56 protein-coding genes (2 of these 56 only partly in view) are annotated in these 56534 nt (G+C 66.3%); 20 read left to right on the forward strand and 36 right to left on the reverse strand.

All coding sequences use genetic code 11. The features are described from left to right. From resB to NF551_RS13730, 4 genes are all read right to left on the reverse strand, one after another. A protein-coding gene (resB, locus tag NF551_RS13715) for a cytochrome c biogenesis protein ResB (protein ID WP_227894573.1) crosses the window boundary here: on the reverse strand, window positions 1-90 show its 5' portion. 1650 nt of this gene lie to the left of the window's left edge; 90 of the gene's 1740 nt are visible here — the first part of the coding sequence; the start codon lies at window positions 88-90; the stop codon falls past the left edge of the window. 100 nt (window positions 91-190) lie between these two features. After that, entirely contained in the window at window positions 191-907 is a 717-nt protein-coding gene (locus NF551_RS13720; protein ID WP_227894572.1) for a cytochrome c biogenesis CcdA family protein, read from the reverse strand. 71 nt (window positions 908-978) lie between these two features. Then, window positions 979-1578, reverse strand: coding sequence for a TlpA family protein disulfide reductase (locus NF551_RS13725; RefSeq protein WP_227894571.1), 600 nt, complete (start codon window positions 1576-1578; stop codon window positions 979-981). 95 nt (window positions 1579-1673) lie between these two features. Beyond that, a complete protein-coding gene (locus NF551_RS13730; RefSeq protein ID WP_227894570.1) occupies window positions 1674-2336 on the reverse strand; it encodes a histidine phosphatase family protein in 663 nt (220 codons plus the stop codon). Between the two features lie 149 nt (window positions 2337-2485). On the opposite strand from NF551_RS13730, the gene NF551_RS13735 reads away from it, so the two are divergent. From NF551_RS13735 to NF551_RS13745, 3 genes are all read left to right on the forward strand, one after another. Then, on the forward strand, window positions 2486-3025 hold the full coding sequence (locus NF551_RS13735) for a YceI family protein (protein WP_227894107.1): 540 nt from the start codon (window positions 2486-2488) through the stop codon (window positions 3023-3025). Between the two features lie 236 nt (window positions 3026-3261). Further along, window positions 3262-4089 carry a DUF4383 domain-containing protein gene (locus NF551_RS13740; RefSeq protein WP_227894106.1) on the forward strand — a complete coding sequence of 276 codons (828 nt, stop codon included), beginning with the start codon at window positions 3262-3264 and terminating at the stop codon, window positions 4087-4089. Between the two features lie 419 nt (window positions 4090-4508). Next, window positions 4509-5042 carry a hypothetical protein gene (locus NF551_RS13745; protein WP_227894105.1) on the forward strand — a complete coding sequence of 178 codons (534 nt, stop codon included), beginning with the start codon at window positions 4509-4511 and terminating at the stop codon, window positions 5040-5042. Between the two features lie 5 nt (window positions 5043-5047). Here the strand turns inward: NF551_RS13745 and NF551_RS13750 are convergent, their stop codons facing one another. Further along, window positions 5048-5749: a redox-sensing transcriptional repressor Rex gene (locus tag NF551_RS13750; protein WP_227894104.1), complete on the reverse strand. Its 702-nt coding sequence runs from the start codon at window positions 5747-5749 to the stop codon at window positions 5048-5050. Window positions 5750-5896: 147 nt separating this feature from the next. Beyond that, window positions 5897-6160, reverse strand: coding sequence for a glutaredoxin family protein (locus NF551_RS13755; RefSeq protein WP_227894103.1), 264 nt, complete (start codon window positions 6158-6160; stop codon window positions 5897-5899). A 67-nt stretch (window positions 6161-6227) separates the two neighbouring features. On the opposite strand from NF551_RS13755, the gene NF551_RS13760 reads away from it, so the two are divergent. After that, window positions 6228-7040, forward strand: a complete 813-nt coding sequence (locus NF551_RS13760; protein WP_227894102.1) for an HAD family hydrolase — start codon at window positions 6228-6230, stop codon at window positions 7038-7040. A gap of 84 nt (window positions 7041-7124) precedes the next feature. Here the strand turns inward: NF551_RS13760 and NF551_RS13765 are convergent, their stop codons facing one another. The 3 genes from NF551_RS13765 to NF551_RS13775 all read right to left on the reverse strand — a co-directional run bounded on the left by NF551_RS13765 (window position 7125) and on the right by NF551_RS13775 (window position 8979). Further along, window positions 7125-7223 carry a 30S ribosomal protein bS22 gene (locus NF551_RS13765; RefSeq protein ID WP_003792170.1) on the reverse strand — a complete coding sequence of 33 codons (99 nt, stop codon included), beginning with the start codon at window positions 7221-7223 and terminating at the stop codon, window positions 7125-7127. Window positions 7224-7406: 183 nt separating this feature from the next. After that, entirely contained in the window at window positions 7407-7619 is a 213-nt protein-coding gene (locus tag NF551_RS13770; protein ID WP_227894101.1) for a helix-turn-helix domain-containing protein, read from the reverse strand. A 262-nt stretch (window positions 7620-7881) separates the two neighbouring features. After that, the gene (locus NF551_RS13775; protein WP_227894100.1) at window positions 7882-8979 is read right to left on the reverse strand and encodes a 3-deoxy-7-phosphoheptulonate synthase; all 1098 of its coding nucleotides are present in this window, start codon (window positions 8977-8979) and stop codon (window positions 7882-7884) included. Window positions 8980-9389: 410 nt separating this feature from the next. On the opposite strand from NF551_RS13775, the gene NF551_RS13780 reads away from it, so the two are divergent. After that, window positions 9390-10607 (forward strand): alpha-hydroxy acid oxidase, encoded by a 1218-nt coding sequence (locus tag NF551_RS13780; protein WP_331460401.1) that lies wholly within the window; start codon window positions 9390-9392, stop codon window positions 10605-10607. Here the strand turns inward: NF551_RS13780 and gdhA are convergent. The 3 genes from gdhA to NF551_RS13795 form a co-directional block, all read right to left on the reverse strand. Further along, the gene (gdhA, locus tag NF551_RS13785; RefSeq protein WP_227894098.1) at window positions 10604-11944 is read right to left on the reverse strand and encodes an NADP-specific glutamate dehydrogenase; all 1341 of its coding nucleotides are present in this window, start codon (window positions 11942-11944) and stop codon (window positions 10604-10606) included. The two genes, NF551_RS13780 and gdhA, sit on opposite strands and share 4 nt — an antisense overlap. Window positions 11945-12031: 87 nt before the next feature. Continuing rightward, on the reverse strand, window positions 12032-12586 hold the full coding sequence (locus NF551_RS13790) for an ArsR/SmtB family transcription factor (RefSeq protein ID WP_227894097.1): 555 nt from the start codon (window positions 12584-12586) through the stop codon (window positions 12032-12034). Between the two features lie 61 nt (window positions 12587-12647). Then, on the reverse strand, window positions 12648-13856 hold the full coding sequence (locus tag NF551_RS13795; RefSeq protein WP_227894096.1) for an acetoin utilization protein AcuC: 1209 nt from the start codon (window positions 13854-13856) through the stop codon (window positions 12648-12650). 109 nt (window positions 13857-13965) lie between these two features. Between NF551_RS13795 and NF551_RS13800 the strand changes: the two genes are divergently transcribed. Beyond that, window positions 13966-15375: a TrkH family potassium uptake protein gene (locus NF551_RS13800; RefSeq protein WP_227894095.1), complete on the forward strand. Its 1410-nt coding sequence runs from the start codon at window positions 13966-13968 to the stop codon at window positions 15373-15375. After that, a complete protein-coding gene (locus NF551_RS13805; protein ID WP_227894094.1) occupies window positions 15368-16036 on the forward strand; it encodes a potassium channel family protein in 669 nt (222 codons plus the stop codon). The genes NF551_RS13800 and NF551_RS13805 overlap by 8 nt, the downstream gene beginning before the upstream one ends. Window positions 16037-16051: 15 nt before the next feature. On the opposite strand, the gene proC is transcribed toward NF551_RS13805, so the two are convergent. From proC to NF551_RS13835, 6 genes are all read right to left on the reverse strand, one after another. Continuing rightward, window positions 16052-16897 carry a pyrroline-5-carboxylate reductase gene (gene proC / locus NF551_RS13810; protein ID WP_227894093.1) on the reverse strand — a complete coding sequence of 282 codons (846 nt, stop codon included), beginning with the start codon at window positions 16895-16897 and terminating at the stop codon, window positions 16052-16054. Window positions 16898-17146: 249 nt separating this feature from the next. Then, a complete protein-coding gene (locus NF551_RS13815) occupies window positions 17147-17980 on the reverse strand; it encodes a sugar phosphate isomerase/epimerase family protein (RefSeq protein ID WP_227894092.1) in 834 nt (277 codons plus the stop codon). Then, window positions 17977-19014 carry a Ppx/GppA family phosphatase gene (locus tag NF551_RS13820; protein WP_227894091.1) on the reverse strand — a complete coding sequence of 346 codons (1038 nt, stop codon included), beginning with the start codon at window positions 19012-19014 and terminating at the stop codon, window positions 17977-17979. The genes NF551_RS13815 and NF551_RS13820 overlap by 4 nt, the downstream gene beginning before the upstream one ends. 87 nt (window positions 19015-19101) lie before the next feature. Beyond that, window positions 19102-21822 (reverse strand): type I DNA topoisomerase, encoded by a 2721-nt coding sequence (gene topA / locus NF551_RS13825; protein ID WP_227894090.1) that lies wholly within the window; start codon window positions 21820-21822, stop codon window positions 19102-19104. A 159-nt stretch (window positions 21823-21981) separates the two neighbouring features. Continuing rightward, window positions 21982-23655: a DUF7059 domain-containing protein gene (locus tag NF551_RS13830; protein ID WP_227894089.1), complete on the reverse strand. Its 1674-nt coding sequence runs from the start codon at window positions 23653-23655 to the stop codon at window positions 21982-21984. Window positions 23656-23714: 59 nt separating this feature from the next. After that, window positions 23715-25172: an MDR family MFS transporter gene (locus NF551_RS13835; RefSeq protein WP_227894088.1), complete on the reverse strand. Its 1458-nt coding sequence runs from the start codon at window positions 25170-25172 to the stop codon at window positions 23715-23717. A 130-nt stretch (window positions 25173-25302) separates the two neighbouring features. Between NF551_RS13835 and NF551_RS13840 the strand changes: the two genes are divergently transcribed. Beyond that, on the forward strand, window positions 25303-25902 hold the full coding sequence (locus tag NF551_RS13840; protein WP_227894087.1) for a TetR/AcrR family transcriptional regulator: 600 nt from the start codon (window positions 25303-25305) through the stop codon (window positions 25900-25902). Window positions 25903-25934: 32 nt separating this feature from the next. On the opposite strand, the gene NF551_RS13845 is transcribed toward NF551_RS13840, so the two are convergent. After that, entirely contained in the window at window positions 25935-27749 is a 1815-nt protein-coding gene (locus NF551_RS13845; protein WP_227894086.1) for an FAD-binding protein, read from the reverse strand. 174 nt (window positions 27750-27923) lie between these two features. Beyond that, the gene (trhO, locus tag NF551_RS13850) at window positions 27924-28832 is read right to left on the reverse strand and encodes an oxygen-dependent tRNA uridine(34) hydroxylase TrhO (protein WP_227894085.1); all 909 of its coding nucleotides are present in this window, start codon (window positions 28830-28832) and stop codon (window positions 27924-27926) included. An 83-nt stretch (window positions 28833-28915) separates the two neighbouring features. Between trhO and NF551_RS13855 the strand changes: the two genes are divergently transcribed. Continuing rightward, the gene (locus NF551_RS13855; protein WP_227894084.1) at window positions 28916-29566 is read left to right on the forward strand and encodes a GNAT family N-acetyltransferase; all 651 of its coding nucleotides are present in this window, start codon (window positions 28916-28918) and stop codon (window positions 29564-29566) included. A 72-nt stretch (window positions 29567-29638) separates the two neighbouring features. Next, window positions 29639-32071: a DEAD/DEAH box helicase gene (locus NF551_RS13860; protein ID WP_227894083.1), complete on the forward strand. Its 2433-nt coding sequence runs from the start codon at window positions 29639-29641 to the stop codon at window positions 32069-32071. Here the strand turns inward: NF551_RS13860 and NF551_RS13865 are convergent. From NF551_RS13865 to ssd, 7 genes are all read right to left on the reverse strand, one after another. Further along, the gene (locus NF551_RS13865; protein WP_227894082.1) at window positions 32068-32415 is read right to left on the reverse strand and encodes an Rv3654c family TadE-like protein; all 348 of its coding nucleotides are present in this window, start codon (window positions 32413-32415) and stop codon (window positions 32068-32070) included. The two genes, NF551_RS13860 and NF551_RS13865, sit on opposite strands and share 4 nt — an antisense overlap. A gap of 95 nt (window positions 32416-32510) precedes the next feature. Then, window positions 32511-32831, reverse strand: coding sequence for a TadE family type IV pilus minor pilin (locus NF551_RS13870; RefSeq protein WP_227894081.1), 321 nt, complete (start codon window positions 32829-32831; stop codon window positions 32511-32513). An 83-nt stretch (window positions 32832-32914) separates the two neighbouring features. Further along, a complete protein-coding gene (locus tag NF551_RS18975; RefSeq protein WP_349293281.1) occupies window positions 32915-33268 on the reverse strand; it encodes a DUF4244 domain-containing protein in 354 nt (117 codons plus the stop codon). A 133-nt stretch (window positions 33269-33401) separates the two neighbouring features. Continuing rightward, window positions 33402-34004 carry a type II secretion system F family protein gene (locus NF551_RS13880; RefSeq protein ID WP_227894080.1) on the reverse strand — a complete coding sequence of 201 codons (603 nt, stop codon included), beginning with the start codon at window positions 34002-34004 and terminating at the stop codon, window positions 33402-33404. A gap of 19 nt (window positions 34005-34023) precedes the next feature. Next, window positions 34024-34827, reverse strand: coding sequence for a hypothetical protein (locus tag NF551_RS13885; protein WP_227894079.1), 804 nt, complete (start codon window positions 34825-34827; stop codon window positions 34024-34026). A 90-nt stretch (window positions 34828-34917) separates the two neighbouring features. Next, window positions 34918-36180, reverse strand: coding sequence for a TadA family conjugal transfer-associated ATPase (locus NF551_RS13890; protein ID WP_227894078.1), 1263 nt, complete (start codon window positions 36178-36180; stop codon window positions 34918-34920). After that, window positions 36177-37328, reverse strand: a complete 1152-nt coding sequence (ssd, locus tag NF551_RS13895) for a septum site-determining protein Ssd (RefSeq protein ID WP_227894077.1) — start codon at window positions 37326-37328, stop codon at window positions 36177-36179. Before ssd ends, NF551_RS13890 begins: the two co-directional genes overlap by 4 nt. A 139-nt stretch (window positions 37329-37467) precedes the next feature. Between ssd and NF551_RS13900 the strand changes: the two genes are divergently transcribed. Then, a complete protein-coding gene (locus NF551_RS13900; RefSeq protein WP_227894076.1) occupies window positions 37468-39180 on the forward strand; it encodes a bifunctional 3'-5' exonuclease/DNA polymerase in 1713 nt (570 codons plus the stop codon). Between the two features lie 11 nt (window positions 39181-39191). Here NF551_RS13900 and NF551_RS13905 read toward each other — a convergent pair whose 3' ends face one another. Further along, window positions 39192-40133, reverse strand: coding sequence for a CPBP family intramembrane glutamic endopeptidase (locus tag NF551_RS13905; protein ID WP_227894075.1), 942 nt, complete (start codon window positions 40131-40133; stop codon window positions 39192-39194). A gap of 133 nt (window positions 40134-40266) precedes the next feature. Here NF551_RS13905 and NF551_RS13910 point away from each other — a divergent pair, with 133 nt between their 5' ends. Both NF551_RS13910 and NF551_RS13915 read left to right on the forward strand, forming a co-directional pair. Further along, on the forward strand, window positions 40267-41430 hold the full coding sequence (locus NF551_RS13910) for a sensor histidine kinase (protein ID WP_227894074.1): 1164 nt from the start codon (window positions 40267-40269) through the stop codon (window positions 41428-41430). Next, window positions 41427-42122 carry a response regulator transcription factor gene (locus tag NF551_RS13915; protein ID WP_227894073.1) on the forward strand — a complete coding sequence of 232 codons (696 nt, stop codon included), beginning with the start codon at window positions 41427-41429 and terminating at the stop codon, window positions 42120-42122. Before NF551_RS13910 ends, NF551_RS13915 begins: the two co-directional genes overlap by 4 nt. On the opposite strand, the gene NF551_RS13920 is transcribed toward NF551_RS13915, so the two are convergent. The 3 genes from NF551_RS13920 to NF551_RS13930 all read right to left on the reverse strand — a co-directional run bounded on the left by NF551_RS13920 (window position 42096) and on the right by NF551_RS13930 (window position 45052). Next, window positions 42096-42779 (reverse strand): NUDIX hydrolase, encoded by a 684-nt coding sequence (locus NF551_RS13920; protein WP_423720960.1) that lies wholly within the window; start codon window positions 42777-42779, stop codon window positions 42096-42098. The genes NF551_RS13915 and NF551_RS13920 overlap by 27 nt on opposite strands. After that, window positions 42776-43567 (reverse strand): endonuclease III, encoded by a 792-nt coding sequence (gene nth, locus NF551_RS13925; RefSeq protein WP_227894072.1) that lies wholly within the window; start codon window positions 43565-43567, stop codon window positions 42776-42778. The genes NF551_RS13920 and nth overlap by 4 nt, the downstream gene beginning before the upstream one ends. 69 nt (window positions 43568-43636) lie before the next feature. Then, window positions 43637-45052, reverse strand: coding sequence for an MFS transporter (locus NF551_RS13930; protein WP_227894071.1), 1416 nt, complete (start codon window positions 45050-45052; stop codon window positions 43637-43639). 320 nt (window positions 45053-45372) lie between these two features. On the opposite strand from NF551_RS13930, the gene acs reads away from it, so the two are divergent. Beyond that, window positions 45373-47361, forward strand: a complete 1989-nt coding sequence (gene acs / locus NF551_RS13935) for an acetate--CoA ligase (protein ID WP_227894070.1) — start codon at window positions 45373-45375, stop codon at window positions 47359-47361. A gap of 91 nt (window positions 47362-47452) precedes the next feature. Here the strand turns inward: acs and NF551_RS13940 are convergent, their stop codons facing one another. Beyond that, window positions 47453-47875, reverse strand: coding sequence for an organic hydroperoxide resistance protein (locus NF551_RS13940; RefSeq protein WP_227894069.1), 423 nt, complete (start codon window positions 47873-47875; stop codon window positions 47453-47455). A 110-nt stretch (window positions 47876-47985) separates the two neighbouring features. Between NF551_RS13940 and NF551_RS13945 the strand changes: the two genes are divergently transcribed. The 3 genes from NF551_RS13945 to aroQ all read left to right on the forward strand — a co-directional run bounded on the left by NF551_RS13945 (window position 47986) and on the right by aroQ (window position 50450). Beyond that, the gene (locus NF551_RS13945) at window positions 47986-48576 is read left to right on the forward strand and encodes a TetR/AcrR family transcriptional regulator (protein ID WP_227894068.1); all 591 of its coding nucleotides are present in this window, start codon (window positions 47986-47988) and stop codon (window positions 48574-48576) included. 69 nt (window positions 48577-48645) lie between these two features. Continuing rightward, on the forward strand, window positions 48646-49974 hold the full coding sequence (locus NF551_RS13950) for an MFS transporter (RefSeq protein WP_227894067.1): 1329 nt from the start codon (window positions 48646-48648) through the stop codon (window positions 49972-49974). Window positions 49975-49982: 8 nt separating this feature from the next. Then, window positions 49983-50450, forward strand: a complete 468-nt coding sequence (gene aroQ / locus NF551_RS13955) for a type II 3-dehydroquinate dehydratase (RefSeq protein WP_227894066.1) — start codon at window positions 49983-49985, stop codon at window positions 50448-50450. 3 nt (window positions 50451-50453) lie between these two features. On the opposite strand, the gene NF551_RS13960 is transcribed toward aroQ, so the two are convergent. Beyond that, entirely contained in the window at window positions 50454-51635 is a 1182-nt protein-coding gene (locus NF551_RS13960) for a MarP family serine protease (RefSeq protein WP_227894065.1), read from the reverse strand. 216 nt (window positions 51636-51851) lie between these two features. Here NF551_RS13960 and NF551_RS13965 point away from each other — a divergent pair, with 216 nt between their 5' ends. Next, window positions 51852-52529 (forward strand): Crp/Fnr family transcriptional regulator, encoded by a 678-nt coding sequence (locus tag NF551_RS13965; protein WP_227894064.1) that lies wholly within the window; start codon window positions 51852-51854, stop codon window positions 52527-52529. A 65-nt stretch (window positions 52530-52594) separates the two neighbouring features. On the opposite strand, the gene NF551_RS13970 is transcribed toward NF551_RS13965, so the two are convergent. From NF551_RS13970 to sp36, 3 genes are read right to left on the reverse strand one after another with little or no spacing between them, the layout of a single operon-like run. Further along, window positions 52595-53509, reverse strand: coding sequence for an NUDIX hydrolase (locus tag NF551_RS13970; RefSeq protein ID WP_227894063.1), 915 nt, complete (start codon window positions 53507-53509; stop codon window positions 52595-52597). Next, window positions 53502-53984, reverse strand: a complete 483-nt coding sequence (locus tag NF551_RS13975; RefSeq protein WP_227894062.1) for a RidA family protein — start codon at window positions 53982-53984, stop codon at window positions 53502-53504. The genes NF551_RS13970 and NF551_RS13975 overlap by 8 nt, the downstream gene beginning before the upstream one ends. Further along, window positions 53984-54139: a Sp36 family protein gene (sp36, locus tag NF551_RS13980; RefSeq protein ID WP_141653630.1), complete on the reverse strand. Its 156-nt coding sequence runs from the start codon at window positions 54137-54139 to the stop codon at window positions 53984-53986. The genes NF551_RS13975 and sp36 overlap by 1 nt, the downstream gene beginning before the upstream one ends. A 37-nt stretch (window positions 54140-54176) precedes the next feature. Here sp36 and NF551_RS13985 point away from each other — a divergent pair, with 37 nt between their 5' ends. Both NF551_RS13985 and NF551_RS13990 read left to right on the forward strand, forming a co-directional pair. Further along, a complete protein-coding gene (locus tag NF551_RS13985; protein ID WP_227894061.1) occupies window positions 54177-56396 on the forward strand; it encodes a transglycosylase domain-containing protein in 2220 nt (739 codons plus the stop codon). Next, window positions 56393-56534: the start of a metallophosphoesterase gene (locus NF551_RS13990; protein ID WP_423723832.1), read on the forward strand. 815 nt of this gene lie beyond the right edge of the window; the window shows 142 of its 957 coding nt (coding positions 1-142); it begins with the start codon at window positions 56393-56395; its stop codon lies off the right edge, out of view. The genes NF551_RS13985 and NF551_RS13990 overlap by 4 nt, the downstream gene beginning before the upstream one ends.

Genomic DNA, 56534 nt, shown 5'->3' on the forward strand with positions numbered 1-56534 from the left:
GGCGACGTCGTCGGCCTTCTTTTTCCCCGGCTTGCCGGCAGGCGGCGTGGTTGCGTTGGCAGACGGCGCGCCGGAGGGCGGTGTCTGCATCTCTTCGCTGTCCGGTTCAGGTTTCAACTGGTTCTCATTGTTCTGTGGAGTCGGGTTCCGGCCAGCTGGCGGCCGGAGTCTCGGACATGGGACATGCTCATCAGATGGGCAGGGTGACACTATCCAACCAGCCTTGGAGCTGGTTGATCCAAACATTCCAGACGCCGGTGACCATCAGCAGCCCCAGCGCGATCAGCATGCCGCCGCCAAAACGCTGCAGCGCAAGCCGGTGGCGGCGGAAGAAGCCCAGTGCGCCCATCCCGCGCCGGACGCCCAGGGCAATCAGCAGGAAGGGCAGTCCCAGGCCAAGGCAGTAGACGAACGTGAGCAATGCCCCCTTGGCCGCCGAGGCATCGTCGCCGGAAAAGGAGAGCAGCTGGACTGCGGAGAGGGTCGGCCCCATGCACGGTGCCCAGCCCAAACCGAAAGTGATGCCCAGCAGGGGTGCGCCCCACAGGCCGGCCGGCGGCCGTGCCTCGATCTTGCGGTCGCGCTGGAACCAGGACAGCCCACCCATGAAGATCACGCCCATCAGGATGATCAGCACGCCCAGGACCTGCGGAATCCAGGCCTGGTCCGGCCCGCGCAGCCATGCCCCGAGCTGTCCGATCCCGGCTCCGATGGCGACAAAAACCACGGAGAACCCCAGGATAAAGAGTGCAATGCCCGTCAGCATCCGCCCCCGGCGCTGCTTTTCCAGGTCAATGCCCGTCAGCCCCGTCACGTATCCCAGGTATCCGGGCACGAGCGGCAGCACGCAGGGGGAAAGAAAGGAAACCAGGCCGGCGAGGATCGCCACCGGGATGGCCAGCAGCATCGACCCGTTAAGGATCGTTTCCGCGAAGACGTTGGCGGCCGGCAGCGCGGCGGGAAGCAGGGGCGGCACGGCTACGCAGCCAGCGCGTCGCTGATCAGGGTCTTGAGCGTTCCCTTTTCAGCCAGGCCCAGGATCCGCGCAGCGACCCGGCCTTCACGGTCAAGCACCAGCGTTGTCGGCACAGCCTGCGGCGGTACGAAGCCCGTCATCGCGAGCAGCACGTCCCCGTTGCGGTCCTCGAAACTGGGGTAGGGAATGGCGAAGTTCCGTTCAAAGGCTTCCGCCGTCTTGGCCTCGTCGCGGATATTCACGCCGTAGAACCGGGCGCCTTCGGGCGAGAACTGCTCATGCAGTTCCACGAGGTCAGGAGCTTCCTTGCGGCACGGCGCACAGGCTGCGTACCAGAAATTAAGGACGACGACGTCGCCCGCCCAGTCCGCGTTGGTCACCGTAGTGCCGTCAAAAAGGGTTCCGGACAGTTTAACGGGCTCACCGCGTTCGGAGACTGCGTATTCCGTGACGGACCCGTCGCCGGCGATGTAGTTCTTGTTGTCTCCGGCTTTGGCCTGGGCGGCAAGCGGGTCCTCAACCGTGCATCCGGCCAGGGCGGCGGCCAGGGGCACGCCTACGGCCAGCCCGGCACCAATCCGCAGGAAGGACCTGCGGTGCATGGCATCGGACTGGTTGTCGCTCTGAGGTTTCTTCACGGATTTCCAGCTTTCATCGCGGCAGGGGAGGGCCACTTCTACAACGCGTAGTAATTGTATTATGCGCCGGGGATGTTCGCTGCCCCGGGCAGCAGGTCCGCGGAGGGCTCCGCATAACGAACGCCGGACAACACGTCGCCCTCGAAATCCAGGGTGGTTACGGAGGTCAGTGTGCATTCCCTGTTCCGCGGGTCATGCCACAGCCGCCGCCCCTCAGCGGCAAGCCTGGTGACCCAAATCGGCAGCTGATGGCTCACGAGGACGGCTTCGGCGCCGTCGCCGCCTGTTTCCAGTGCCCGGACCCGGGCGTCCTGCACGGCAGCCATGACGCGGTCCACCTGCTGGACATAGGGCTCACCCCAGGAAGGCTTCATGGGATTCCGGAGCAGCGGCCAGTAGCGCGGGCTGCGCAGCCGGCTCTTCACTCCAGAGAGTCCTTCAAAACGGTTTTCGGCTTCGAGGATCCGCTCGTCCGTCTCGATTTCCAGGCCCAGGGCAGCTGCGATGGGTGCGGCCGTTTCCTGCGCCCTGGTCAGCGGTGAGGCAACCAGGTGCACCAGCTTGGCGCCGTCGTTCTTCTGCGACTGGAAGTGGGAGGCGACGCGGCGGGCCATCTCCTGGCCCAGATCTGAGAGGTGAAACTCGGGCAGGCGCCCGTAAAGGACACCGTCCGGGTTAAAGACTTCTCCATGGCGGACGAGGTGGATCGAGGCACGCGACATGATTCCAAGTCTCGCAGACACGCCGGTGAAGATTAAATCTTCACAAACAGTTGAACCTTTGAGTTTTATGTGTAAGACTCAATGCAATTGCATCTAATAGCCGGGCAGGCGACCGCCGCCCGGTGATCCACGACAGGAGTTACCCCACCATGATCCCTACCGGACTTAACGCAGGCACCTGGAACCTCGACGCTTCCCACAGCGAAGTCGGCTTCACCGTCCGGCACGCCGGCATCAGCAAGGTCCGCGGCAATTTCGACAAGGTCTCGGCTGTCCTCGAAGTCGGCGAGTCCCTTGCCGGCTCCAAGATCTCCGCCACGATCGATTCCTCGTCCTTCAACTCCAACGACGCCAACCGCGACGCCCATGTCAAGGGCCCGGACTTCTTCGACGCCGAGCAGTTCCCCGAACTCACGTTCACCGCCACCAACGTGGAAGGCTCGGGCGAAAGCTACAAGCTCACGGGCGATCTGACCATCAAAGGCACCACCCGCCCCGTGACCCTGGACGTCGAATTCAACGGTGTGGCCGTTGACCCCTTCGGCGCCACCCGCGCCGGATTCTCCGCAACCACCTCGATCAGCCGCAAGGAATTCGGCCTGACGTGGAACGCTGCCCTGGAGACCGGCGGCGTACTGGTGGGCGACAAGGTAACCATCAACGTCGACGCTGCGTTCGTCGCCGCTTAGTCCCAGTCACTTAGCCCCAGTCACTTAGTCCCAGTGCAGGAGCCGTGGACCGGAACCCCCGACGGGTGTTCCGGTCCACGCTTGTTTAATCCACAGTTTCCCCGCCCACGACCGGAGAGTGTGTCCGCGCCGGTGCCGCGCCAGTGCCCCGGCGATAGACTTGTCACCTGACTTCGCAGATGGGCACACTTGCCTGCCGGCACCCGCCGGCAGGCACCAAACGGCAGGCGGGCCCCATGACCACTCCAAACATCCCTGACCCCAGCGATCCCGACGCTCCGCGGGAAACTCCCCCGCCGGACTCCGCGGTGGAAGGCGAACAAGAGCGCCAGCAGCCCCGCTACGGGCAGTACAGCAAGCCGGAACAGCCGTCCGCTCCGCCCCATGCCGGGCAGGAAGACGGTCAGGCTGGCCCAGCCGCCCCGCAGGGCGGACAGCCGGGGCAGTACGGGCAGGCAGGGCAGTACGGGCAGCCGGGGCAGTACGGGCAGCCCAGCCAATATGGGCAGGCACCTGGCCAGCCGCAGTATGGCCAGGGACCCTACGGATATCAGGCTGCCCAGCCTTCGGGCTACCCCTCGCCTGCTGGAACAGGGTCCTCCAAGGGTCCTGCGCCGCGTGAGGTTGAGCTTGGCTTCTGGCTCATCATCGCGGCCGGCGTCCTGTCCTTCATCAGCAACCTGCTGACGTCCCTGAACCTGCCGAACCTGCTCTCCCCCGAACAGACGCAGATGCTGCGGGACAGTGACATAGATCTGCAGGATGCCAGCGGCTTCCTGATCACCTTCTCGGTGCTGGTGGGGCTGATCGGCCTGGGCATGTACGTGCTGATCGCATTCTTCGTTCGACGCGGACACAATTGGGCCCGGATCGTGGGCACCGTCTTCGCTGCTTTCTCGGTTTTCGGGCTGCTGGTGTCCCTTCCGACCTACTTCGCCTCACCGCTGGGGCTGCTGTCCCTGGTCGCCACACTGGCCGGGATAGCCGGGATCGTGATGCTCTACCTGAAGCCGAGCAATCCCTACTTCCAGCGGCACGATTACAACCCTTACCGCCCGTACTAGCCGGTGGCATAAATCTTGGCTGCTCCGGCACCGGTTCACCCTAATGATGGTCACAGCAGCAGGTCCTGGGCGTAGCGTTAGCTGCCCTACAGGGAGCTGACAACCTCCCGGTAGGAGTACTGTTTTCCGGTCTCTTGAAGGCGGCGACGACTATGACCCCACCTCCCGAAGCCCCCAATTCCCCGCAAGCCGGTTCCACGTTTCTTTCCCGCCACTTCCATTTACCAGTCCGGAACCTTGGGTTCCACCGCCTGGCGGTACGGCCATCCCGGACAGGGTGGCCGGAGCGCGATTCCGCTCCGGAAACACCGGATGCGCCTGCACCGGCAGCAGCCCCTGCACCGGAGACTGCACCGGCAGCACCACCGGCGAGCGGCGCAGCCGCAGGCGCTGCACTCGCCGGCGGCGAGCGTCCAGCGATGCGTACTTCACCCCAGCCCGCTGCCAAGCTGCCGCCCCGGCCCGAACGGGCGCCCGTTCCCCAGCCGGTTCCGCCCCCTCGCCTTTCCAGCCGGAAAACCCCCCGCCGCGCTCCGCTGGCGGTCAATGCGGGTGCCTTGCTGATCTTCGCAGCCGGTGTGGTGGTCCTGGTGGCCGGTTTCCGTGCGGCCATGGACCCTGGTCGCGGAGTACCGGAAGCTACGGCACAGCTCCTGGAACTTGGCGTCCCGGCTGACACCCTGCTGGTCCTCGCCAGGGTTGCGGATGTGGCCATGACCGCCGTGACTTTTGGGGCCTGCTTCTTCCTGGCCTCAGTAATCCGCGATGGCCGGAATTGGGCGCGGGTGTGCTGCGCCGCACTGGTAGCCGCAGCTCTCTTCTTCGGCGTCCTGAACCACGCGGAACAGCATGTGGCGGCCGCACTGATCGCCGGCACCGGGCTGGCACTGTCTTTCCTGCCTGGCACCGCGAGGTATTTCGCGAGGGGCCGGGCCCGCACTTTGGGAAGCTGAACTTCTCAGCGCATCAACCGGGCCTGGGCGTCGGTCGCAAGGGCCGCCACCTGGGCGCGCTGGGCATGGTAGGCAAGGATCTGCAGTTCGGTGGCCATGTCCACCTTGCGGATCTGGATTTCGGGCGGAGCCTGCAGCACCACCGGGGCGAAGCTGAGGATGCTTGTGATCCCGGCTGCAATGAGACGGTCGCACATCTGCTGCGCCACGTCTGCCGGGACAGCCAGGACGGCCATGTTGGCCCTGGTCTTTTCGAGCACGGCTTCCATGGCATCGACCGGGCTGATCCGCAACCAGCCGACTTCCTGGCCCACGGTCATCTGGTCAGCGTCGAACAGGGCCACGACCTCGAATCCCCGCGACCCGAACCCGGGGTAGCCTGCCAGCGCCCGCCCCAAATGCCCGGCCCCCACGATGGCGACGCGCCAGTCCAGCGTCAGGCCCAGGGCCGCAGCAATCTGGCCGCTGAGGTACGGGACGTCGTAGCCCACGCCGCGTGTGCCGTAGGAGCCCAGATAGGAGAGGTCCTTGCGGAGTTTTGGTGAGTTGACTCCCGCGGCCTCCGCCAGCTCCTCGGAGGATACCCGCTCGATTCCCTCGGTCATCATGGTCCCCAGCACACGCAGGTATACGGTGAGGCGCGCCAGCGACGCCGCTGGGATGTGCCGCCCGTGGCCGGACGGCTGACGGCTTGCCGGGTCACTCATCCCTGGTACTCACCTCTGCCGCTTTCGTTGCTCAGGGCCCCGCAGCGGCGCCCGCGGACCTCCGTCCGGTACTTGCCCACTCTAGGGCCGCTCCTCGGGGCTCTCCAAGTGTTCTCCTCCTCCACGGACTTCTTCCGTCTCCCCCGGTTATGACGCCAGCAGCCGGCGCAGCCGGGCTTCATCAATGTGCCAGAAGTCCCGCTGGATTCCGTTGATCATCAGGACCGGGACCTCCTCGGAGAAACGGGCAAGGTAGTCGGGGTCACCGTCAATAGAGCGTTCCTGCCACGGAACGCCGAAATCGCCGCACACCCGGTCCAGAACCTTCCGGGCCGCCTCGCACAGGTGGCAGCCCGGGCGCGTCAGCAGCAGGACCTCCGGAACCGGCGCGGACGTTGGTACACCATTCATGACTTCCAACTTAGCCTGCACGGACCCATGTCCGTGGAACAAGCGGGTTTTTCAGTAGACTCGAGCTATGCCCCGATCCACTGCCGTCCGAGCCACCGATTATCCGGCTGCGGCAGGAACTCCGGGAGAAGCGGCTTTTTTCGACGTCGACAATACCCTTATGCGCGGTGCCAGCCTGTTCCATGTGGCGCGCAAGATGCACCAGCGGGGGGTCTTCACCCTTCGGGAGGCCGGCGGTTTCGCGTACAAGCAGCTGCGCTTCATGCTGAAGGGCGAGAACCTCAAGGACGTTCACAGCGTCCGTGACGCAGCCCTGGCCTTCGCAACGGGACTGGCAGCCGAGGACGTCCGTACCCTCGGCGAAGAGGTCTACGACGAAATGATCGTTTCGAAGATCTGGCCCGGCACCCGCGCACTGACCGAACAGCATATGAAGGCGGGCCGGCCGGTGTGGCTGGTCACGGGAACGCCGGTGGAAGTGGCATCGGTGATTGCCAGCCGGCTGTCACTGACAGGAGCCCTGGGGACTGTCAGCGAGGTGGCCGACGGCCTCTACACCGGCCGGCTGGTCGGTGAATTCCTGCACGGTCCGGCCAAGGCAGAAGGCGTCCGTGCCCTCGCCGAGCAGGAGGGACTGGATCTCTCCCGCTGCTGGGCCTACAGCGATTCCTTCAACGACGTGCCGCTGCTGACGTTGGTGGGCCATCCTGTGGCGATCAATCCTGACGCGCGCCTCCGCCGGCACGCCCGCGATCACAACTGGCCCGTCTATGATTTCCGGTCCGGACGCCGTGCCGCCACGCTCGGCCTTAAGACGGCTTCGGCTGCCGGGGCAGCCTACGGATTGTGGCGCGGCTTTTCCTGGGTCCGTTCCCGCTAGGTCCGTCCCCGCGCAGGTCTTAAAAAGCTGAAGCCCGCCAAGTCCTGAACCGGACGGCGGGCTTCTGCGGCGCTAAAGAAGAATCTACTTCTTGTTGCGGCGCTGGTGACGGGTCTTGCGAAGCAGCTTACGGTGCTTCTTCTTAGCCATACGCTTGCGGCGCTTCTTAATAACTGAACCCACAGAGTCCTCACAAACTTGAATTAGGAGCCATGCCGGTTCCTGGATCAGGGGGCCTGGGCGGCCCGCCGTCAACGGTTCCGGCAGATACTAGCCATGATTGAAACGTTCCTTAACAGGGTACCGCTTCCACGCTGTCTTTCCGGACAGCGCCGTTTGCACCCTGGCACCCGTTTCGGGTGATGCCTAAGCGGTGCCCGTCCGGCGGTCGATCACCGCGTTGCGCAGAACCTGCTGCACCGCAGATTCCGGAACCCGGTAGGACCGTCCGAACCGGACTGCCGGAAGTTCTCCGGAGTGCACCAGCCGGTAAACGGTCATCTTGGACACACGCATGACATCCGCGACCTCTGACACCGTCAGAAACCGCACGTCCGAGAAATTGCTCTCGTCTGCCATTTATCTCTTGTTCCTTCGTTCGGAAGCAACTTGCGTCCAGTCCGACTGGAGGGGCGAAGCGCAAGGAGCGCAATCCCGTCTCGTCGAACATCGGCGGCGTGTCGCCTTGATGACCATCTGATGACCGTCTAGCACTCTACTCTAGTGGCTGAAGTAACCATAGTGGAAGTTTTTCCGCTGAAAGACGGTCCCTTTCCGCGATGTTTCTTCCGCTTGCTCCCGCGGTCCGCGGCCGGCGCCGGTGCAGGACTGCAGCACGGCTTCAGGCTCCGGTGCGACGGCGCCGGGAGGCTGCTGCCAGCGCCTCGAGAATGACAGCCGACGTATCCCAGTCCATGCACTTGTCCGTGATGCTTTGCCCGTAGGTCAGCGGGCGGGGGTTCTCGCTGTCGTGCGGCTGCGCGCCGCCCACCAGGAAGCTCTCCAGCATGACGCCTGCGAGCCTGTGCCGTGCATCGTGGCCGGATTCCAGCGTGGCGGCCAGTTCCAGTGCCACTTCTGCCTGGCGGTGATGGTTCTTGCCGCTGTTGGCGTGGCTGGCGTCCACGATTAGGCGCGGGTTAAGGCCCTTGCCGGCCAGGGTTTCGGATGCCGCAAGCACATCCGGGGCGGAGTAGTTCGGCCCGGAGCTGCCGCCGCGGAGGATGAGGTGCGTGTCGGGATTCCCGGCGGTACGGACCATTGATGCCCGTCCTGCGCCGTCGATCCCCAGGAATGACTGCGGAGCGGACGCGGCATCGCACGCGTCCACGGCGATCTGCAGCGAACCGTCGGTTCCGTTCTTGAAGCCGACCGGCATGGACAGCCCGGAGACCAGCTGCCGGTGGATCTGGCTCTCGGTGGTCCGGGCTCCGATTGCTCCCCACGACACCAGGTCGGCGACGTACTGGGGGCTGATGGGTTCCAGGAATTCTGTCCCGGTGGGCAGGCCGAGTTCCGCAGCCGCGATGAGGAAGCGCCGCGCGGCGAACAGCCCGGTGGCGATGTCATGGCTGCCGTCCAGGCGGGGATCGTTGATCAGCCCTTTCCATCCCACTGTGGTGCGCGGCTTTTCGAAGTAGGCCCGCAGCACCACGAGAAGATCGGACCGGTGCTCTTCGGCGGCAGCGGCAAGGCGTGCAGCGTACTCCAGCCCGGCCACCGGATCGTGGATCGAGCAGGGCCCTACGATCACAAGGAGCCGGTCATCGGCCCCGTTGAGTACGGCACGGATGTCTTCGCGCCCCCGGCTCACGACGCCGGCAAGCTCGTCGGTGAGCGGCAGTTCAGCCAGGAGATCGGCGGGTGCCGGCAGCGGGAGGAACTCGCTGACCCGCAGGTCCGACGTACGGTTTGAATGTTTTGTGCTGGTGAGGTTCATGGTCCCGTTATCCGTGTGTGAGGCCGGCGGGACTTCTCTTCAGACCCCGCCGGATATGGCGAAGGGCAAGGGAATAATCCCCTGCCCTGGTGGCTCTGAAGGTTGGCGTCAGCGAATTATCGCGCGGGCTCCTCCAGAGCCAACGAAAAATACGCATACCAACGGTTAGTCATGCCTAGACGGTAGGCCCAGGCCGCGCTGCTTGGCAAGCCGGGCGCCCGCCGGCCTGGATTGTGACGCTGCCGCCCGCCTCTCCGCCCGCTTCGTGAACATGCCTTGTCAGGCCCGCACGCCGCTCCGTAGTCTCAATGATTCCAGAGCAGAATGCTTCGAAAGGCGTTGCCCCCTTGAGTAACAAACCTCCGGCCCTGACCCGCCGTGTCCCCCGCGTCCACGACCTCGCTCCCCTGATGCAGTTCAAGAAACCTCAGCTGGGAGCAGCTGCAAAGCTGCGCCGGGCGAGCACCATCTGGGACCTGCGGGACCTGGCGAAGCGGCGCACGCCCAAGGCGCCGTTTGACTACACCGACGGCGCCGCCGAATCAGAAATCACGCTGCGGCGTGCCCGGGAGGCGTTCACCAACGTCGAGTTCCGGCCCGGAGTACTGCGGAACGTCGAAACTGTGGACCTTTCCACGACCGTGATGGGCCGCACCTCTGCCCTTCCCTTCGGAATTGCACCCACGGGGTTCACACGCATGATGCAGTCGGAGGGTGAATACGCCGGATCGCAGGCTGCAGCGGCGGCAGGGATCCCTTACACGCTCTCCACCATGGGCACGGCGTCCATCGAGGACGTCGCAGCGGCAGCACCGGATGGACGTAACTGGTTCCAGCTCTACCTCTGGACGGACCGGCAGAAGTCCAGGGAACTGATCGACCGCGCGGCAGCAGCCGGATTCGACACGCTGATGGTCACCGTGGACACCGCCGTCGCCGGTGAACGCCTCCGCGACGTGCGCAACGGCATGACCATCCCTCCGGCGCTGACACTCAAGACCGTGCTGGATGCGTCCTACCGGCCGGCCTGGTGGTTCAACTTCCTGACGCACGAGCCGCTGTCCTTCGCCAGCCTGAACCGGTACTCCGGCACCGTCGCGGACCTGATCAATTCCATGTTCGACCCCACCTTGACCTTCGATGATCTCGAGTGGCTCCGCCGGACCTGGAAGGGGAACCTGGTGGTGAAGGGGATCCAGACCCTGGAGGACGCCCGCAAGGCCGTCGATTACGGGGCGGACGGCATCGTTGTGTCCAACCACGGAGGACGCCAGCTGGACCGCGCTCCCATTCCCCTGCATCTGCTCCCCGAGATTGCTGCCGAGCTCAAGGGGAAAACCAGCATCATCCTGGACACCGGGATCATGAGCGGCGGGGACATCGTCGCTGCTCTCGCCCTGGGTGCCGACTTCACGCTGATAGGCCGCGCCTACCTGTACGGACTGATGGCCGGCGGGCGGGCCGGAGTGGACAGGACCATCGAGATCCTCTCCACCCAGGCCGCCCGCACGCTGGCGCTCATGGGGGTGGACCGCATCGCCGACCTCAAGCCGGAGCATGTCCGGCTGCTCTCGGCCTATGCCCCTCTCAGCGGGAGCCCGGGGCTGGATGCGGCCGCGGTTGACTAGATGACGCCGAGCGCCAGCATCGCGTCGGCGACCTTGACGAAGCCGCCGATGTTGGCGCCCACGACGTAGTTGCCGGGAGCCCCGTATTCTTCCGCCGTTTCCGCGCACCGGTCATGGATGTTCACCATGATTTGGCTCAGCCGCTGTTCGGTGTGTTCAAAGGACCAGGCATCGCGGCTGGCGTTCTGCTGCATTTCCAGCGCAGACGTGGCAACGCCGCCGGCGTTGGCAGCCTTGCCCGGACCGAAGAGGACGTTCGCTTCCTGGAACACCTCGATTGCCTTCGGGGTGCACGGCATGTTCGCTCCCTCGGCCACGGCGACAACACCCGACTTGACCAGCGAGGCGGCGTCATGTTCGCCCAGCTCGTTTTGGGTGGCGCACGGAAGGGCGACGTTCGCACCGGCGTCCCAGACGGATCCGCCGGCCACGTAGGAAACTCCGCTGCCCCTGCGCGCTGCGTACTCGGAGATGCGGCCTCGTTCGTGTTCCTTGATCTGGCGCAGCAGCGGAACATCAATGCCCGCTTCGTCCACGACATAGCCGCCGGAGTCCGAGCAGGCAATGACCTTGCCGCCCAGCGACTGCGCCTTCGCAATGGCGTTAATGGCCACGTTCCCGGAACCGGAGACGATGACCCGCTGGCCGTCCAGGCTGAGGCTCCGCGTCTTGAGCATCTCCTCGACGAACATCACCGCGCCGTAGCCGGTTGCTTCGGGACGGACCAGGGACCCGCCCCAGCTCACTCCCTTGCCGGTGAGGACGCCGGACTCGTAACGGTTCGTAATGCGCTTGTACTGCCCAAAGAGGTAACCGATTTCCCGGCCGCCCACCCCGATGTCACCGGCGGGGACGTCGGTGTATTCCCCGATGTGGCGGTACAGCTCGGTCATAAAGGACTGGCAGAACCGCATGACTTCGGCGTCGGACTTGCCCCGGGGATCGAAGTCGGAGCCGCCCTTGCCGCCGCCGATGGGCATGCCGGTCAGTGCGTTCTTGAAGATCTGCTCGAAGCCGAGGAACTTGACGATGCCCAGATAGACGGACGGATGGAAGCGGAGCCCGCCCTTGTACGGGCCAAGCGCGGAATTGAACTCGACGCGGAAGCCGCGGTTGATGCGCACATGTCCGGCGTCGTCGACCCATGGGACCCGGAAGATAATCTGCCGCTCGGGTTCGCAGATACGCTGCAGGATGGCGGCTTCGCCGAACTCGGGATGCTTGCGCAGCACCGGTTCGAGGGATTCGAAGACTTCGACCACCGCTTGGTGGAATTCGGTTTCGCCGGGATTGCGGCGGAATACTTCGTCGCGCACGCGCGTAAGAGTTGCGTCCATGTGTTGCTCCTTTGGTGATCCCCTCCCGCTTAATACGCTAGACCGATTGGTGCCTGTGCGCGATCCAGGACCGGTGCGGGATGCCGTCTAGGGGCGACGGCGACGGAACTTGGGCAGTGAACCCAGCAGATCAGCGGCGCGTTCCGCGGCGCGGCCGACGGTGCGGCCAAGCTGCTGCTGGACGCTGGCGTCGGATGCCGAAAGGTGCTCGGCGGCCCCCGGCGGCAGCTGCGCTGCCACGGCAGCGGCAGCGGTTTGCCGGCCTGCCTCGGACGCTGGGCGTCCGGCAAACAGGGACCGGCCGCCGCGTGTTTCGGCTGTCTCCAGCCCGGCGGCGACGCCGGCCAGACGCGGAGTGGTGGGCTGGGCGGCGGTAAGTGATGGCAGATCAAATGCGCTTAGCCATAGTACTACTTCATCGAGGGGGGCCGTCTTCAGCGCGTAGTAACGGCGCTGGCCGTCAGCGCGCATGGTGACAAGGCCGGCCTCGCGCAGGACCTTCAGGTGCTTCGACACCGTGGGCTGGCTGACCTCCAGTTCTTCAACCAGCGTTCCAACGGATTTGTCCCCGCCACGGAGGGCACCGAGGATTTCACGCCGGGTGCCTTCCGCGATGACAGCGAATACATCGTCAATGACCATAGGCATTACCTTAGCGGTACATGCCCCCGGCGGCCTTCCCGCCATCGGGACGTGCAGCGGACTAGTCGAACCAGGGGTCCAGTCCGTGGAGCGGGAAGATCTCCTTGCGGGTGGCCATGACAGTCCGGTCAATGTCGTCATTGGGGTCGTAGCCGACTTCCCAGGACCGCCACCACATGTCCACGCCGTCCCCCATCGCCTGCGGGGTATCGATGCCGTGCCGTTCCCGGACGTAGTCGCGCCAGGCGGCCGGAACCGGCGTCGTCACCGGCATTCGGTGGTTCGCAGCCACTGCCAGCAGCAGGGCCCAGGACCGCGGAACCACACTCGCAACGTTGTAGCCGCCACCGCCGGTGGCTACCCAGCGGCCTTCGCTGAACTGGTCGGCCAGCCCGGAAATGCTCAGCGCTGCCTGCCGCTGGGTATCCACGGAAAGCCGCAGGTTGGACAGCGGGTCGTCCCGGTGTCCGTCGCAGCCGTGCTGGCTGATGATCACCTGCGGCTCAAAGGCACCGGTGAGCTGCGGGACGACGGCGTGGAAGGCCCGGAGCCAGCCGGCGTCCGAGGTGCCCGGCGGCAGGGCCACGTTCACCGCTGTGCCCGGCGCGTCCGGTCCCCCGGCTTCGTTGGCGAATCCCGTGCCCGGGAAAAGCGAAAGCCCTGTCTCGTGCAGGGAAATGGTCATGACGCGCGGGTCGTTCCAGAAGATCGACTGCGTGCCGTCACCGTGGTGCGCGTCGACGTCGATGTAGAGGACTCGGGTATAGCCGGCAGCAAGGAAACGGTCGACGGCGGCAGCGGCGTCGTTGTAGATGCAGAACCCGGAGGCCTTGCCGGCCGCGGCGTGGTGCATTCCTCCGCTGAAGTTCACTGCGTGCAGCGCTTCGCCGGACAGCACCGCTTCCGCCGCTGCCAGCGATCCTCCAAAGAGCCTGGCGCTGGCTTCGTGCATGCCCTCAAAGGCCGGGTCGTCTTCGGTACCCAGTCCCAGCGGTTCATTTACCTGCCCGGGATTCCGGCTGACGTCACGCACGGCGGCAACGTATTCGGGCAGATGGACCCGGGCCAGCTGGGAGTCGCTTGCGACGAACGAATCGGTCAGGCTCACCTGCGGGAGGTCGAAGATTCCCAGTTCCTTCGCGAGCCGGGCAGTGAGGTCCAGGCGGAGCGGACTCATGGGATGGTTTGGCCCAAAGTTGTAGCCCATCATCGACTCGTCCCACACGATGCGTGTTGGAATCGCGGGGAGGCTCAGCCCGGAAGTGGTCATGCTCACAGGCTACGCGATGCGGCCCCCGCGTCCCGCAACGCCGGCGGCAGGGTTAAGTGGTTTACTACCTATTCAGGACCACCGCGCACAGAACTGGACTTTTCTACCCATGGCATCCGATCCTCAGCTGACGCGGCAGACCAACCTGCGCCGCCCCCTCGGCTTGGTAGTTGCAGCCCGGGACTTCATAGACGCCGTGGCCAACTCGTCCCCGGCGCGGCTGGCCCTGATCGTCTTTTCCCTTGTCATCCTGTTGTTCACGGCCCTCCTGGCACTGCCCGTGGCGTCCTCCTCGGGGCAGGCCACCGCCCTGCATGATGCGTTGTTCACGGCTGTTTCGGCCGTCTGCGTCACCGGGCTGACCGTGGTGTCCACGGCAACCCACTGGTCCGCGTTCGGCCAGGTACTCATTCTGGTGGCTATCCAGGTGGGCGGCCTGGGCATCCTGACCATGGCTTCACTGCTGGCACTGGCCGTGAACCGGCGTCTGGGCCTGCGCGGCAAGCTGATCGCACAGGAAGGCATGAACACCGGCCGCCTGGGCGAGGTCGGCAACCTGCTGCGGATCGTTGTCAGCACCACGGTGCTGATTGAACTCGCGCTGGCCGCTGTGCTGGCACCCCGGTTCATGATCTTGGGCGAGTCACCGGGACAGGCGATTTGGCACGCCGTCTTTTACGCCGTCTCCTCCTTCAACAACGCCGGGTTCACGCCGCACTCGGACGGTTTGGTGCCGTACGAATATGACCTGTGGGTCCTGGTGCCGATCATGGTCGGCGTCTTCATTGGCAGCCTGGGCTTCCCGGTCATCATGGTCCTGCTGCAGAGCCGGCTGCGGGCCCGGGGTTGGAACCTGCACACCAAGCTCACGGTGCTGATGTCACTGATCCTGTTGGTTGCCGGCACGCTGCTCTGGGCGGTTTTCGAATGGTTCAACCAGCGCACCATTGCCGGGATGGGCGTCGGAGAGAAGATCCTGCACGCCCTGTTCGCCTCCGTGATGATGCGTTCGGGCGGCTTCAGCCTGGTGGACATGGCGGACCAGGACGCCTCCACCCTTCTCATCACGGACATGCTGATGTTCGCCGGCGGCGGCTCCGCATCGACGGCCGGCGGCATCAAGGTGACCACCATTGCCGTGATCTTCCTGGCCATCGTTGCCGAGGCCCGCGGTGACACGGACGTCCGCGCCTTCGGACGGAACATCCCGGCCGGTGCCCTGCGCGTGGCCATTTCCGTGGTGATCCTGGGCGCAACCATGGTGGCGATGGCTACCATCGGGCTGCTGGTCGTCACGGACGAAACCCTGCAGCCGGTACTGTTCGAAGTGATCTCTGCCTTCGCTACCGTAGGACTAAGTGTTGGGCTCAGTCCCGAGCTGCCGCCGTCTGGCAAGTACATCCTGGCCGGCCTGATGTTCGCCGGGCGCGTGGGCACCATCACCCTGGCCGCCGCCCTGGCGCTGCGGCAACGCAAGCCGTTGTACCACTACCCCGAGGAAAGGCCCATCATTGGCTGAGAGACCGCCGCACAACGCCCCCGTCCTGGTTATTGGGCTGGGACGCTTCGGTTCTGCCACCGCCGAGCAGCTGGTGAAGCAGGGCCGGGAAGTCCTGGCGATCGAGCGGGACCCGGACCTGGTGCAGAAGGCCTCGGGAAAGCTCACCCACGTGGTCCAGGCGGATGCGACCAACATTGACGCGCTGAAGCAGCTCGGCGCGCAGGACTTCTCCGCCGCCGTCGTGGGCGTGGGCACGTCAATCGAGTCCAGCGTGCTGATTACCGTGAACCTGGTGGATCTGGGCATCGAGCACCTGTGGGTCAAGGCGATCACGCCCGCCCACGGCAAGATCCTGACCCGGATCGGCGCCAACCACGTGATTTACCCGGAGGCCGATGCGGGCCAGCGGGCCGCACACCTGGTGGGCGGCCGGATGCTGGACTTCATCGAGTTCGACGACGACTTCGCAATTGTCAAGATGTACCCGCCCAAGGAGACCCAGGGATTCACCCTGCGCGAGTCCAACGTGCGGTCCAAATACGGGGTCACGATCGTCGGGGTGAAGTCCCCGGGCGAGGACTTCACCTACGCCCAGGCGGACACCCGGGTCTCCAGCCGGGACGTGCTGATCGTTTCCGGCCACGTGGACCTGCTGGAACGGTTCGCCTCGCGCCCCTAGCGGGCGGTCCCTCCGCTAGGAAGCGGCGTTCAACTCACCGGTGATTTCTGCAGAGCGTTCGGCGGCCGCGGCCATGCCGGCTGCAATGATGCCCGGCAGGTCCCGGTCCGCGAAGACTCCGATGGCCGCTTCCGTGGTCCCGTTGGGGCTGGTCACGGCCCTGCGGAGGGCCGCGGCGTCGGCTCCGGGTTCGGCCAGCATGGCGCCGGCGCCGGCCAGGGTTTCGGCGGCAAGCAGGACCGCCAGCTCCGGCTCGAGCCCCAGTTCCGCTCCGGCCTTCGCCATGGCTTCAGCAAGATAGAAAGCGTAAGCGGGTCCGGATCCGCTGACTGAACCTACGGCGTTGATCTGCTCTTCGGGAACCTGGACCACGCGCCCGGTTCCCGCCAGGAGCGAGCGCACCAGTTCCACGGACGCCGGTGCAGCCGCAGTTCCGGCGGACAGCGCGGTGACGCCCCGGCCCAGCTTGGCCGGAGTGTTGGGCATGGTGCGGATGACCTGGGCCCCGGCCGGCAGGGCGGCTTCCATCAATTCCAGCGGCACCGCGGCAGCAACGCTCACGACGACGGCGCCGGGCTTCAGCACCGGTCCCACCTCGGTGAGCATGGCACGCACGCCGGCGGGCTTGACCCCTACGATCAGCACGTCGGCTTCCGCTGCGGCGTTCCGGTTGGCGGCTTCGTCCTCCGAGCCTGCCAAGACGGTGATCCCATGGCGGACACGCAGTTCGGCGGCCCGTTCGGCGCGGCGGACGGTGGCAGTGACCCGGTCCTTGGGGAAGCCTCCGGCGAGGATGCCGCCGAGGATGGCTTCGTTCATGGAACCGCAGCCGAGGAATGAGATTCGGGGAGAAGTGGGCATGGCCCGATTCTTTCATGCCCTCCCCGCAGCCCCGAATACGCCTGATTCGGAGCTAATATCCAGCTTCCTCAATGCTCCTGCACATCGTCGGTGCCTATTGTGGGTACTGCCTCTTGGAGGTGCGAGTGATGAAGGGCCGGTTTTCCGGTCCTGTGGTGCCGGCGATTCGTGGATGTTCCCCCCAACCGTCCCGTTGCAATCGTCGGCACACACTCGTTTAACCGCCCGGTTCCGGGCTTCTTTCCGCCGTTATTCGTCCACGACCTGGTTCAGGTTTACCCGGGCGAACTCCAGCGTCTGGCGCAGCATTTCTTCCCGTTCGCCGGGCTCTTTGGCCTTGCGGGTGCTGACTTCAATGGCCACGGTCCCTGTGTACCCCGTCTCTGAAAGGTACTGCAGGGCTTCGGCGCAGCGCTGTGTCCCTTCCCCGGGGAGCAGGTGCTCATCCTTGCCGTTGGGCGTTCCGTCGGTCAGGTGGACATGGCTCAGCCGGGTCCCCAGCCTGCGGATCTCTTCGTAGGAGTCCATTCCCGCGATCGCAGCATGGGAGAAGTCCCAGGTCACATGCTCGTAGGGTTCCGGAAGCGGGTTCCAGTGGGGCAGGTACGCCTTGGCCTCCCGGCCGCGGACCCGCCACGGATACATGTTCTCCACCGCAATGGTGACGCCGTACTGCTCGGCAATGTGCCGCACGCCTTCAGCAAAGTTTCCGGCATAGCCGGTCTGCCAGCGGAACGGCGGGTGCGCCACCACGACGCTCGCCCCGACTTCGGCGGCCATCGCGGCGGAAAGCTCGATCTTGGTCCATGCTTTACCCCAGACCTGCTGTGTCAGCAGCAGGGTGGGAGCATGGATCGCGAGCACCGGCATCCGGTACCGCTCGATCAGGTCCTTCAGGGTCTCCGGATTCCGGCTGATCTGGCTGCCCGTGACCATCACCTCCACCCCGTCGTATCCGAGGTCGTGCGCCACCGCAAAAGTGTCATGGACAGAGAGCGGATAGACCGAGGAACTGGACAACGCCACCGGGATACGCGGCAGGTTGGAGGCGGGTTGGACAGGCTTTGGTGAGGTTAGGGTCATGTTGTGCTCGCACTTCCGTTCGATTCACCGGCAACAGCCAGGACCAGCGCCCCGGCCGGTTCCTGCGGGTATGTTTCAGGCCCGGCCGGCAGCGGGCCCGGGGTGTCGAAACGCAGCGTGTCGAACCGCTGCAGGATCAGCCCCTCGCGCAGCGCCCAGGGGCAGATGCGCAGGGACTTGAGATCAAACGCTTCCATGGCGGCCTCCGCGACCAGGGCTCCGGCCAGCAGCTGGGGAGCCCTCAGCGCCGAGACGCCGTCCAGCCGGGAAATGTCGGCAGCGCTCATCCCGGACAGCCGCTGGACAAGCTGGGAAAGGTCGCTGCGGCGCAGCTTCCGCTTGGCGTAGGGGCCGGCCGCCGAGGGTGCCGCGCCGCACACACGGGCCAGTGAGCGGAAAGTCTTCGAGGTTCCCGTCGCCACGTGCGGCGTTCCGTACGGGAGAAATTCCAGCAGCGCGTCCTGCACCGTGTCCCTGATGTAGGCCCGCAGGGCCGCCACGCGGCGGGGTGCGGGCGGGTCTGTCTGAAGCCAGTCCCGGGTGAGGCGTCCGGCTCCCAGCGGAACGGAGACGGCGACGTCGGGCAGTTCGTCCTGTCCCTGCGCCAGTTCGAAGGACCCGCCGCCAATGTCCAGGTCAAGCAGGCTGCCTGCACCCCAGCCGTACCAGCGCCTGGCGGCCAGGTAGGTCATGGAGGCTTCCTGCCGTCCGCTCAGCTCCCGAAGGGCGACGCCGGTCTGCTCCTCCACGTGTTCCAGCACCAAGGGCCCGTTTGCTGATTCCCGGATGGCTGAGGTGCTGAACGCGAGCAGGTCCTGGGCTCGGTGCCGGGCGGCGAACTCACGTGCCTCCAGCACGAATTCCACGAGGAGCCGCTGCCCCTCGTCCGTGATCGCGCCGTCGTCGTCCAGATGGGTCACCAGCTGCAGCGGCCGCTTGTGGGAGGCATACGGAACGGGCCGGGCACCGGGGTGCGCGTCCACCAGCAGCAGGTGGACGGTGTTTGAGCCGATATCCAGGACGCCTAGACGCATGGTTCCATTATCGCGCCGCTGTTGCCGCGCACGCGTTCCCGGCCCCGGGGAGGGGTCAGGAGGGCGTGCACGGCAGCGGGCACGTGCTTACTTCTTCGCTGCGGCGCGCTTGCGGACCGGCTTCTTGGCAGCCGGACCCTTTTCGCGCTTCTCGGCCAGGAGTTCCAGTGCCCGTTCCCGGGTCAGCTCCTCGATGGCCATGGACCGCGGAACCGTGATGTTGGTGATCCCGTCGGTGATGTACGGCCCGAACCGGCCGTCCTTCACGACTACGGGCTTCTCCGACACCGGATCGGTACCGAACTCCGCCAGCGGGGCAGCTGCCTGGCGTCCGCCGCGCTGCTTCGGCTGCGAGTAAATCTCCAGGGCCTGCTCAAGCGTGATGGTGAAGATTTCCTCTTCGGAGCCGATCGAGCGGGAGTCGGTGCCCTTCTTGAGGTAGGGACCGAACCGGCCGTTCTGCACCGTGATCTCATTGCCTTCGGCATCTGTCCCGAGCACGCGCGGAAGCCGCATCAGCTTCAGGGCTTCCTCCAGGGTGACCGTCTCAACGCTCATGGACTTGAAGAGCGAGCCGGTGCGCGGCTTGACCTTGACGGGCTTCTTGGGGGGCTTGGGCTTGCCGTTCTTGTAGTATTCCACCGGCTGGTTGGCCAGTTCCTCGGCCGTCATCTCCGGGATCAGTTCAATCACGTAGGGCCCGTAGCGGCCGTTGCGTGCCACAATCGTGCGGCCGGTTTCCGGATCTTCGCCCAGGACGCGTTCCTCGGGTCCGGCGCTGTTCATCAGCTCGAGCGCCTTCTCGGCGGTCAGCTCATCCGGAGCCAGGTCCTCAGGGACGTTGGCGCGGTCCGGCTCGGTGCCTTCCGGTGCATCCGCAGGCAGCGGGCGCTCCAGGTACGGGCCGAACTTGCCCACGCGCAGCACGATTCCGTCAGCAATCTCGATCGAGTTCACTGCCCTCGCATCGATTTCGCCGAGGTCGTTCACGATCGTGTGCAGGCCGGTTTCGACGCGGTCGCCGTAGTAGAACTGGTTCAGCCACTCCACGCGGCCGGCTTCGCCGCGGGCAATGCGGTCCAGGTCCTCTTCCATTTCCGCGGTGAAGTCGTAGTCCACGTAATCCGTGAAGTGCTCCTCCAGCAGGCGCACCACGGAGAACGCGATCCAGCTCGGAACCAGCGCCTGGCCGCGGGTGGTGACGTACCCGCGGTCCATGATGGTGGAGATGGTCGCTGCGTAGGTCGAAGGCCGTCCGATGCCGAGCTCTTCCAGCATCTTCACCAGCGAAGCTTCGGTGAAACGCGGCGGCGGGGACGTTTCATGGCCGCCGGCAGCCAGGTCGGCTGCGCTGAGCGGATCGTCCTTCTTCAGGATCGGCAGGCGCGAATCGTCGCTGCCGTCCTCCTCGTTGCGCGAAGCATCATGGCCCTCTTCGTAGGCAGCCATGAAGCCCCGGAAGGTGATGACCGTACCGCTGGCCGAGAACTCGGCGTCGCGCCCGTCCGCGGACACCGCACCCAGCTTGACCGACGCCGTCGAACCCTTGGCATCAGCCATCTGGGAGGCCACAGTGCGCTTCCAGATCAGCTCGTACAGCTTGAATTCGTCGCCGCGCAGCGAGGATGCCACCTGCGCCGGCGTGCGGAAGGAGTCACCGGCGGGGCGGATGGCCTCGTGGGCTTCCTGCGCGTTCTTGGACTTGCCCTTGTACACGCGGCGGGCTTCCGGCACGTATTCGGGTCCGTACAGTTCCGAGGCCTGACGGCGGGCGGCATTGATCGCCTGGTCCGAAAGGGCCGGCGAATCGGTACGCATATAGGTGATGTAGCCGTTTTCATACAGCCGCTGTGCCACCTGCATGGTCACGCGGGAGGAGAAACGCAGCTTGCGGCTGGCTTCCTGCTGCAGCGTGGAGGTGGTGAACGGCGCCGCCGGGCGGCGGGTGTACGGCTTGGTTTCCAGCGACCGGACGGTGAACGACGCATCCTGGAGGCCGGCTGCCAGGGAGACGGCGGCCGCTTCATCCAGGTGCGTGACAGTCTTGGACTTGAGCTCACCGCGGTCGGTGAAGTCCTTGCCGGTGGCGATCCGTGCACCGTCGACCGAGGTCAGGCGTGCCTTGAAGGTTTCCGAGGACGCCGTGGCGAAGGTGCCCAGCAGGTCCCAGTAGGAGGCGGAGCGGAAGGCCATGCGCTCGCGTTCGCGCTCGACCACCAGCCGGGTCGCGACGGACTGCACGCGGCCGGCGGAGAGTCCGCGGGCTACCTTGCGCCAGAGCACGGGAGAAATCTCGTACCCGTAGAGGCGGTCGAGGATGCGACGGGTTTCCTGCGCATCGACCATCGAGATGTCGACGTCGCGCATCTCCAGCAGGGCGCGCTGGATGGCTTCCTTGGTGATTTCGGGGAAGGTCAGGCGGTGCACCGGAACCTTGGGCTTGAGCACCTGGAGCAGGTGCCAGGCAATGGCTTCGCCTTCGCGGTCACCGTCAGTTGCGAGATAGAGCTCGTCGGCGTCCTTCAGGGCGGCCTTGAGCTCGGCGACCTTCTTCTTTTTATCCGTGGAGACCACGTAGTAGGGCTCGAAGTCCTTTTCGACGTCGACGGCGAACTTGCCCAGCGAGGACTTCTTCAGCTCAGCCGGGAGGTCAGACGGCTGGGGAAGGTCCCGGATATGGCCCATTGAGGCGGTCACCTCGAAGCCTTCACCAAGGTATCCGGCAATAGTCTTGCCCTTGGCCGGTGACTCGACAATTACCAGCTTCTTCTTCTTGCCGGTCGACTTGTCCGTTGCCTTAACTGGCACTGTTCTCCTACGTACGGGTGGATCATAAACGGGTGATGGACGGCGCAGGCGATTGGACCGCAGGCGTGCTCATCCTAAGACAGTATGGGGAATCCCCAAGCACTAGGGTAACCTCAACCGCGCCCCCGGGCTGACGAAAGCCCATATCAGTGGCCCATGCTACGCCTGGACGGGCAGCAGGAATCCGTCCAGCACCAGGTTGCGGACCTCGGCTTCCAGAGCCGGCGCAAACTCCGGATCGTCCCGGCCCAGCAGGGCACCCAGCGCACCGATGATCGCGCCGGCGGGCAAATCGCCGTCGCACGCCGAGACGAAGCCGGTGAGCTCCGTGCTCATCAGGTTGGTGCGGCGCAGGCCCGCTCCCTGGCGCAGCAGGATCACGCCGGGATGTTCGGCGCCGGGACGCTGATGGCGTTCCTCCGTGACGTCATCTGCCACCACCAGATGCTCAGCGGCGAGATCCGGATGGGCCTGGCTCCAGTCAAAGCGGTCGACGGCGGCAGCCAGGTGCGGTCCGATCGGGGCTTCCAGCGGATGGGTAATTTCCTCGAACCGGCGAAGCGGCGTGGCGCCGGGTTCCGCGCGGCGGCGCATCCAGACCGATCCGAAGCCGATTCCGGTGGTTCCTCGGGAGGCGAAATCGGCGAGGTAGGCGGCGTAGGACGCGGCGTAGTCCTTGCGGTCGCGGTTCTCTGCTGCGTCGCGGAGCCACATTTCGGCATATTCCGCGGGGCTGAGGACTTCGCGCTGGATGACCCAGGCGTCCATGGACTCCGGCAGCCAGGAACGAAGCCTGGCGCTCCAGCCGGTTTCGTTTTCCTCGCCGTGTTCCGCGTCGCCGGGCTCCTGGATCTCCCAGTTGCCGAGCAGCTGCGCTGTTCCGCCGGGCGCCAGGACACTCTCGAGGTTGCGGAACAGGCCGGACACTATGGCGTCACCGGGCAGTCCGCCGTCGCGGTAGGTGAAACGTTCCTCCGGAGTTTCCTCCGCGGAGCGCGGGGTAATGACGAACGGCGGGTTCGTGACCACCAGGTCGAACTGTTCCCCGGTCACCGGTTCGAGCATGCTGCCCAGCCGCAGGTCGACCCTGTCTTCCGGACGGGCCGGGTCGATGCCCAGTGCCGCGGCGTTCAGCAGGAGGTTGAACCGGGTGAAGGCCAGGGCCCGTTCGGAAATGTCCGTCGCTGTGACGTGCTGCGCGTGGCTGAGCAGGTGGAAGACCTGGATGCCGCAGCCGGTGCCCAGATCCAGTGCCCTGTCGGCCGGGCGGCGGACGGTCAGCTGGGCCAGGGAAAGCGAGGCCTGTCCGATGCCCAGCACGTGGTCATGCGGCAGCACGCCGGGGCGCTGGTGGGAACCGAGGTCGCTGGCGACCCACAGCAGGGTTGCGGGCAGCGCCTCCGGCCTTCCGTCGCCGTTGCCGCCGTCGGACACAGGTGGTGCATCAAAGGAATAGGGGCGCAGGTCCACCGCGGCGCGAACCCGGTCCGGGTTCTCCGGGTCGTCCTCGATGAGGCCGAGGCTCCGCAGGCCTGCGGAGCCGGTCCGGGGGAAAGCCTTCTCCAGGAGTGCCGCAGGCAGGGACTCCCCCACCAGCCACAGCGCCACGGCCGCCGCAACAGGTTCGGGTGCCGCGGCGTCGAACGCTGCCTGGCAGGCAAGCATTGCCGGCACCACCTGGTCCCTGCCCAGCGCCGCACCGGCCTCCCCGCCCAGGAAGGCGGCGACGCCGTCGACCGTGTAGCCGGCATCGGCAAGGTCGGCAGCGAGGCCGCCCAGCAGCTGGAGGTTGGAACTTTGCGGTGCGCCCGGGACACGGGAGAAGTCAGTCACCAATCCAGTCTAGGTTCCGGTGCACCTGCCCCTTCCCCCGCACCGCCTCCCCCCCCTGGTCAGGCGCGGCGGGGGATCTTGATGAAGGGCGCCAGCACCAGTCCGGCCGTGGCCAGGAGCGCTCCGATGATGAAGGCGGTGTGTGCGCCGGAGAACAACGAATCCAGCAGGGCCGAGCCTTCGCCGAGCTTCGCAGCGGAAAGCATGGACAGGACCGTGACGAAGATGGTGGTGCCGATCGCGCCGCCAAGCTGCTGTCCGGTGTTGAAGATCGCCGAGCCGTGGCCGTAGAGCCGGGGATCGACCGTCGCCAGGGCCGCGGAGAGAAGCCCGGTCATCAGCATGGCCAGTCCGATGCTGAAGACAATGTGGGCCGCCGTGAACGCCCAGAGCGGGGACTCCGCAGTGAGGAACACGTAGAGCCACTGCCCCAGTGCCAGCATGGCGGCACCCGGGATGAGGACCGGGCGCGGGCCAAACTTGTCAAAAACCCGGCCGAAGACGGGTCCGACGGCGGCCTGCACCAGTCCGCCGGGCAGGAGCATCATGCCGATGGTCAGGGTGTCCAGGCCGCGGCCGGTCTGGAGCATGATCGGCACTATCATCACGGTTCCCAGCAGGGTGCCCATGGCGATCATGATCATCACGACGCTGAGGCTGAAGTTCCGGTTCCGGAACGGTGCCAGGTTCAGCAGTTCCCTGCCGGTCCGGGCAAGGGTGATTTGCCGTTTGATGAACAGGGCCAGGGATCCGGCACCGACGACGACGCTGGCTCCGACCAGGAGGAGGTTCTCCGACGCGTGTTCCAGGCTGGAAATCGCGTAGACCAGGAACCCAAAGGCCAGGGCGGAGAGAATCACCGAGGGAACGTCCAGCGGCAGCTTGCGGGTGGCGGAGGGGATCTTGATGAAGATGATTCCCAGGACGAGGATCACCAGGGCGATCGGCGTCATCAGCACGAAGATCCAGTGCCAGCTCAGGGCATTGACCACTGCACCGGACACAGTGGGTCCGACGGCCGGCCCCACCGAAATGACGATGGAGTTCAGCCCCATGATGGCACCGCGCTTGTGCATGGGCACCAGCGTCAGCGTGGTGGTCATCAGCAGCGGCAGCACGATCGCCGTGCCCACGGCCTGAATAATCCGGGCGATCAGCAGGACAGCGAAGCTCGGCGCAAAGACTGCGAGTACCGTGCCGACCAGGAAGCTGGCCAGGGCAAAGATAAACAGGCTGCGGGTGGTGAAGCGCTGGAGCAGGAATCCGGTGGCGGGGATGACCACGGAGACGGTCAGCAGGAATCCGGTGGTGAGCCACTGCCCTGCTGCGGCGGAAACGTCCAGATCCGCCATGATCGAGGGCAGGGCCACGGTCAGGACTGTTTCATTCAGGATCATCAGGAACGCGGCCAGGGCCAGTGCTCCGATGATGCCTGTCAGCTGTTTGGTGGACAGTGCCGGACGGGGCGGTGCAGCGGTCTGCCCCTGGTGCTCGGCTGTGGTGCTTTCGTGACTCAAGGATTCCTCGGTTTCTGTCGGACTCGAACCGGAAAATACTGTCACAGACTGACAGATTTTTCTAACCGAAGTGGCATACTGTGACAGAAGACAAGCCGCTCGCGGACACTCCAACGGAAGCTGGGACAGCGTGGGAAAAAGGGAAGACCACAAGGCCGCAACCAGACGGGACATCCAGCTGGCAACCCTGGACCTGCTGGAGACAGCGGGGATCGAGACCACGACGGTGGCCCGCATTGCGGAACGGGCCGGAATCTCCGAGCGGACCTTCTTCCGCTACTACGACTCGAAGGAATCCGCCGCGGTGCCGGGCCAGAGCGAACTGCTGGACGCACTCCTCTCCCGGGAGCTCCAGCCTTCCCTGTCCCCGGCTGAGATTCTGCGAGAGCTGATCGATGCCTGCCGGGAACAGTTCGCCTATGAGGTTGAACAGGTGGAGTTCAAACGGATTTCGAGGCTGCTGCTGCACGAACCCAGGCTGCTGCAGGCGGTCTCCCGTCAGGAAATACACCTGGTGAATGTGCTGAGCGGCGCGCTGGCCGAACGGGGCCTGCTCCCCCGGATGCAGGCACAAATCGTGGCGGAGCTGATTACCTGCACCTGGCGGATTGCCTGGCAGTGCTTTGCCCTGGAGGAAACCGCCGGCCGTGCCTCGAATCCTGCGGAGCTGTTCGAGCAGGCAGTATCCAGCCTGGCGGAAGTCACCGCCCCGGCTGCGTTCAGCGCTTAGCAGGACTCGGCTGCCGGGGCGGAGGCCCGGCTTTAGCCGACGGGTTCCGTCAGGGTTTCGCGTTCCGCCCCACCCAGTCCGGCAGCCTGCTGTGCTGCCGCGTGCCGCGCCGCCCGGTAGCCGAAGACCATGGCCGGGGCGATCGTGGACCCGGCGCCGGGATAGGTGCGGCCCATCACCGATGCCGTGGTGTTACCCGCGGCATAGAGCCCGGGAATCAGGCTTCCGTCTTCCCGAAGCACCCTCGCCTCTTCATCGGTCAGCAGGCCGCCCTTGGTGCCCAGGTCTCCGGGGTAGAGCCGGATGGCGTAGAAGGGACCCTTTTCCAGCGGGCCGAGGTTCGGGTTCGGCTTGACCCGCGGATCGCCGTAGTAGTTGTCATACGCGGTGGCGCCCCGGTTGAAATCCTCATCCACCCCGGTGCGCGCGAATCCGTTGAAGCGCTGCACGGTGTCCTCCAGCGCTCCCTGCGGCAGGCCCATCTGCTCAGCCAGCCCGGTCAGTGTGTCAGCGCGCAGCAGCAGGCCCGCCCGCCTCCACTTCTTTCGCCCGGACACGAGGGACGCGTTCAGGTAGCGCTGGGTATGCCGGACGTCGGTGACCAGCCAGCTGGGCACTGAAGGCGCTTTGGCCTGGCGTTCGAGCATGTGGTGGCCGAAGTCCACGTAGGACTCGGACTCGTTGAGGTACCGGTTGCCTTCCCCGTCCACCACCAGGGAGAACGGCATGGACCTCTCGGCCAGCGTGAAGGTGACCCTGCCTGTCGGACCGACTGTCGATGGTCCCCACCAGGCGTCGTCCATCAGCGCCAGGCCTCCGCCGAGCTGGCTGACCATATCGATCACCGTGCCCTGGTCGCCGTCGGGCGCTGAAGAGTACTCCCGTTCCAACCCGTGGTATTTCTTCCGCCACTCGGCGTTCCGCGCGAAGCCGCCCGCACCGAGAATCACCCCGGAACGCGCCCGGATCCGCACCGGCTTCCCGCCGCGGGTGACGACGGCGCCGATCACGGCTCCGTCCTCATCCTGGATCAGGTCCGTCAGCGGGGAGGAGAGCCAGACCGGGGTCTGCTGGTTGCGGACTATGTACATCAGGGACGACGTCAAGGCGCCGCCGGTACCGAACAGCCGCTTGCCGGCGAGCAGTCCGCCGAGGGTGCGGAACACAAAGCGGGCCCCGCGGACAAAGCCGCCGGGCGTGGACCAGGCACGGGAAATCTCCCAGACGTCGTCTGTCGTCAGCGGAACCGGCATCCCCTGCGATTTCGCCCTCGCCTTGTTGAACCACGGGCCGAGCAGGCGGGTGTCGAACGGTTTCACTTCGAGGGAGCGGCCAATCATTCCGCCGGGACGGTCCGGATAGTAGTCGGGGTAGTCTTTCGACCTCATCCACTGCACCCCCAGCCCGCCCAGGAAATCCACCAGTTCCGGAACGGTTCGCAGGAATGCCACCTTGCGTTCCCGGGAGGAGGCCGGGCCGACGTCCCCGATGACCTCTTCCATGTAGGTCAGTGCCTTCTTCTCACTGTCGCTGACGCCGTCGGCGCGCATGAGCGGATTGTTCGGCATCCACAGTCCGCCGCCCGAAATCGCCGTTGTCCCGCCCCAGAATTCGGTACTTTCCACAACCAGGACATCCTGTCCGGCGTCCGCAGCGGTTATGGCCGCGGTCAGCGCCGCACCGCCGCTTCCCACGACCAGGACATCCGTGATCCGGTCCCATCCGGCGCCGGCGTCTTTGCCTGCCTGATGTTTGGCCGGCTGCGCTGCCGGTGTTCCGGGTACCTGAGGCATGCCGGCAGGCATGCCTTGTGCGGCTGAGGTGCCGCTCGCTTCTGTGCTTTCCATCCCCAGTGCCTTTCCGCGGCCCTGCCCGTCAGGGGCAGGGACGAACCGTGTCCGGCCGGTCGGCCGTGCGCGGGAGCGTACCAGCCGCAGGAGCGTTTGGGGACGGGAAGGCGCCCGGCGGCGGATAACCGTCAGGCGGGGCTTCGGCGGGGTGCCGCAGCAGGTGCGGCAGTGCTACTGTGCGCCGTCCTGGTCCGCACAGCCGTCAGGGCAGCGGAGGGTGGAAGGGTCCGCAGCGCACTCGGCGCAGTACAGCGTGAGCTTGCGGCAGGACGGGTTGGAGCAGTTCTCGAACTTGCTGGTCGGAGCCTGGCAGCGGACGCATTGTCCGATCGTGGCGGCGTCGTCAGTGAACTCCATGTGCATCCGCTTGTCGAAGACATACAGCGAGCCCTCCCACAGGCCCTTGTCCCCGAAGGTCTCCCCGTAGCGGACGATTCCGCCCTTCATCTGGTAGACCTCCTGGAACCCGCGGTTCACCATGAGCGCGGAAAGCACTTCGCAGCGCACGCCGCCGGTGCAGTACGTGACCACGGGCTTGTCCTTGAGGTCGTCGTACTTGCCCGACTCCAGTTCCTTGATGAAGTCATGGGTGGTGGTGACGTCCGGAACCACGGCACCCTTGAACTTGCCGATCTGGGCTTCGAAGGCATTGCGCCCGTCGAAGAAGACGACTTCCTCGCCCTGGGCCTTCTTCTGCTCCACCAGGCTGTGCAGCTCTTCGGGCCGCAGGTGCGTGCCGCCGCCCACAACACCGTTTTCGTCGACCTTGAGCTCACCGGGAGCGCCGAAGCTCACGATCTCGGGACGGACCTTCACGCTCAGCCGCGGGAAGTCGTCCGCCGAGCCCTCGGAATACTTGATGTCCATCTTCTTGAAGGCGGGGTATTCCCTGGTTGCCTTCACGTAGGCCTTGACGGCGCCCAGGTCCCCGCCAACGGTTCCGTTGATGCCGTCCTTGGAGACCAGGATCCGCCCGCGCAGGCCCAGTTTTTCGCACAGGGTCCGCTGCCAGAGGCGGATGGCCTCCGGGTCGGAGAGAGGGGTGAAAGCGTAGTAGAGAGCAATTCGGTTAACAGCCACGTCTTAAGGGTAGACCGGCGGGGGAAATCCTTATTTTGTGTTCAGCCCTGCCGCCGGCTGGGGCTGCGGGCTAATGTTCATTCATGAACGCGCTAACCGACGAACTCCTGGACACCTGGTTCACTGGGTGGGCCCTTGCCCGCGGTTACCAGACGCGCCGCGAGGGCCGGTTTCCTGCGGCTTTCCTGCACGACAAAACCAATAACTGGGAGTATTTCGCGCTGGAGCCTTCGCAGGACGAATTTGCGGCTCTGGCTTCCTCGGCGCGGCAGGGTGCGGGACGGCTGTTCACCATCGTCACCTCGCGGATCGGCGAGTTCAACGGCGCGGCCAACGTCTACGGGCTGTCGGTCAGGTCCACCGATGAAGTGTTCATGGTGCTGGACATGGACGGGCAGGACATCGAGGACCCGCTTCCTCCGGACGGATTCGAGGCCGAGACGTTCCGGCGCGGCACCGGGGGGAAGGTGCTCGTCACCCTGGACGGCGGACCTGCCGCCCTCGGCCACGTTGCGGTGGTGGACGGGTACGCGGTCTACGACCAGATCGCCACGGAACCGGACTTCCGCCGCCGCGGACTGGGCAGCTACGTGATGCGGGCCCTGACCGCAGTCGCCCTGGAACACGACGCCGAGACCGGGCTGCTCATCTCACCGGAAACAGGGCTGGAACTGTACCGCTACCTGGGCTGGGATTCGCTGGCCAGCGTGATGATGTTCGAACCACGGCTGTAGCTGATTTCGCCTGCCGCGGACCCCGTGCCGTCCGGGTCCCGGTCCCGGGTACACCGGTGGGAGAATGGCCGCGTGGCCTTACATGATTCCCTGATCCCGCTGCTGGGCGGCGGTGCCGAACCGGAGCAGCTGGTCCACGTCCACGAGATTCCGGCCCGGCAGGCCCAGACGGTGCCGTGGCCCCAATGGGTCCACCCCGATGTGATCTCGGCCTACGAGCGGCTCGGTGTCCACCTTCCCTGGCGGCACCAGGCGGAGGCAGCGGAGTCTGCCCACTCCGGCAGGCACACGATCATCTCCACCGGCACGGCCTCGGGAAAGTCACTGGCCTACCAGCTCCCGGTGCTGGACGAGATTCACCGCACCGCCCTGGACGACCGGATCAGCCTGGAGCCCACCGGCTCTGTGGCGCTATACCTTTCACCCACGAAGGCGCTCGCCGCCGACCAGCTTGCCGCCCTGAACGCGCTTCACCTCCCCACGCTCAGGGCAGAAACGTACGACGGCGACACGGACCCGGGGGCCCGGCGCTGGATCCGGGACCACGCGAACATGGTGCTGGCCAACCCCGACATGCTGCACTTCGGCGTGCTGCCCAACCACACCTGGTGGGCACGGTTCTTCCGGCGCCTGAAGTACGTCATCATCGATGAGGCCCACAGCTACCGTGGCGTTTTCGGGTCGAACGTGGCGAACCTGATGCGGCGGCTGCGCCGGATCTGCGCCTACTACGGTGCCGATCCGGTGTTTATTGGCGCCTCCGCCACCTCGGCGGACCCCGCCCAGTCCTTTGGGCGGCTCATCGGCGGGGACGTCCACGCCGTGACCCATGACTATTCTCCGCACGGCGCAACCACCGTGGCACTCTGGGAACCGCAGCTGACCGAGCTGAAAGGCGAGAACGGAGCCCGCGAGCGCCGGACGGTCATCGCCGAAACCTCCGACCTGCTGGCGAACCTGGTCTCGGCCCAGGTACGCACCATCGCATTCATCAAATCCCGCCGCGGCGCTGAGGCGATCGCCACGATCACCCGCCGGCTGCTGGACGAGGTCCATCCGTCGCTGCCGGGGAGGGTGGCGGCCTACCGGTCCGGATATCTCCCGGAGGAACGTCGCGAGCTGGAGAACCAGCTGCGCAGCGGAGCGCTGCTGGGCATTGCCAGTACCTCGGCACTGGAGCTGGGGATCGACATTTCCGGCCTCGACGCCGTTCTGGTGGCCGGCTGGCCGGGAACCCGTGCGTCCCTGTTCCAGCAGATCGGCCGGGCCGGGCGGTCGGGGCAGGATGCCCTGGCGGCCTTCGTTGCCAGCGATGACCCGCTGGACACCTATCTGGTCCATCACCCTGAGGCCATCTTCGACATCTCCGTGGAAGCCACCGTCTTCGATCCTTCCAATCCTTATGTCCTGGGGCCGCACCTGTGTGCGGCGGCTGCGGAACTGCCGCTGACTCCGGACGAGCGCGGCCTCTTCGGTCCCACCGCAGCAGGGCTGCTGGACTCCCTGGTGGCGCAGGGGTATCTCCGGCGCCGTCCGGCCGGCTGGTTCTGGACCCATGCAGAGAGTGCTGCCTCCATGGTGAACCTGCGTGCTGCCGGTGCCGGACCCATCAACATTGTTGAATCGGAAACCGGCACCCTGCTGGGCACCATGGACGGCGCGCAAAGCCAGTACCAGGCGCACACCGGAGCCGTGTACGTGCATCAGGGCCAGACGTTCCTGGTGGATGAACTCAATGAGGCCGACCACTGCGCCATGGTGACCCGGGCCAACCCGGAGTTCTACACCCAGGCCCGGGACATCACCCAGATCGACGTCATGGAAGCCGAGCGCACGTCCCAATGGGGAGAAGTGACCGTCTGCTTCGGCACGGTGAAGGTCACCACCCAGGTGGTCTCCTTCCAGCGCAAGGCCCTGGTCTCGAACGAGATCCTGGGCGAGGAGCCGCTGGACCTTGAGGCCAAGGAGCTGTTCACCAAGGCTGTCTGGTTCATCATCGACGAGAAGCTTCTTCTGGGTGCCGGGCTGGCCGCCGCAGACTTCCCCGGCTCGCTGCACGCTGCTGAGCATGCTTCCATTGGCATGCTCCCCTTGGTCGCCACGTCGGACCGCTGGGATATCGGCGGCGTTTCCACTGCCCTGCATGCAGACACCGGCAAGCCGACCATCTTCGTTTACGACGGCCATCCCGGAGGGGCGGGCTTCGCCGAGCGCGCCTACGAAGCTGCGACCGTCTGGCTGACGGCCACCCGGGACGCCATCCGGTCCTGTGAGTGCGACGGCGGCTGCCCCTCGTGTGTGCAGTCCCCCAAGTGCGGCAACAAGAACAACCCGCTGGACAAGAAGGGCGCCGTCACCCTGATCGACGTGCTGCTGGACAGCGCGCCGGACGGTTCGGATGGCTCGGACAGTTCGGACGGAACGGACCGTTCGGACGGAACGGTCCGCTCAGCCGGTCCGGATGGAAACCGGGTATCCGCCGGCTCGGCTGCTGAGCTCCGCTAGCCGCCCGGCGGACCAGCCCGGGCACGGGCAGACGGCGGCCACGGCAGGAATTTGCCGGCACGCGACTGCACATGGACAGTGACTGTCTGGGCGGCCAGGTCCGTGGCGCACGATGCCAGCTCAGCGGCATTCCGCCCGGCCACCTCCCCGGCAACGGTGCAGGGATCCCCCGTCCGCAATCCCCTCAACGTGTCAGCCGCGGCCAAAGCCGCCAGATCTGCTGCTGCTCCGGCGCGGGCAGCTCCCACCGTTGCCTGCACGAGCAGCAGCACCGCCAGGATGACCGCAATCAGGCTGAGCGCGATGGCCAATACCAGGACTGTTCCCGATCCTGCTTCTGGCAAGGCAGCCCGCGCGGGCTGCGTACCCCCGCAGCGGCGTGGACCAGAGCACGGGTCACCCACAGAACCTCTGCTTCTTCGGTTCGCGCGCATCCGTGTCATGGAGGCTCCTCCGGCAGTGCCGCGGCCTGCGCGGAGAGGGTGATGGGAAGGTGCTCCAGCAGCGGTGCCTTCAACCCGGATTCCACCCGGACCATCACCCACTCCCCCTCCGCGGCCAGACTCAGAACTGCGTCGGATCCAGCCAGCCGGGCAACGGTTCCGGACGCAGCATCAGCCTCGCCGCGCATGACCTGCCTGGCCGCCGCGCGTGCCGCTTCCTCCAACCGAAGCTGGGTGATCCCTGCTGCCGCCCCGGTAAGCAGCCCTGCCAGCACCACAACGGCCGCCGGCAGCGCCACGGCCAGTTCCGCCGTCACCGCTCCGTGTTCCGGCGACCGGGCTGCGGCACTGCTGCCAGCGCTCGCTCGTCCCAGCCGCCGGGGGTCCCCCGGCTGCCGGATCATCCGAAACTCAGTGCCGCCCGGATCAGCGACATCAGCAGCTCACGGACATCGCCGCTGCCCAAGACGGCGGCGAGGAGCGCCGCGAATGCCACTGCAGCCAGGGTGGCAATGGCGTATTCGGCAGTGGCCATGCCAGCCTCCGGCTCATGAACGGCCGGCAGCTGCCTGCGCTTGGTTCGTATGTCCGTGACCGAGGCGGGCCGGCCGTGATCCGGCTCCGGTTCGCGGTTTGGAACGCGAGTCTCCGGCAGGTCACCTTGCCCGGGCGCCGCTCCGGGGAGCGTTGCCTGGCGGGGCACAGGTGCCGTGCTTTGTGGCGCAAGTGTTTTAGCTGCATGCATTGAGGACATTTTCACTCCTTGTAGGTACCTGCTGGCTTTGTGTCTGCCTGATTGATTCTTCGCCAGTCTCTCGCCCCGGGGTTTGCCCTGGTCCCCGTTCTGGACAAGGCTTCCCGCCCCTGCACTTGTGGAGGAAGAAGGGTCAGAAAGCGGGCAGCAGAGTGAGCACCAGCGGCACCACGGCCAGGCAGATAAACGCCGGGAGGGCACACAGCCCCAGCGGAAGGACCAGCTGAACTCCGAGCGCTGCGGCCCGGCGTTCAGCTTCCCGGGAACGACGGCGGCGGATCTGGGCTGCCTGGGCATGCAGGATGGCGGCGGAGGGTGCACCACTCGTCGCAGCAAACCCCAGGGAGCTCCTGAGCGCGCCTGCGCTGCTCCTGGCTTCTTCCGAGGCTTCGCCGTCGAGGGCCAGCTCCCATGCTGCCGCCCACGGGGCGCCGAGTTCCACTGCCGTCACCAGGCGGCGCAGCATCCGCGCCGTGTGCGGATCCGCCGACCCGGCGATAATCCGCAGGGCTGACGGCAACGGGCGTCCGGCGGTGAGCATGGCCCCCGCAAGATCCAGGATCAAAGCCGGGTCGCTGCTGACGGCACTGCGGTAGGTGCGCTGGAGCGGTTGGGCCTGCGGTCCCGGGACGCCGCCGGGCCTGTCCCGCGCAGTGCCGGCTCCGCTGTGCCGTGCCGGCCAAAAAAAGACAGCCGCGGAAACGCCCAGCAGCAGGCCCACGATGATGCCGGTCAATGCGGGGTCCGCGGGATCATCAGCGTCCGCCTGCGCTTCCCGCCGCACGGCGCACCAGTGCCATCGACCAGGCCCTTGCGCCCAGCGCCAGCCCCAGACCGGTTACCGCGGTGGCCCATCCCAGCGGCCCGCCCGCCAAGACGGCCAGGGGGTTGCCACCGAGGAGATACCCCATCAGGAGCCCTGCGGCTGGAAGCCAGGTCAGCAGCTTCATCGTCGCTTTCGGACCAGACATCGCCGTGGCACGCGCTGCCGTGGAGTCCAGGGCGGCCTCCAGTTCCCGGCCGTACCGGGCGAGTATGCCGGCCAGCGGAGCGCCGCTGCGTTCCGACGCGTCTACGCAGGCCGCCAGGTCCTGCCAGACCATAGCCACGAAAGGATCTCCCGCCGCCGCTTGCTCAGCGGCCCGCTGGAAAACGGGAACCGGGCTCATGCCCAGGGCCGCCGCACGGGCAGCGGCTTCTAGAATCAACGGGGATGGGCTGTCTTCCCCGTCGATGAGCTCATCCTGCCTGCTCAGGCGTGCAGCGTCCGACCACAGTTCCCTCGGAGTCCGGCCCGCTGACAGCAGGCCCGCGAGCTGCTGGACCAGAAGCGGGAACCGGTGCAGCTCGTCGTCCCGCGACTCTCTGAGCCGACGGATCTTCGTACGGAAACGGGACCCCTGACGAGGTTTTTGCTTCCACCCAGCGCTGCGCTGCTTAGTCCCCTGGCTCGGCGGAAGGGCATCCGCTGGCCGGTGCTTTCCCGGCAGCCTGGCGGCGTCCCCCGCCAGCAGGATCCCCGCGAGCGCGAGCAGGGCTCCCACCGTCCACCCGGTCATCCCCTCATCTCCCGGCACCCGCTAAACCGCACCCATCCGTGGGCAGGGACCGGAACAGGAACGGCCGGCTGGACACCTGGTCGCGGAACCTCATCCCGGGACAATCCCGCCGGCCAGCCTCTGCTGCAGCTGATCCCAGCCCCGCTGGCGCGGCTGGCCGCCCGGCTTCCAGGCAGGCTGGACTCTCAGCTCTCCGTGTGCCGCAACGGAAAAGATCCCAATCTCCCCGATACGCCGGCCTGCCGGCGTGCGTTCCATATGGACGACTGCGTCCAGTGCTCCCGCGGCTTGCAGGGCGAGCGCATCGCTGCTCATCCCGGCCAGTGCGCCCAGGGCCGCCAACCGGGCCGGCACCGTTGACGCAGAGTTGGCATGGATGGTGCCCCCGGCGCCGTCATGCCCGGTGTTCATGGCGGCCAGCAGTTCCCGGATCTCGGCTCCGCGGCACTCACCGACCACCAGACGGTCCGGACGCATCCGCAGTCCCTGCCGGACCAGTTCCGCCAGGTCAATGGAACCTGCTCCCTCCACATTGGTGTGCCTGCACTGCAGTCCCACCACGTGCGGGTGCCTGGGGTCCAGTTCCGCTGCATCTTCGATGAGCACCAGGCGCTCGCCGGGCGCGCAGAGTCCCAGGAGCGCTGAGAGCAGCGTGGTTTTCCCGGTGCCGGTGGCACCGCTGACCAGGAAGTTCAGGCGGCCGGCGACAATCCGGCGCAGCAGCTGCCCTCCTTCTTCATCGAAGGTCCCCGCCGCAAGGAGTTCGGAAAGGGCAAAGCTCCGCGGGCGCCGCAGCCGGATTGAGAGCAGCGTGGTTCCCGTGGAGACGGGAGCCAGGACGGCGTGCACGCGGTGATCGCCCAGTTGGACATCCGCGCACGGGCAGGAATCATCCAGTCTCCTGCCGCCCGCGGCGAGCAGCCGGCCGGCAAGAGCCCGCACATCGGCGTCGGATTCGAACCTTATCCCGGTGAGCTCGAGACCGGCTCCGGTGTCCGTCCAGACCTGGTCTGGCGCGTTCACCAGGATGTCGGTAAGTTCGGGATCGCGAAGCAGGGGCTGAAGCGGCCCCAGGCCCTGCAGGTCCGCCCTGACCCGATCCACCGCCAGCAGGCCGCCTTCAGAGCCGAGGAGGCGTCCGCTGGCATGGACCGCCGCAGCCAGCCTTGTGCCTGTGACCGGGGTTTCTCCGGCGAGAAGATCCGCGCGTACCTGGGACACCAGGCCGGGACTGTAGGTTCCGGAACCCTCCTGCAGGGCGGCGGTCCGGCGGGCGTGTTTGCGGGAGCGTTCCGGCACCGGCCCCGCCGCACCATCGTGCCGTTTTCCGCCCGGACCCCGGCCGGAAGTCATGCGTCGCCCGGAACCGGGTCAACGGCATCGAGGATCCGTGCCAGGGCACGCCTGAACCTGCGCCGCCTCAGTTCCAGCAACCTGCCTCTGTCTTCCGCCGCCGCGACAGCTCGCACACAGGGCAGATATCCCGCGAGGCGGATGCCTGCTGCGTCAGAGACACGGACCTCGTCGAGCCCTTCGCCGAAAGGACCACGGACAACCGCGAAGGTATCGGGGGCACTCGCCTGCAGGGACCCCCACCAGGAACGTGCAGCCAGGAGCAGCTGCGTCCGTCCGGAAAGGACAACCAGCAGGGCATCGCAGTGGCCCAGGACCAGGCTGCCCGGCCGCGGGCAGGTCCCCAGATCGAGAAACGTGAGGTCGAAGGCATAACGGGCAGCTTCGAGCACGGACGGCAGGACCTCCGCTTCCTGGCCTTCCTGCACCGGTTCACCTGCAGGTCTTGTCAGCAGCGAAAAGCCCCCGACATCCGGCAGGGCAGAGACCAGCTGTTCGGGGTTGAGCGTTCCCCGCACATCGGCCAGGTCCGGCCACCGCAGTCCCGGAATGCCTTCGGCTCCCAGCCGGTACTCCAGGCCTCCTCCACAGTCGTCAACGTCAGCAAGCAGGACACCCCTGCCTGTCTGTGCCGCCCGCTGTGCCAGCAGGCAGGCCAGCGTTGATCCCCCGGCACCCCCAAACGTTCCGGCAATCCCAACAACCCGTCCGCGGGGCCCGTTCCTCCGGGCAAGGTGTTCGGCAAGCCAGGCACCGGCAGCCGGCAGGGCCGCCACGCGGTCCATACCGCAGCGGGCCGCGTCTGACCACAGGGCCGCGCTCTCCGGACCCACGCAGATGGTTTCCGTTCCCCTAAGTCCGGCGAGCGAGGGGTTGCCTGCAGTACGGAGAAAATCAGGGGTGAGCAGCACGGTCTGTGGCTGCAGCCTCAGCGCCTCGGCTGCATCGCCGGCGATCTGCATGTCGATCCCCGCCGCGACGGCAATCCGGGCTATGTCATCCTGCAGCACCTGGTCCTCCGGCCGGATCAGGACGACTCCTGTGCCTGCCCCTGACGATACGGTGTCCTCCCTTCGGGGTAGTTCCCGCCCGGGTCCGTCAGCTGGCCGTCCACGCAGGTGTGGACGCCAGAGCGTCGTGTCTGTCATGGACCCAAGCCTTGCCGGAGTCTGCAAGGAAACCTGCCTGCCCGCCGCGATCTGTGGAGAACGCACCCCGGACGCCGGGATGTGCAGGATCGGAGAGCCGGATGCCCGAACCCGAACCGGGACAGGACAGAATGGGAGCGTGTACATAGTCCTCGCCCCTGCACCGGCAGCGCATGCCTGGGTGCTGCAGGAAACCGACGGAACCGGCGCACCCAGCGCATCCGCCGCCGTCGTGCCTTCTGCTGACCTTGCGGCGGCGGTCGACGCGGCGGAGACCCGGCCTGTCCGCTGGGTGTGGGACCGCACCCGCGAAACCTACGGCGCGCTGCTCGCCGCCGGAATCACCGTGGAACGAAGCCACGATGTCAGCCTGTGCCGTGAAATCCTGCGCCATTCTGAATACGCGGCCCCCACCGCCTACGTGGACGCGCTCCGCGCCAACGCGACTGACGCCGAACCGGACCTCGCTCCCCGCCGGCTTCTCCCCATACCGCCCGCACCGGACCAGGGCTCTCTGTTCGACGGACTTGACGGACTCGACGGCACGGAGGATCCCCGCGCCAGGAACCACGCCCGCACGGCCGAAGACGTTACGGCGGAGCTCCAGGACCAGCTCGCCGCCGTCGCCGGGTCCGCCGAACGCCGCAAGCTGACGCTGCTGTTGGCGGCAGAATCCGCCGGCGGACTCGTGGCGGCGGAGATGGAGCACTCCGGCATCCCCTGGCGCCGGGACCTGCACGAAGCCATGCTCGAAGAACAGCTGGGCCCCCGGCCGCCGGAGGGCCAGCGCCCGGCCAAGCTGGAGGCCGCGGCCGCGGAGCTCCGCGCTGCGCTGGGAAACCCGGCTTTCAACCCGGATTCGCCGCAGGAACTGCTCCGCGCCCTCCACCGCGCCGGCATCGAGGTCCGGACCACCCGCACGTGGGAGCTGGAGCAGCAGGACCACCCGGCGATTGAACCGCTGCTGCGCTACAAGAAGCTCTCCCGGCTGCTCTCCGCCAACGGCTGGGCCTGGTTGGATGACTGGGTCGACGGGGGACGGTTCCGCACCGAATACGTGGTGGGCGGCGTTGTCTCCGGCCGGTGGTCCTCCCGCGGCGGCGGTGCCCTGCAGATCCCCAAGAACGTGCGCGATGCCGTGCGTGCCGATCCGGGCCACAAACTCCTGGTTGCGGACGCGGCCCAGCTGGAGCCCCGGGTCTTGGCCGCACTGGGACAGGACGATGTGCTGGCTGCCGCCGCCCGCGGCAAGGACCTCTATCAGGGGATCGCCAACCAGGGCTTCAACGGCGACCGGTCACTGGCCAAGATCGCGATGCTCGGCGCCATGTACGGGGCAACCAGCGGTGAAGCCGGGCGCCTGATGCCGGTCCTCACCCGGACCTACCCCCGGGCCATCGACGTCGTCGAACGGGCTGCCCGGGCCGGCGAAGCGGGCAAGAGCGTCTCCACCAGGCTGGGCCGCAGCACTCCGCCGGTCTCCGAACGCTGGCTGCGTTCCCAGCAGACCGCTTCCGCCGAGGAACAGCGCCGCGCAGACACCCTGGCACGTTCCCGGGGCCGTTTCACGCGAAACTTCGTGGTGCAGGGAACGGCTGCGGAATGGGCCACCTGCTGGCTGGCGGGGATACGACGCCGGCTGCGGGCGGCGTCGGGCACCTCGCCGGCGGGTCAGCTGGTGTTTTTCCTGCACGACGAAGTCATGCTGCACGTGCCCGCCGGGCGTGTCCGGGAAGCGGAAGCAATCGTCGCTGAAGCGGCCGCGGAGGCCACGGAACTGTTGTTCGGGCAGATCCCGCTGGAGTTCCCCGTGGTGAGCGCCGTCGTCGACTCTTATGCGGAGGCGAAGTAGCCGTTCCGGCTCTACCTGCGCCCTGCGGTCCCGGACGGAGGAAGCTCTGCTGCCGGAAACCACCGAACCACCAGCAGCGAATATGCCAGCAGGAAGGCAAGGGAAAAGGGCAGGGCGGCAAGCGGCAGGTCGGTTGCATTCGGGTCTGCCAGGCCCACCGCGCCGAGGCCCAGGACGCCCACATTGTTGACCACGTGCAGAACGATCGCAGCCTCGAGCCCTCCTGTGCGCCACGTGATCCAGCCGGCGGCCACCGCGAAGGCAGCTACATCGATCTGTCCCACGATGCCGTAGTCATGGCCCAGGACGAACAGTGGAACAGGCATCAGGATCGCAAACGCCGGATGCCGCAGCCAGGACCCAATAACCTGCATCAGCAGCCCCCGGAAGGCGTATTCCTCTGCGGCAGCCTGGATCGGCACAACCGCCAGCACAACCAGCAGCAACAGCCAGACATCCCCGCCCCCGCCGTTCCCGGCGGAGGCTCCGCCTGTGGGTCCCTCGTTGCCCGGCAGCAGCAGGCTGACGGCGCTGGTCACCAGGAACAGTGCCGCGGCCAGCGCCAGGGGTTTAGGGAAGAGCCTCCATCGCAGCCGGCCCGCAGTTGATAAGAGTGTTCCAGCGGGACGCCTGCCGCCCCAGCGGACACCCAGCGCCGCGGCCGGCCAGAGCAGGCAAATCGTGCCCAGCAGGAAAGCCAGTTGCCCAGGGTCCCGCAGGTCGGCATCTTCTGACAGTGCCCGGTCAACGCTCACGGACACTGCAGGTACAAAAGCGCCCACAACCAGCATCACTACGACAGCAAGCAGGGTCAGGCCACAGAAGAGGCCGGCCGCGGTTAGCACGGTGAGCAGCGGACGCCACCAGCGGTAGTCCGGCACAGAACGGGCCATGCGGTGGAACGGGTAGGCGTGCACCTGGCGGCCGGGGAAGGTAGGCAGAGTGATAGACATAACCCCAGCCTGTCCCGCCGGTACGGCTGCCCGCTTCGGTACTTCGGCCCGTTTTTGTTGGCCAGTCGGCGTCGTGAAGTTCATGCTTTCGGCTAATTGCCGCTCTCCAGGGCCCCTCACTAGGATCAATGAGATGCCACAACGACTCGAACACCCCAGCGCCCTGAAAACTGCTGGCCTGACCTTCGGCGCCGCCGTAACGGGTCTCCTGGTTTTCCTGGTTGTTCAGGGCAGCATGCTTCCGCCCGACGGCGCCGATCCCGCCCCCTTCATCGGCCTGATGTTCCTGGACTTTATGCTGGGTGTCGCCGCCTTTGGCCTCCTCCCCCTGGCCCTCCGCCGGTTCCCCGTAGGTGCCGGGCTGGGGATCATCGCCCTGTCCTCCCTGTCAACGCTGGCCTTCGTTCCTGCCTGCATGGCCCTCATCGGAATTGCCGCGCTGCGCCGCCCCCGAGCCCTGGCGGCAGCGGTGCTGGTTTATGCCGCTGCCGTCGCGGTGGACCTGACAGTCCGCCCTGTGGAAGACATGGCCTGGTGGGCCTTGTCGCTGACCGCGCTGGCCATGCTCCTCGTCCTTGTCCTGATCGGCCTGAACCGCGGCGCACGCCGGGCGCTGATAGCCTCACTCAGGCACGAAGCGGACAGCGCGCGCCGCGAGCAGGATGCCCTCGCCGCCCAGGCACGGCTGGCTGAGCGCACCCGCATCGCCCGGGAAATGCATGACACCCTGTCCCACCGGCTCAGCCTCATTGCCATGCATGCGGGAGCCCTGGAGTACCGCGCGGACCTTGACCGGGAGACCATCCGTTCCACTGCCGCCGTGCTGCGCGAAACTGCTCACACGGCTGCCGGGGAGTTGCGCACGGTCTTGTCCGTGCTGCGGGAGGAAGCCGCGGAAACCTCGCCGCAGCCCACCGTCCATTCCATTCCCGCCCTGGTTGAAACGGCCCGCGCAGCCGGCAGCGACGTCACGCTTCACATGGATCCGCCGCTGCGGGGAGACGAGGCAGCTTCTCTGCCGGACGCCACGTCGCGCCACCTCTACCGCGTGGTGCAGGAAGGACTCACCAACGCGCAGAAACACGCTCCCGGCCTGCCGGTCACGGTATCGCTGACCGGTGGCCCCGGGCGGGGAATCACTGTATCCGCGAGCAACCCGGTGTCCGGGCAGGGCACCGCTGCGCCGGGTGGACTGGGACTGGTTGGCCTTGCCGAACGTGCCCGGCTCGCGGACGGCACTTTTGAATCCGGCCTCCGCCACGGCATGTACACCACCACCGTGAAGGTTCCGTGGTGAGTGTGGAACCGATCCGGATCCTGGTCGTAGATGATGAGCCCCTCATCCGGGCCGGGCTGCGGCTCATTCTTGAAGGTGCCCCGGATATTTCCATTGTTGGTGAAGCGGGCGACGGCGAGGCAGCGCTCAGGCTCGCTGCCGAGCACCGGCCCGACGTCGTGCTGATGGACATCCGTATGCCCGTACTGAATGGAATCGCGGCGACGGAACGCATTACCGGGTCCCTGCGCCCGCCACGGATCATCGTCCTGACTTCGTTCGACACCGATGACTTTATTCTGGACGCGCTGCGGGCAGGGGCAAGCGGATTCCTGCTCAAGGACACGGCCCCCGCAGACCTGGTATCCGCCGTCCGGGACGCTGCACAGGACAACCTGCGCTTCTCCCCGAAAATCCTCAGGCGGATCGTCGCCGCGGCAGCCTCAGCCCCGGGCCCCGCCCAGCTTCCCGAGGACCGGTTGAAGGAACTGAGCAACCGTGAACGCGCCGTGGCAGAGGCGGTAGCCCGGGGGCTGACGAACACGGAGATCAGTGCCGAACTTTTCGTCAGTGTCGCCACCGTCAAGACGCATGTCGCCAATGCCTTTACCAAGCTGGACGTGACCAACCGCGTCCAGCTCGCCGTAGCGGTCCTGGAATCGGGGCCGCCCAGGCCAGGCACCCGGCTAGAGGGCAGGGACCATCTCGCGTGAGGTGTCCCACGGCAGCGTCCAGCCGAGCTGGTTGAACAGATCGTCCAGGATCAGGGCCGTGAAGCCCCAAACCACCACGCCGTTCACCAGGAACGCCGGCCCGCGGTGCACCTGTCCCCCGCGGGCGACCACGGTGGTGCGCCGGTTGGCCGGGTCCAGCAGGTCCGCTACCGGGACGCGGAACACCGAAGCGGATTCAGCCTCATCCACAACATCGACCGGCGTCGGCTTGTCCCACCATCCCAGCACCGGCGTGACCAGGAAGTTGCTGACCGGCAGCCCCACTTCCGGCAGCGCACCGAGGATCCGCACGCCGGAGGGATCCAGCCCGGTCTCCTCGTTCGCTTCGCGGAGGGCGGCAGCAATGGCATCGGTGTCGGAGTCATCTACGGCACCGCCGGGAAAGGCGATCTGGCCGGGATGCGAGTTCAGCGTGGACGCTCGTTCCACAAAGAGTACGTCCAGGTCATCGGGCACCGCGTCGGCGTGGAAGCGTGCCGGATGCTCATCCAGCACGCCGAACAGGATCAGCACCGCCGCGGCCCGGGCAGCGTCAGGATCCACGGCCCGGGTCATGAACCGCAGGTCCCGGCCAAAGTTGCCGGCGCCGTCGGATACCAAAGCGCCGAAAGCCTCCAGCTCTGCCTGGGCGCTCATGCTTCGAGCCCGAATCCCGCGGCGCGGAGTTCCGCCCGGGTTTCGGAAGCCATCATCCGGGCCAGCAGCTCTTCGCGTCCCGGCGCCAGCTCGTACTTCAGCAGTTTCCGGGCCTTGTCCGGGTCCGTCTCACCTTCGCCGTAGGAAGGGCACAGCTGCGCGACAGCGCAAACACCGCAGGCGGGCTTCTTGGCATGACAGACTCGGCGTCCGTGGAAGACCACGCGGTTGGACAGCGGCGTCCAGTCCTTGGGTTCGAACAGCTCCGCCACGTCCTGCTCAACCTTGACCGGGTCCTTCGATTCGGTCCAGCCGAACCGGCGGGAGAGCCTCAGGAAGTGGGTGTCTACGGTGATGCCGGGAACCCCAAAAGCGTTGCCGAGGACCACGTTGGCGGTCTTGCGGCCCACACCGGCCAGTTTCACCAGGTCTTCGAGCTTGTTGGGCACCTGGCCGTCATAATCGTCCACGATCTGTGTGGCCAGCTTCTTGATCGCGGCGGACTTGGCCCGGAAGAAACCGGTGGGCCGGATGATTTCCTGGAGCTCGGCTTCGTCGGCCTCCGACAGCGCGCGTGCATCCGGGTAGCGGGCGAAGAGAACCGGGGTCACGGCATTCACGCGCACGTCCGTGGTCTGCGCGGAGAGCACCGTGGCGATCAGCAGTTCGAAGGCGTTGGTGAAGTCCAGTTCAGCCACCGCGTAGGGGTACAGCTCCCCGAGCAGGCGGTTGATCTTTCGTGCGCGGCGCTTGAGCGCCAGCAGGGAGGCGTCACTGCCGGTTGCCATAGGGGTTTCGTCCTTCGCAGTTGGCTGAGCCCCGCGGCCGCAGGGGCAGCGGGGCTCCTTGCCGGGGTCTTAGTGTCCGGAGTTTTCGTCGCTGACGCGTTCGATGTTGCTCAGGTCGCGCAGGACGCCGATGCGCCCGGTGCGCTTGTCCTGGACGAGGAATTCGTGGCCGCGGTCTTCCAGGCCCAGTTCCCAGTCGCCCGGGTAGAACATGAACAACGGCATTCCGGTGCGCTCGTCAACAATCTGGCGGGGCGTACCCACGGCAAACCAGAATGCCTCAACCACGTTCTCGTTCTCCTCGCGCGTAGCGGAGATCGATTCCGAGGACTGCGTTGCGGGAGAGCCCGACGACGGCGAGCCGGCGGACACCGCCGGGTTCACCGTGGTGGCGGGCAGGGATTGCTGCCCGGCCGGAGCCGGCGCCTCCGCAGGCTGCTCGGAAGAATCCTGGCTGGAAGGGGCCTGGTTGGAAGAATCCTGGGTGGAAGGGGCCTGGGCGTTTTCCGGCCGGTCCGTGCCGAAACCCGCAGGAGCAGTTTCGCCGAACGCGGCACCCGTTCGAGGCGTGCCTGCACCAGCGGATCCTGCACCAGCGGCTCCTGCACCGGCAGCTCCTGCCGCAGCTCCGGCAGCGGCCGCAGCGGCACCCCCGGCAACGCCGGTTGCACCAGCACCAGCGCCGGAAGCGCCGGGACGGACATCGCCCTGCCCTGCAGGAGCAGGAGCACCGTGATCCCGCTCGGCCCCGGGACGTCCTGCGTTCGGCGCGGCCTGGCGCTCTCCGTCATGGTCAGTCGAAACACGTCCCTCGTCCGGCCGGGCCGCCGCTGTCTGCCGTGCATCGCGCTCCTGGCGGGCGTCGGGATACTGCCCGAAGGCACCGGTATGCGGCTGGCCGGCGGGGTGGCCTGCGTCCTTGGGAGCAGGCGCAGGCTTGGGTGCGCGCGCCAGGGGAAGGGCCTCACGGGCCACCGGGTGGGCGGGGATTTCCTTCCGGCCGGAAAATTCCGCGGAGAACGGCGGAATGTGCGGCGCAAACGTGGTGGCTGCTACGAGCACAATGGCACCAATGAGGCAGATCAGGGCGCCGACGCTGAAGACGTACACCAGCTGGAGGAAAAAGAAGATGACAGCAAGCACCGCAATCACCGAGGCGAACTGGTCCAGCGACAGCGAGCCGACGCGCAGGCGTGTTCCCGGAGACAGACGTCGAGCGACAAACAGGCCGGCAACTGCCACCGGCATGATGATGCCGATTCCGACGAAGAACAGGGAGAAGGCGGACCAGAGGTTGAGCCTGCCCCCCGTGGCGAAGGGAAGGACGCTGCCAATGAGCAGCAGCAGGACGGCTGATCCAACCACGATGTCGCGCAGCCCGAAAGGACCGGCTACGGCGTGGGGCCCTCCGTCAACAGAGGCCTGCTTCGGCGCTGGTGCATCCGCGTCCGTGCGTGCCTCATTTTCGATGTGGGGCTGGTTCATTCTCGTCTCCGTTCCGACAGCAACCATCCGGAAGGCGGGTGCGCCGACCGTGCAGGCACCGCCGCGGCGGCGCCACAAGCGGTTTGCTTTCAGTAACAGCCTAGTTCCCGCCAGTTGGACAGACTACCCGGGCGGCCCCGGCTGCGGCATGCAGGAGCTACCGTTCATCGCATAAACGCCCCGTTTCACGGAGGCGGATGTGAGCGGCGCCACAGCGGTAGTGCTGCCGGGTTAGGGTTGGGGAAACAGCACAGAACCCCGCCGGCCGGGCGCAAGCCCGGAAAAGGCGGCCGGGTGAGAGCCAACCGAAAGGGTCCGAGATGTCTGAACAGCCACCGGTCAAGCAGCAGGGCGAAGCACTGGAGAACCTCTACCATGAGCACCGCAGCTTTCCGCCCAGCGCGGAATTTGCCGCGGCCGCGGTGGCACAGCCGGAACTTTACGAGGACGCCGCAGCCGCCGGACCGGAGTTCTGGGCCCGCCAGGCACGGGACCTGCTGAGCTGGGATGAGGACTTCACCCAGACCCTGGACTTCTCCGACGCGCCCTTCGCCAAGTGGTTCGTAGGCGGAAAGCTCAACGCGTCCTACAACGCCCTGGACCGCCACGTTGAACAGGGGCGCGGAGACCGCGTCGCCATCTACTTTGAGGGCGAGCCCGGCGACACCCGCACGTACACCTACGCCCAGCTCACCGAAGAAGTGAAGAAGGCCGCCAACGCGTTCGAGTCGCTCGGGGTCTCCAAGGGCGACCGCGTCGCCGTCTATCTGCCGATGATCCCCGAAGCTGTCATCACCATGCTGGCCTGCGCCCGGATTGGCGCCGTCCACTCCGTGGTCTTCGGCGGCTTCTCCGCAGACGCCCTCCGCAGCCGCATCGACGACGCCGAAGCGAAGCTCGTCGTCACCGCCGACGGTTCCTACCGCCGCGGCAAGCCCACCCAGCTGAAGCCGGCTGTGGACGAATCCCTGGTAAGGGACGGCCACAGTGTGCAGCACGTCCTGGTGGTCAAGCGCAACGGCGAGCCCGTGGACTGGACCGATGGCCGCGACGTGTGGTGGGACGACGCCGTCGCCACTGCGAGCGCCGAGCACACGCCCGTACCGCATGACTCCGAGCACCCGCTGTTCATCCTCTACACCTCCGGCACCACCGGGAAGCCGAAGGGCATCCTGCACACCACGGGCGGGTACCTGACCCAGACCGCGTTCACGCACCTCGCCACCTTCGACCTCAAGCCCGAGACCGATGTCTACTGGTGCACCGCCGACGTCGGCTGGGTGACCGGCCACAGCTATGTCACCTACGCGCCGCTGGTCAACGGTGCCACGCAGCTGATGTACGAAGGCACCCCGGACACACCCCACCAGGGCCGCTGGTGGGAGCTGGTGGAGAAGTACAAGGTGTCCATTCTCTACACGGCGCCGACTGCGATCCGGACCTGCATGAAGTGGGGACGGGACATCCCCGGGAAGTTCAACCTGGACTCCATCCGGGTGCTGGGAACCGTGGGCGAGCCGATCAACCCCGAAGCCTGGATGTGGTACCGCACGGTGATCGGCGGCAATGGCGGCAAGAAGGAAATCCCGGCCCCGATCGTGGATACGTGGTGGCAGACCGAAACCGGTGCCCACATGATCGCGCCGATGCCCGGAGTCACGGCCACCAAGCCCGGATCGGCCCAGGTGCCCGTCCCCGGCATCTCCGTGGACGTGGTGGATGAAATGGGACAGCCGGTGCCCAACGGTTCCGGCGGTTTCCTGGTGGTGAAGGAACCCTGGCCCGCAATGCTGCGCGGCATCTGGGGAGATCCGCAGCGCTTCAAGGACACCTACTGGTCCCGGTTCGACAACATGTACTTTGCCGGTGACGGCGCCAAGAAGGACGAGGACGGTGACATCTGGCTGCTCGGCCGGGTCGACGACGTCATGAACGTGTCCGGACACCGGCTCTCCACTACGGAGATCGAGTCTGCACTCGTCAGCCATCCCTCGGTGGCGGAAGCCGCCGTCGTTGGTGCCGTTGATGAGACCACGGGTGAAGCTGTGGTCGCCTTCGTGATCCTGCGCGGCAGTGCCAAGGACGACGCCGACATCGTCACCACGCTGCGCAACCACGTGGGCAAGGAGATCGGCCCCATCGCGAAGCCGCGGCACATCCTGGTGGTTCCCGAACTGCCCAAGACCCGGTCCGGCAAGATCATGCGCCGCCTGCTCAAGGACGTGGCCGAGGGCCGCGAGCCGGGCGACTCAAGCACGCTGGCCGACAACACGGTGATGTCCCAGATTGCGGAGTCCCTGCGCAAGTAGCATCCCGCTGTCCGCGCGAACGAGATAACAGAAACTGCCCGTATCGGACCTGATACGGGCAGTTTCTGTTATCTCGGTGAGTTTGGAAGGACTAGCCGACGACGGCGTCCACTTCCACGTCGATGTTGCCGCGGGTGGCGTTGGAGTACGGGCAGACCTGGTGTGCTTCCTGGGCAAGCTTGTCAGCCGTTGGCTGGTCCACACCGGACATTTCCACGTGGAGGGCCACGGCGAGCTGGAAGCCGCCCTCTTCCCTGGGGTTGATGCTGACCTCGGCGGTGACCGCACTGTCGCTGATCTCGGCCTTCGCCTGGCGGGCCACCATCTTCAGTGCCGAGTGGAAACAGGCCGCGTAGCCCACGGCGAAGAGCTGCTCCGGGTTGGTTGCCCCGCCGGCGCCGCCCATTTCCTGCGGAACAGCGAGATCCACCGCCAGCAGGCCATCGCTCGTCCGGGCTTCGCCGTTCCGGCCGTCACCGGTGGCGGTTGCAACTGCGGTGTAGAGGGCACTCATGGGAACTCCTTGGGGGTAGGAAACGTCTTCGTGAACAGCGGGACTTTGCCTCGCCGTCCAAGTAGACTAACTAGTAAGTCTACTAAACGCCATCCCCAGGAGCCCCCGCTATGGCACCCACTCCCCCTGCAGGCACTCCCCCGGTCCGGGACCGCATCCTGGCAGCTGCCGGCGAACTGTTCTACGCCGAGGGCATCCGGGCGGTCAGCGCCGACAAGATCATCGCCGCGGCGTCCACCACCAAGGTCACCTTCTACCGCTACTTCCCAACCAAGGACGATCTGGTTGCCGGGTACCTGGACGCCCAGTCGGACCGGATCCGCGAGGCCGCCGCCCGGCTTCCGGCAGATCCCTGCCAGGCACTTGCTGCCCTTGCGGACGCCATGGGCACGGAAGCATGCCGCCCGGGCTTTCGGGGGTGCCCGTTCATCAACGCTGCCGCCGAGTATCCTGCTGCGGACCACCCGGTGCGTGCTGCCGTGGAGCGCCACCGCAACTGGTTCCACGGCCTCGTGGCTGACCTGGCCGCACGGTTGGGCGCCGAGGACCCGCAGCAGGCGGCAGACCAGCTGGTCATGCTCCGGGACGGGGCCATGGTGCACGGCTATGTCTCCGATCCCACGGGGGTCGGCCCCAGCCTGCTGCAGGCCGGACGCGCGGTCCTGCAGCTGCACCTTCCAGCCGGCACCGCACTCCGCTGACCGGCCCTGAATGAGCCACCCCGCGGGCCGGTTGGCAAAACACCGGAACACCTAGCACAATCAGCACTTGTGTCTACTTCCCCCACAGCAGTGAACCCTGCCCAACGCGCCCGCATGGCCCGCAAGGTTGCCGGCGCTTCGTTCGTCGGAACCGCACTGGAGTCCTATGACTTCTACGTCTTTGGTACCGCAGCGGCCCTGATCCTGAACCGGGTGTTCTTCCCGGACGTGGACCCGGTGACCGGCACCCTGCTCGCGTTCCTTTCCCTGGGCATGGGGTTCGTGGCCCGGCCGCTGGGCGCAATCCTCTTCGGACACATCGGTGACCGGGTGGGGCGGAAGAAGTCGCTCATCTACACCATCGTGCTGATGGGACTGGCAACCGGCGTGATCGGGCTGCTGCCCGATTACAACGCCATCGGCATCTGGGCGCCGGTGCTGCTGGTGCTGCTGCGCCTGCTGCAGGGCCTGGCAGTGGGCGGGGAATGGGGCGGAGCGGTCCTTATCGCCAGCGAACACGCAGAACCCAAGAAGCGGGCGCTGTTCGCTGCGATCCCCCAGATCGGCTCTCCGGTCGGGACCATCATGGTCACGGCCACCTTCCTGCTCCTGGCCCAGGTCTCCCCCGAGGCTATGGAAGCCGGGGTCTGGCGGATCCCGTTCCTGCTGGCCTTCCCCTTCATGGCGGTGGCCCTGTACATGCGCCTGGCGATTGACGAAACTCCGGTCTTCAAGGACGTCGCCGAGCACAAGGAAGTGGCACGGGTCCCCCTGCTCGACGTGCTGCGCACCCAGCCCGCCGCCGTCGGCATTGCCATGGCCGCAGCCCTGCTGGGTATTGGCTCCTACTTCCTGATGACCACCTACACGCAGGCCTACGGCATTTCCGAACTGGGACTCTCCCAATCAACGGTCCTGAACGCAGCGCTGGTCGGCTCGGTGCTGCAGCTCGCCACGATTCCGGCGTTCGGCTACCTCGCCACCAAGATCGGTTCGGCGAAAGTGGTCGCTGCCGGCGCAGCCGCGACACTGCTGATTTCCTTCCCGCTGTACTACCTGATCAGCATCGCCAACCAGCCGGTCTACATCCTCACGATCCTGATCGGCGGAATCGCCCCGACCGCGGCCTGGGCTGCGCTCGGCGGCTTGATGGCGGATCTGTTCCCGGCCCGCACGGGCTTTACCGCCATGTCGATCGCCTACAGCTTCGCAGGGATCCTGGCCGGCTTCACTCCCGCGGTCACACAGGTCTTCTCCGACGCGACCGGAGCCGCGTGGTGGCACCCGGGTGCGGTGTTGGCGCTGATGTCGCTGGTGACCATCGCCGGTGCGCTGGGCGCCGGGCGCATGATCAAGGCGAGGTCACAGACTGAACCGGCCGCGGCCGTTGCGGCATAGTTGAGTCCATGACTACACCGACTCGCAACCTGCTGGTCCTGAACGGACCGAACCTGAACCTGCTCGGCACCCGCGAACCGGCGGTGTACGGCAGGCACACACTCGACGACGTCGAGGCCACCGCCATGTCCGCGGCCGAAGCCCACGGCTGGACTGCAGACTGCATCCAGTCCAACCACGAGGGCGACCTGATCGACGCGATCCACGGAGCGCCGGGGCTGGCTGACGCGATCATCATCAACCCGGCTGCTTACAGCCACACGTCCGTGGCCCTGCGCGACGCGCTCTCCGGCGTCGGCCTTCCGGTGGTGGAAGTACACCTGAGCAACATCCACAAGCGCGAAGAGTTCCGCCACCATTCCTTCGTCTCAGCCGTCGCCGAGGTCGTGATCTGCGGAGCGGGAATCCATGGCTACCGGATGGCAGTTGATTACCTCGCCGCCACACTGGACCCGCAGGGCGGGCAATCCCAGTAGCGGCTATTCGCTGATGCACTCCCCTGCCGAGACGGAGCTGCGGTAGCTTGACGCGGCTTCGGCGATCGGCCCGAGCTCGGCAAGTGAGAGTGCATACCCGATCGGCTGGTCGCCGGTGGTCTTCGCGAAGATCACTCCGGCCACCCGTCCGTCAATGTCCAGCAGCGGCCCCCCGGAGTTGCCCTGCTGCACATTGGCGGCAAGCGTGTAGACCTCCAGGACCTCGGGCGAGGTGCCGTAGATGCTGCGGACCGAAACGTCACCGAGGTTCTGGACCGTGGCCGGCTGCAGCCGGAAGGGGCCGCCCGCGGGATACCCGGCGAACGCCACCGTCGTCCCGTCCGCCAGCCGTTCTCCCAGCGCGATCGGTTCGGCATCCAGGTTGTCAACGGCAATCACGGCGAGGTCCCGCGCCGGGTCAAAGTGCACCACGCGTCCCGGCAGAACTCCTCCGCCCGGCACCTGGACCACGGGTTCCCTGACCCCGGCGACGACGTGCGCGTTGGTGATGACGCGGTCATCAGCGACCACGAAGCCGGAACCGGTCTGGTTCTGGCCGCACTGGAAGGCCGTTCCGGTGATCTTCAGGACGGAGGCAGACGACGCCGTCAGGGCCTCGGAGCTAATCCCTTCGGTGGGCACTTCAACGGCTTCCGGCACCGCGCTGTCCAGTATCCGCGGCAGCCCCTCATCAATCGTGAAGGAGCGGATCTGGGCGGCCCAGGTCTTCACCGGATCCGGGGTTGCCGAATCGATCGCTGCCAGGACCCGCGAGGCAGCAATCTGCTGCGAGAGGAAGGGCATGCCCAGGGTTGCGATGCTGAAGGCCAGCATCGACATCACCACCGCGGCGACGACCACGTTCAGCGCCCCACCGAGAATACGGTCCAGGGCACGCAGCGGTGCGAAGTTGAACCAGCGGCGGACTCCGGCGCCCAGGGCAGCACCTGCGGCGTGGCCCACGAGGACCAGGATGACGGCGGTGGCGATCACAGCGACCAGACGCCACGTCTCGTCGGGAACCCATCCGGAGACCAGCGGGATCGCAAAGAAGGCAGCTATGGCACCGGCCACGAAGCCCACGATGCCGCCGAGACTGACCGCAAGACCGTTGCGCAGGCCCGCCAGGAGGTAGAAAAAGAGCGCCAGCAGCAGGATGATGTCCAGAACGGTGAGTCCGAGCACAAAGAGCTCCAATAAGATGTAAGTACACGTGCGGCTGCCAGGTAGCCCTTAGCATCCCGAGTCTAGCGGGCTGTACCGGCGTTTGAACGGCGGTGTTGCCCGGGCCACAACCGGCGGCCGTTTTATCATCCGAGCGCGAACAAGGCTATTACAGCTGTCACATGGCTCTCCTGTGCGGCAAGATAATAGAAGCGACAACTATTTACAGGAGATTTCATGGATATCGAGGTATTGCGCCGCGCGCCTTTGTTCGCCTCACTGGGAGACGACGTCTTCGCCGCATTGACTGCCGAGCTCACCGAGGTCGACCTGTCCCGCGGAGCGTCTGTTTTCCGCGAAGGCGACCAGGGCGACCAGCTGTATTTCATCGTGTCCGGAAAGATCAAGCTGGGGCGTTCCGCGCCCGACGGCCGGGAAAACCTGCTGGCCATTCTTGGCCCTGGTGAACTCTTCGGCGAGATGGCCCTTTTTGATCCCAGCCCTCGCACCGCAACTGCGACGGCTGTGTCCGAAACCCGCCTCGCCGGGCTGCGCCACGACAACCTGCGGGCACTGATCGAGACCCGTCCCGAGGTCTCGGTACAGCTGCTTCAGGCCTTGGCCCGCCGGCTGCGCCGGACCAACGAATCCCTGGCTGACCTGGTCTTCTCGGACGTACCGGGCCGTGTTGCCAAGGCACTGCTGGACCTTGCCGACCGCTTCGGCCGGCCGGCAACAGACGGCATTCTCGTGGCCCACGAGCTGACCCAGGAAGAGCTGGCCCAGCTCGTCGGTGCCTCACGCGAAACCGTGAACAAGGCCCTCGCGGAATTCGTCCAGCGCGGCTGGCTCCGGCTCGAAGCCCGCGCTGTCGTCATCCTGGACGTACAGCGGCTGCGCCAGCGCTCCCGCTAGGACCGCGGTAAAAAGGCACTGTTCCCGCGAGGGAACAGTGCCTTTTTTCGTGCGTCAGGTCCGAATCAGCGGCCGCGCTGCCCCGCACCCTCCGCTGCATCGTTGCCGGACACGCGCAGCAGGTAGGCGCCGTCGTCGTCCTTCACCAGTTCGGGCTGGTGCACAGTGTTCGGCCGGCGGTGCGCCAGATAGGCAATACAGCCCTTGGCCTTGGCCAGTTTCTCGAGCATCAGCTGCACTGACGGGACGGTGAGCTGCTCAAGGGTCAGGCCCACTGTGTCCGGCTGGCCCACCTCGTCGCCCAGCGCCGTCGTCTGCCGGCGTTCGAATTCGTGCACCGCGATGCACCATTTGCCCCAGATCCCCCTGCCCTGCAGCAGCGAGGACTCCTGCCCCAGCGGCTGGACGGCCGCAAAGTAATACGTGTCAAAGCGGCGCAGAGCGAAGTCGGCGGTTTTCCAGTGGGACAGCGGACGGAGCAGGTCTGTGCGGAGTCCCAGCCCCCGGCGCGCAAGAAGTGCCGGGAACGATTTCTCTCCGGAGGCTATGCCTTCCCGTGCTTCCATCCATTCCGGTCCGCGGTTGCTTTCCAGCAGGGTGGAGGCATCCGGCCCGGCCAGCAGGATCCCGGTCTCTTCGAAGAGTTCCCGGATCGCGGCCACCACATGGCGCATGGCCTGCTGGTGGTCGTCCATCCCCAGCGCCTTGGCCCACTCCGATGGCGTGGGACCGAACCAGGGCACCTGGTCGCCGTCTGTTTCCTCCAGGCTTCCGCCGGGAAAGGCAATCTTTCCCAGCGGTGACTCGCCCCGGCGGTACCGCAGGAAAACCTCCGCGCCTTCCCGGGAATCGCGCAGGAGGAGTACTGACGACGCGGCGCGCGGCTTGCGGGGCGTGCCCTCGCCGCGCTCAAACCAGCTTTCCGCTGCCGCCTGCTGTGCGGGCGGCAGCGGAAAAAGACGGTTGGTAAAGCTAGGCAAATTCCGCGATCACTTCCACTTCCACCGGGGAATCCAGCGGAAGGACGGCGACGCCGACGGCGGAGCGGGCATGGCTGCCGGCCTCACCGAAGACCTGGCCGAGCAGTTCGGAGGCACCGTTGATGACCCCCGGCTGTCCGGTAAAGGAGGGATCCGACGCCACGAAGCCGACCACTTTCACAATCCTGGTCACACGGTCCAGGTCGCCGATCTGCGCCTTGATCGCGGCCAGCGCATTGACGGCACAGCGGGCCGCATACGCCTTGGCGTCCTCGGCGGAGACCTCTGCCCCGACCTTGCCCACGGCCGGCAGCCCCCCGTCAACAAATGGAAGCTGCCCCGAGGTGTACACGTGGTTGCCGGTCACGACCGCCGGAACGTAGGCAGCCACGGGTGCAGCTACGCCGGGAAGCTCCAGGCCCAGTTCCGCCAGCCGCTGCTCGACGGCGGATACGGCCTCGGGGCCGGCACTCACTAGGCCTTCTCCCGTTTCATGTAGGCCACGGATCCGGTGCCGTTCGGTGCGGGGGTGATCTGCACCAGCTCCCACCCTTCTTCACCGTGCATGTTCAGCACGGCGCCGGGGGTGTGCAAAGGCAGCGGTGTAATGAAGTATTCCCATTTGCTCATGATCCAAAGACTAGCGCGTGCTTGTAGACTGATCGGCATGGCAGCTAGCAAATCTCCTTTTTTTGACACGGCTACCACGCTGGGCAAGATCGTCGCCTTTTTTGGTGTGAGCGCTTTGTGCGGCGTCCTCGCCGCCGGCCTGCTGGTTCCGGCCGCTGCTGCCGCAGGAACCGCCGCTTCCGGGTCCATCCAGTTCTTCGACCAGCTCCCTTCGGAACTGCAGCGCGGAGCCCTGGCCGAACCGTCCAGCATCTACGCCAGCGACGGTTCACTGATTGCCACGCTGTACGAGGAGAACCGCCAGCCCGTCACGCTGGACCAGATTTCCCCCAACATGATCGACGCCATGCTCGCGATCGAGGACGACCGCTATTACGAGCACGGCGGCGTCGACCTCCAGGGCATCTTCAGCGCCGTTGTCTCCAACGTGACGTCCGACCGGACCCGCGGCGCATCGACCATCACGCAGCAGTACGTGAACAACGTGATCATCGACACCAACCTGCAGGAAGGCGGGGAGGTTGTCTTCAGCGGCCAGAAGACCATTGGGGACAAGCTGCGCGAGGTCAAGCTGGCAATTGCCGTGGAAAAGGAACTCAGCAAGGACGAAATCCTTGAGGGCTACTTCAACATCGTGCCGTTCAGTGGGAAAACTTTCGGCGTGCAGGCAGCTTCCAAGTACTTCTTCAACGTCGAGGCGAAGGACCTGAGCATCGCCCAGGCCGCCCTGCTTGCCGGCGTCGTCAACGGCCCCACCTACTACAGCCCGGAGCTGAATCCGGAGCGTTCGCTGGCCCGCCGCAACCTGGTGCTGGACGCCATGCTGGACAAGGGCCGCATTACCCAGGAGGAACACGACGCCGCCGTCGCCACTCCCATGGAACTGAACCTGACCCCGGTTCCCAACAACTGTGTGGGCGCGGTGCAGGCACCGTACTTCTGCGACTACATCGAGCACCTGGTCCTCAACGACCCGGCCTACGGAGCCGAGCGGGAGGACCGGGAAAAGCTGCTCTACCGCGGCGGCCTGAGCATCACCACCACGCTTAACCCCACGCTCCAAAACGCGGCCCAGGCTGCCATCAACGAAACCGCGAACCCGGACACCACCGATGCTGAAATCGGCCACTCCATGGTCAGCGTGGAGCCCGGCACCGGCAAGATCCTGGTCATGGCGCAGAACACCCGCTACACCCCGGAACTCGCGCCTGGAAACTCAGTGCAGAACTTCAACGTGGACGTCTACCAGGACGGCGACCCCACCAAGTACCTCAACGGCCTGGGCGGTTTCCAGCCCGGATCAACGTACAAACCGTTCACCGTGGCGGCCTGGCTGGACTCCGGCAAGACGCTCAATGCCACCCTGAACGGCAACAAGCGCACGTACCCGGCCGGCACACGCTGGAACGCCAGCTGCTATGGCGGTGCCTATGTCAGCACCGAGCCCTGGACCCCAATCAACTACGGCGACACCAACTACCGCACCACCACCGTGCTTGAGGGACTGGCCCAGTCCTTCAACACCATCACCCTGGCCGAAGCCCGTGAGCTGGACCTGTGCAAGTTCCAGGAAATGGCCTTCGCGGCGGGCGTGCACAACGGCAAGGGCGCAGACGGGGAACGCGAGATGCTTTCCGTCGACCCGCCGTCCACGTTCGGCGGCGGCGGAGACGCTTCCCCGCTGTCCATGGCCACCGGGTTCGCGACGTTCGCTGCCGAGGGCCTGATGTGTGAGCCCCGTGCCCTGGTTTCGGTCAAGACCAGCGACGGCGAAGAACTGCCGGTTCCCGAGCAGAGCTGCAGCCAGGTCATGCGCAAGGAAGTTGCCCAGGGCGTGAATATGGCTACCCAGCGGGTAATGACAGCCGGTTCCGGCATCAACCTCCAGGTCGGGGTTCCGATTGCAGGAAAGACCGGTACCAACGACTTCCGTTCGCAAACCTGGTTCATGGGTTACAGCACCGGCCTCTCCACTGCTTCCTGGATCGGCAACTGGAAGGCCAACAACACCTCCATGTCGGACAAGCTGATTGGCGGGCGGATCTACCCCGAGATTGATGGTTCGCTCATCGCCGGTCCGTCCTGGAAGAACTTCATCCAGCGGGTGCCCGGCCAGTACGGCGCCAACCCGTTTGCCAACCCGCCCGCAAACGTCGTTGGGCAGGCCCCCGCGCCGCCGCGCCCCAGCGCTCCTGCCCCGAACCGGGACAACCGCGGGAACAACGGCAACAACGGCAACAACCAGAACAACGACTGACCTTGGCTGCGACAACACATTCCGTCCTGAAAACCGCGGCCTGGGCAGCCGGCAGCGCTGCCGCAGCCGGCGCAGGTGCCTTCGCCTACGGATCACTCATCGAGCGCAATCTTTTTGGCATCCGCACCGAGGAGGTCG

The sequence above is a fragment of the Arthrobacter caoxuetaonis genome, assembly GCF_023921125.1.
Lineage (GTDB): Bacteria > Actinomycetota > Actinomycetes > Actinomycetales > Micrococcaceae > Arthrobacter_B > Arthrobacter_B caoxuetaonis.

Bases quoted from the DNA above. Each gene is read 5' to 3' on its own strand.
- NF551_RS13720 (WP_227894572.1), bottom strand. From the start codon at position 907: ATGCTGCTGGCCATCCCGGTGGCGATCCTCGCCGGCCTGGTTTCCTTT.
- NF551_RS13725 (WP_227894571.1), bottom strand. From the start codon at position 1,578: ATGCACCGCAGGTCCTTCCTGCGGATTGGTGCCGGGCTGGCCGTAGGC.
- NF551_RS13730 (WP_227894570.1), bottom strand. From the start codon at position 2,336: ATGTCGCGTGCCTCGATCCACCTCGTCCGCCATGGAGAAGTCTTTAAC.
- NF551_RS13735 (WP_227894107.1), top strand. From the start codon at position 2,486: ATGATCCCTACCGGACTTAACGCAGGCACCTGGAACCTCGACGCTTCC.
- NF551_RS13740 (WP_227894106.1), top strand. From the start codon at position 3,262: ATGACCACTCCAAACATCCCTGACCCCAGCGATCCCGACGCTCCGCGG.
- NF551_RS13745 (WP_227894105.1), top strand. From the start codon at position 4,509: ATGCGTACTTCACCCCAGCCCGCTGCCAAGCTGCCGCCCCGGCCCGAA.
- NF551_RS13750 (WP_227894104.1), bottom strand. From the start codon at position 5,749: ATGAGTGACCCGGCAAGCCGTCAGCCGTCCGGCCACGGGCGGCACATC.
- NF551_RS13755 (WP_227894103.1), bottom strand. From the start codon at position 6,160: ATGAATGGTGTACCAACGTCCGCGCCGGTTCCGGAGGTCCTGCTGCTG.
- NF551_RS13760 (WP_227894102.1), top strand. From the start codon at position 6,228: ATGCCCCGATCCACTGCCGTCCGAGCCACCGATTATCCGGCTGCGGCA.
- NF551_RS13770 (WP_227894101.1), bottom strand. From the start codon at position 7,619: ATGGCAGACGAGAGCAATTTCTCGGACGTGCGGTTTCTGACGGTGTCA.
- NF551_RS13775 (WP_227894100.1), bottom strand. From the start codon at position 8,979: ATGAACCTCACCAGCACAAAACATTCAAACCGTACGTCGGACCTGCGG.
- NF551_RS13780 (WP_331460401.1), top strand. From the start codon at position 9,390: ATGCAGTTCAAGAAACCTCAGCTGGGAGCAGCTGCAAAGCTGCGCCGG.
- gdhA (WP_227894098.1), bottom strand. From the start codon at position 11,944: ATGGACGCAACTCTTACGCGCGTGCGCGACGAAGTATTCCGCCGCAAT.
- NF551_RS13790 (WP_227894097.1), bottom strand. From the start codon at position 12,586: ATGGTCATTGACGATGTATTCGCTGTCATCGCGGAAGGCACCCGGCGT.
- NF551_RS13795 (WP_227894096.1), bottom strand. From the start codon at position 13,856: ATGACCACTTCCGGGCTGAGCCTCCCCGCGATTCCAACACGCATCGTG.
- NF551_RS13800 (WP_227894095.1), top strand. From the start codon at position 13,966: ATGGCATCCGATCCTCAGCTGACGCGGCAGACCAACCTGCGCCGCCCC.
- proC (WP_227894093.1), bottom strand. From the start codon at position 16,897: ATGCCCACTTCTCCCCGAATCTCATTCCTCGGCTGCGGTTCCATGAAC.
- NF551_RS13815 (WP_227894092.1), bottom strand. From the start codon at position 17,980: ATGACCCTAACCTCACCAAAGCCTGTCCAACCCGCCTCCAACCTGCCG.
- NF551_RS13820 (WP_227894091.1), bottom strand. From the start codon at position 19,014: ATGCGTCTAGGCGTCCTGGATATCGGCTCAAACACCGTCCACCTGCTG.
- NF551_RS13845 (WP_227894086.1), bottom strand. From the start codon at position 27,749: ATGGAAAGCACAGAAGCGAGCGGCACCTCAGCCGCACAAGGCATGCCT.
- NF551_RS13855 (WP_227894084.1), top strand. From the start codon at position 28,916: ATGAACGCGCTAACCGACGAACTCCTGGACACCTGGTTCACTGGGTGG.
- NF551_RS18975 (WP_349293281.1), bottom strand. From the start codon at position 33,268: ATGTCCTCAATGCATGCAGCTAAAACACTTGCGCCACAAAGCACGGCA.
- NF551_RS13885 (WP_227894079.1), bottom strand. From the start codon at position 34,827: ATGACCGGGTGGACGGTGGGAGCCCTGCTCGCGCTCGCGGGGATCCTG.
- NF551_RS13890 (WP_227894078.1), bottom strand. From the start codon at position 36,180: ATGACTTCCGGCCGGGGTCCGGGCGGAAAACGGCACGATGGTGCGGCG.
- ssd (WP_227894077.1), bottom strand. From the start codon at position 37,328: ATGACAGACACGACGCTCTGGCGTCCACACCTGCGTGGACGGCCAGCT.
- NF551_RS13905 (WP_227894075.1), bottom strand. From the start codon at position 40,133: ATGTCTATCACTCTGCCTACCTTCCCCGGCCGCCAGGTGCACGCCTAC.
- NF551_RS13910 (WP_227894074.1), top strand. From the start codon at position 40,267: ATGCCACAACGACTCGAACACCCCAGCGCCCTGAAAACTGCTGGCCTG.
- NF551_RS13920 (WP_423720960.1), bottom strand. From the start codon at position 42,779: ATGAGCGCCCAGGCAGAGCTGGAGGCTTTCGGCGCTTTGGTATCCGAC.
- nth (WP_227894072.1), bottom strand. From the start codon at position 43,567: ATGGCAACCGGCAGTGACGCCTCCCTGCTGGCGCTCAAGCGCCGCGCA.
- NF551_RS13930 (WP_227894071.1), bottom strand. From the start codon at position 45,052: ATGAACCAGCCCCACATCGAAAATGAGGCACGCACGGACGCGGATGCA.
- acs (WP_227894070.1), top strand. From the start codon at position 45,373: ATGTCTGAACAGCCACCGGTCAAGCAGCAGGGCGAAGCACTGGAGAAC.
- NF551_RS13940 (WP_227894069.1), bottom strand. From the start codon at position 47,875: ATGAGTGCCCTCTACACCGCAGTTGCAACCGCCACCGGTGACGGCCGG.
- NF551_RS13945 (WP_227894068.1), top strand. From the start codon at position 47,986: ATGGCACCCACTCCCCCTGCAGGCACTCCCCCGGTCCGGGACCGCATC.
- aroQ (WP_227894066.1), top strand. From the start codon at position 49,983: ATGACTACACCGACTCGCAACCTGCTGGTCCTGAACGGACCGAACCTG.
- NF551_RS13965 (WP_227894064.1), top strand. From the start codon at position 51,852: ATGGATATCGAGGTATTGCGCCGCGCGCCTTTGTTCGCCTCACTGGGA.
- sp36 (WP_141653630.1), bottom strand. From the start codon at position 54,139: ATGAGCAAATGGGAATACTTCATTACACCGCTGCCTTTGCACACCCCC.
- NF551_RS13985 (WP_227894061.1), top strand. From the start codon at position 54,177: ATGGCAGCTAGCAAATCTCCTTTTTTTGACACGGCTACCACGCTGGGC.